The 55,226-nt window shown below is 67.3% G+C and carries 56 protein-coding genes and 2 CRISPR repeat arrays (2 of these 58 only partly in view); of the genes, 38 read left to right on the plus strand and 18 right to left on the minus strand.

Annotated elements, in window-relative coordinates; genetic code table 11:
* The 4 genes in view from R4823_RS03350 to acnA are tightly spaced (at most 17 nt apart) and all read right to left on the minus strand, a layout consistent with a single transcriptional unit that may run on beyond the window.
* On the minus strand, positions 1-309 hold the beginning of the coding sequence (locus tag R4823_RS03350; RefSeq protein WP_338617419.1) for a GTP-binding protein. It extends 699 nt beyond the left edge of the window; 309 of the gene's 1,008 nt are visible here — the first part of the coding sequence; the start codon lies at positions 307-309; the stop codon falls past the left edge of the window.
* An 11-nt stretch (positions 310-320) separates the two neighbouring features.
* Positions 321-1,052: an isochorismatase family protein gene (locus R4823_RS03355; RefSeq protein ID WP_087841586.1), complete on the minus strand. Its 732-nt coding sequence runs from the start codon at positions 1,050-1,052 to the stop codon at positions 321-323.
* A 17-nt stretch (positions 1,053-1,069) separates the two neighbouring features.
* Positions 1,070-2,434, minus strand: coding sequence for an amidohydrolase family protein (locus R4823_RS03360; protein WP_338617423.1), 1,365 nt, complete (start codon positions 2,432-2,434; stop codon positions 1,070-1,072).
* Entirely contained in the window at positions 2,431-5,124 is a 2,694-nt protein-coding gene (gene acnA, locus R4823_RS03365) for an aconitate hydratase AcnA (protein WP_087841588.1), read from the minus strand. Before acnA ends, R4823_RS03360 begins: the two co-directional genes overlap by 4 nt.
* A 264-nt stretch (positions 5,125-5,388) precedes the next feature.
* On the opposite strand from acnA, the gene R4823_RS03370 reads away from it, so the two are divergent.
* Together R4823_RS03370 and R4823_RS03375 are read left to right on the plus strand one after the other, a co-directional pair.
* On the plus strand, positions 5,389-6,129 hold the full coding sequence (locus tag R4823_RS03370; RefSeq protein ID WP_087841589.1) for a GntR family transcriptional regulator: 741 nt from the start codon (positions 5,389-5,391) through the stop codon (positions 6,127-6,129).
* A 26-nt stretch (positions 6,130-6,155) separates the two neighbouring features.
* A complete protein-coding gene (locus tag R4823_RS03375; RefSeq protein WP_338617426.1) occupies positions 6,156-7,049 on the plus strand; it encodes an isocitrate lyase/PEP mutase family protein in 894 nt (297 codons plus the stop codon).
* A gap of 53 nt (positions 7,050-7,102) precedes the next feature.
* On the opposite strand, the gene phoR is transcribed toward R4823_RS03375, so the two are convergent.
* Both phoR and phoB read right to left on the minus strand, forming a co-directional pair.
* Positions 7,103-8,389, minus strand: coding sequence for a phosphate regulon sensor histidine kinase PhoR (phoR, locus tag R4823_RS03380; protein WP_132979103.1), 1,287 nt, complete (start codon positions 8,387-8,389; stop codon positions 7,103-7,105).
* Between the two features lie 191 nt (positions 8,390-8,580).
* The gene (gene phoB, locus R4823_RS03385) at positions 8,581-9,279 is read right to left on the minus strand and encodes a phosphate regulon transcriptional regulator PhoB (protein ID WP_087841592.1); all 699 of its coding nucleotides are present in this window, start codon (positions 9,277-9,279) and stop codon (positions 8,581-8,583) included.
* Between the two features lie 141 nt (positions 9,280-9,420).
* On the opposite strand from phoB, the gene R4823_RS03390 reads away from it, so the two are divergent.
* From R4823_RS03390 to R4823_RS03425, 8 genes are all read left to right on the plus strand, one after another.
* Positions 9,421-9,846: a DUF971 domain-containing protein gene (locus tag R4823_RS03390; protein WP_087841593.1), complete on the plus strand. Its 426-nt coding sequence runs from the start codon at positions 9,421-9,423 to the stop codon at positions 9,844-9,846.
* Complete coding sequence (ubiE, locus tag R4823_RS03395) at positions 9,843-10,622, plus strand: bifunctional demethylmenaquinone methyltransferase/2-methoxy-6-polyprenyl-1,4-benzoquinol methylase UbiE (RefSeq protein ID WP_132979102.1); 780 nt, start codon at positions 9,843-9,845, stop codon at positions 10,620-10,622. The genes R4823_RS03390 and ubiE overlap by 4 nt, the downstream gene beginning before the upstream one ends.
* 235 nt (positions 10,623-10,857) lie before the next feature.
* On the plus strand, positions 10,858-11,838 hold the full coding sequence (locus R4823_RS03400) for a TIM44-like domain-containing protein (RefSeq protein WP_279814702.1): 981 nt from the start codon (positions 10,858-10,860) through the stop codon (positions 11,836-11,838).
* A gap of 129 nt (positions 11,839-11,967) precedes the next feature.
* Complete coding sequence (locus tag R4823_RS03405; protein ID WP_087836770.1) at positions 11,968-12,597, plus strand: SCP2 sterol-binding domain-containing protein; 630 nt, start codon at positions 11,968-11,970, stop codon at positions 12,595-12,597.
* Between the two features lie 3 nt (positions 12,598-12,600).
* Positions 12,601-14,154, plus strand: coding sequence for a ubiquinone biosynthesis regulatory protein kinase UbiB (gene ubiB / locus R4823_RS03410; protein ID WP_087836771.1), 1,554 nt, complete (start codon positions 12,601-12,603; stop codon positions 14,152-14,154).
* 85 nt (positions 14,155-14,239) lie between these two features.
* On the plus strand, positions 14,240-14,998 hold the full coding sequence (locus R4823_RS03415) for a sulfite exporter TauE/SafE family protein (protein ID WP_087836821.1): 759 nt from the start codon (positions 14,240-14,242) through the stop codon (positions 14,996-14,998).
* Between the two features lie 155 nt (positions 14,999-15,153).
* Positions 15,154-16,587, plus strand: a complete 1,434-nt coding sequence (locus tag R4823_RS03420; RefSeq protein WP_338617433.1) for a sodium:solute symporter family protein — start codon at positions 15,154-15,156, stop codon at positions 16,585-16,587.
* 145 nt (positions 16,588-16,732) lie between these two features.
* The gene (locus R4823_RS03425) at positions 16,733-17,572 is read left to right on the plus strand and encodes a ferritin (RefSeq protein WP_087836773.1); all 840 of its coding nucleotides are present in this window, start codon (positions 16,733-16,735) and stop codon (positions 17,570-17,572) included.
* Positions 17,573-17,610: 38 nt separating this feature from the next.
* Here R4823_RS03425 and R4823_RS03430 read toward each other — a convergent pair whose 3' ends face one another.
* The 3 genes from R4823_RS03430 to R4823_RS03440 all read right to left on the minus strand — a co-directional run bounded on the left by R4823_RS03430 (position 17,611) and on the right by R4823_RS03440 (position 21,384).
* On the minus strand, positions 17,611-19,065 hold the full coding sequence (locus R4823_RS03430) for a DegQ family serine endoprotease (protein WP_338617435.1): 1,455 nt from the start codon (positions 19,063-19,065) through the stop codon (positions 17,611-17,613).
* A 337-nt stretch (positions 19,066-19,402) separates the two neighbouring features.
* Positions 19,403-20,728 (minus strand): ATP-binding protein, encoded by a 1,326-nt coding sequence (locus R4823_RS03435; protein WP_279814709.1) that lies wholly within the window; start codon positions 20,726-20,728, stop codon positions 19,403-19,405.
* Entirely contained in the window at positions 20,725-21,384 is a 660-nt protein-coding gene (locus tag R4823_RS03440) for a response regulator (RefSeq protein WP_338617436.1), read from the minus strand. The genes R4823_RS03435 and R4823_RS03440 overlap by 4 nt, the downstream gene beginning before the upstream one ends.
* 120 nt (positions 21,385-21,504) lie before the next feature.
* Between R4823_RS03440 and rfaE2 the strand changes: the two genes are divergently transcribed.
* Positions 21,505-21,984 (plus strand): D-glycero-beta-D-manno-heptose 1-phosphate adenylyltransferase, encoded by a 480-nt coding sequence (rfaE2, locus tag R4823_RS03445; protein WP_087836777.1) that lies wholly within the window; start codon positions 21,505-21,507, stop codon positions 21,982-21,984.
* Between the two features lie 6 nt (positions 21,985-21,990).
* On the opposite strand, the gene R4823_RS03450 is transcribed toward rfaE2, so the two are convergent.
* The 3 genes from R4823_RS03450 to R4823_RS03460 form a co-directional block, all read right to left on the minus strand.
* Entirely contained in the window at positions 21,991-22,860 is an 870-nt protein-coding gene (locus R4823_RS03450) for an SPOR domain-containing protein (protein WP_338617439.1), read from the minus strand.
* A 21-nt stretch (positions 22,861-22,881) separates the two neighbouring features.
* Positions 22,882-23,730 carry a type III pantothenate kinase gene (locus R4823_RS03455; protein WP_176400632.1) on the minus strand — a complete coding sequence of 283 codons (849 nt, stop codon included), beginning with the start codon at positions 23,728-23,730 and terminating at the stop codon, positions 22,882-22,884.
* A gap of 158 nt (positions 23,731-23,888) precedes the next feature.
* Positions 23,889-24,728, minus strand: a complete 840-nt coding sequence (locus R4823_RS03460) for a biotin--[acetyl-CoA-carboxylase] ligase (protein WP_176400633.1) — start codon at positions 24,726-24,728, stop codon at positions 23,889-23,891.
* Positions 24,729-24,947: 219 nt separating this feature from the next.
* On the opposite strand from R4823_RS03460, the gene R4823_RS03465 reads away from it, so the two are divergent.
* The 14 genes from R4823_RS03465 (at position 24,948) to R4823_RS03530 (ending at position 36,871) form a co-directional block, all read left to right on the plus strand.
* A complete protein-coding gene (locus tag R4823_RS03465; RefSeq protein ID WP_165963025.1) occupies positions 24,948-26,030 on the plus strand; it encodes a VanZ family protein in 1,083 nt (360 codons plus the stop codon).
* Between the two features lie 33 nt (positions 26,031-26,063).
* A complete protein-coding gene (locus R4823_RS03470) occupies positions 26,064-26,381 on the plus strand; it encodes a ferredoxin (protein ID WP_087836781.1) in 318 nt (105 codons plus the stop codon).
* Between the two features lie 7 nt (positions 26,382-26,388).
* Positions 26,389-27,048 carry an alpha/beta hydrolase gene (locus tag R4823_RS03475; RefSeq protein WP_087836782.1) on the plus strand — a complete coding sequence of 220 codons (660 nt, stop codon included), beginning with the start codon at positions 26,389-26,391 and terminating at the stop codon, positions 27,046-27,048.
* Positions 27,049-27,315: 267 nt separating this feature from the next.
* Positions 27,316-28,476: a D-alanyl-D-alanine carboxypeptidase family protein gene (locus tag R4823_RS03480; protein ID WP_254914538.1), complete on the plus strand. Its 1,161-nt coding sequence runs from the start codon at positions 27,316-27,318 to the stop codon at positions 28,474-28,476.
* Between the two features lie 153 nt (positions 28,477-28,629).
* Positions 28,630-29,493: a D-amino acid aminotransferase gene (locus R4823_RS03485; RefSeq protein WP_338617448.1), complete on the plus strand. Its 864-nt coding sequence runs from the start codon at positions 28,630-28,632 to the stop codon at positions 29,491-29,493.
* Between the two features lie 6 nt (positions 29,494-29,499).
* Positions 29,500-29,778 (plus strand): DUF493 family protein, encoded by a 279-nt coding sequence (locus R4823_RS03490; protein ID WP_087836785.1) that lies wholly within the window; start codon positions 29,500-29,502, stop codon positions 29,776-29,778.
* Positions 29,779-29,784: 6 nt separating this feature from the next.
* Positions 29,785-30,471 (plus strand): lipoyl(octanoyl) transferase LipB, encoded by a 687-nt coding sequence (lipB, locus tag R4823_RS03495; RefSeq protein ID WP_087836786.1) that lies wholly within the window; start codon positions 29,785-29,787, stop codon positions 30,469-30,471.
* Positions 30,472-30,531: 60 nt separating this feature from the next.
* Positions 30,532-31,536: a lipoyl synthase gene (gene lipA, locus R4823_RS03500; RefSeq protein ID WP_087836787.1), complete on the plus strand. Its 1,005-nt coding sequence runs from the start codon at positions 30,532-30,534 to the stop codon at positions 31,534-31,536.
* A gap of 259 nt (positions 31,537-31,795) precedes the next feature.
* Positions 31,796-32,788, plus strand: a complete 993-nt coding sequence (locus R4823_RS03505; RefSeq protein ID WP_338617453.1) for a tripartite tricarboxylate transporter substrate binding protein — start codon at positions 31,796-31,798, stop codon at positions 32,786-32,788.
* Positions 32,789-32,808: 20 nt separating this feature from the next.
* The gene (locus tag R4823_RS03510) at positions 32,809-33,177 is read left to right on the plus strand and encodes a cupin domain-containing protein (RefSeq protein ID WP_087836789.1); all 369 of its coding nucleotides are present in this window, start codon (positions 32,809-32,811) and stop codon (positions 33,175-33,177) included.
* 2 nt (positions 33,178-33,179) lie between these two features.
* Complete coding sequence (locus R4823_RS03515; RefSeq protein ID WP_087836790.1) at positions 33,180-33,974, plus strand: aldolase/citrate lyase family protein; 795 nt, start codon at positions 33,180-33,182, stop codon at positions 33,972-33,974.
* Complete coding sequence (locus R4823_RS03520; RefSeq protein ID WP_087836791.1) at positions 33,971-34,903, plus strand: DUF6282 family protein; 933 nt, start codon at positions 33,971-33,973, stop codon at positions 34,901-34,903. Before R4823_RS03515 ends, R4823_RS03520 begins: the two co-directional genes overlap by 4 nt.
* Positions 34,904-34,911: 8 nt before the next feature.
* Entirely contained in the window at positions 34,912-35,778 is an 867-nt protein-coding gene (locus tag R4823_RS03525) for an IclR family transcriptional regulator (RefSeq protein ID WP_279814728.1), read from the plus strand.
* Between the two features lie 40 nt (positions 35,779-35,818).
* Positions 35,819-36,871 (plus strand): hypothetical protein, encoded by a 1,053-nt coding sequence (locus R4823_RS03530; RefSeq protein WP_279814730.1) that lies wholly within the window; start codon positions 35,819-35,821, stop codon positions 36,869-36,871.
* Between the two features lie 41 nt (positions 36,872-36,912).
* Here the strand turns inward: R4823_RS03530 and R4823_RS03535 are convergent, their stop codons facing one another.
* The 4 genes from R4823_RS03535 to R4823_RS03550 all read right to left on the minus strand — a co-directional run bounded on the left by R4823_RS03535 (position 36,913) and on the right by R4823_RS03550 (position 40,729).
* Positions 36,913-38,187: an aminotransferase class I/II-fold pyridoxal phosphate-dependent enzyme gene (locus tag R4823_RS03535; RefSeq protein ID WP_087836794.1), complete on the minus strand. Its 1,275-nt coding sequence runs from the start codon at positions 38,185-38,187 to the stop codon at positions 36,913-36,915.
* A gap of 82 nt (positions 38,188-38,269) precedes the next feature.
* Positions 38,270-39,253 (minus strand): tripartite tricarboxylate transporter substrate binding protein, encoded by a 984-nt coding sequence (locus R4823_RS03540; RefSeq protein ID WP_338617459.1) that lies wholly within the window; start codon positions 39,251-39,253, stop codon positions 38,270-38,272.
* Positions 39,254-39,300: 47 nt separating this feature from the next.
* Positions 39,301-39,579 carry a muconolactone Delta-isomerase gene (gene catC, locus R4823_RS03545; RefSeq protein ID WP_087836796.1) on the minus strand — a complete coding sequence of 93 codons (279 nt, stop codon included), beginning with the start codon at positions 39,577-39,579 and terminating at the stop codon, positions 39,301-39,303.
* 25 nt (positions 39,580-39,604) lie between these two features.
* A complete protein-coding gene (locus R4823_RS03550; RefSeq protein WP_087836797.1) occupies positions 39,605-40,729 on the minus strand; it encodes a muconate/chloromuconate family cycloisomerase in 1,125 nt (374 codons plus the stop codon).
* Positions 40,730-40,826: 97 nt separating this feature from the next.
* On the opposite strand from R4823_RS03550, the gene R4823_RS03555 reads away from it, so the two are divergent.
* Positions 40,827-41,738 carry a LysR family transcriptional regulator gene (locus R4823_RS03555; protein WP_087836798.1) on the plus strand — a complete coding sequence of 304 codons (912 nt, stop codon included), beginning with the start codon at positions 40,827-40,829 and terminating at the stop codon, positions 41,736-41,738.
* A gap of 2 nt (positions 41,739-41,740) precedes the next feature.
* Here the strand turns inward: R4823_RS03555 and R4823_RS03560 are convergent, their stop codons facing one another.
* Positions 41,741-42,511 carry a phytanoyl-CoA dioxygenase family protein gene (locus tag R4823_RS03560; protein WP_087836799.1) on the minus strand — a complete coding sequence of 257 codons (771 nt, stop codon included), beginning with the start codon at positions 42,509-42,511 and terminating at the stop codon, positions 41,741-41,743.
* Between the two features lie 476 nt (positions 42,512-42,987).
* On the opposite strand from R4823_RS03560, the gene R4823_RS03565 reads away from it, so the two are divergent.
* The 12 genes from R4823_RS03565 to R4823_RS03620 all read left to right on the plus strand — a co-directional run bounded on the left by R4823_RS03565 (position 42,988) and on the right by R4823_RS03620 (position 55,112).
* Entirely contained in the window at positions 42,988-43,566 is a 579-nt protein-coding gene (locus R4823_RS03565) for a nucleotidyltransferase domain-containing protein (RefSeq protein WP_243724383.1), read from the plus strand.
* 556 nt (positions 43,567-44,122) lie between these two features.
* Positions 44,123-44,334: a CRISPR direct-repeat array (repeat unit 29 nt; unit sequence GTGTTCCCCGCGAGAGCGGGGATGAACCG).
* 135 nt (positions 44,335-44,469) lie between these two features.
* The gene (locus R4823_RS03570) at positions 44,470-44,742 is read left to right on the plus strand and encodes a CopG family ribbon-helix-helix protein (RefSeq protein ID WP_338617466.1); all 273 of its coding nucleotides are present in this window, start codon (positions 44,470-44,472) and stop codon (positions 44,740-44,742) included.
* Between the two features lie 360 nt (positions 44,743-45,102).
* Complete coding sequence (gene cas3 / locus R4823_RS03575; protein ID WP_338617468.1) at positions 45,103-47,859, plus strand: CRISPR-associated helicase Cas3'; 2,757 nt, start codon at positions 45,103-45,105, stop codon at positions 47,857-47,859.
* 248 nt (positions 47,860-48,107) lie between these two features.
* Positions 48,108-49,736 (plus strand): type I-E CRISPR-associated protein Cse1/CasA, encoded by a 1,629-nt coding sequence (gene casA, locus R4823_RS03580; RefSeq protein ID WP_338617470.1) that lies wholly within the window; start codon positions 48,108-48,110, stop codon positions 49,734-49,736.
* Positions 49,736-50,239: a type I-E CRISPR-associated protein Cse2/CasB gene (casB, locus tag R4823_RS03585; RefSeq protein ID WP_279814745.1), complete on the plus strand. Its 504-nt coding sequence runs from the start codon at positions 49,736-49,738 to the stop codon at positions 50,237-50,239. The genes casA and casB overlap by 1 nt, the downstream gene beginning before the upstream one ends.
* Positions 50,240-50,298: 59 nt before the next feature.
* On the plus strand, positions 50,299-51,396 hold the full coding sequence (cas7e, locus tag R4823_RS03590; RefSeq protein ID WP_279814746.1) for a type I-E CRISPR-associated protein Cas7/Cse4/CasC: 1,098 nt from the start codon (positions 50,299-50,301) through the stop codon (positions 51,394-51,396).
* A gap of 3 nt (positions 51,397-51,399) precedes the next feature.
* Complete coding sequence (gene cas5e, locus R4823_RS03595; protein WP_338617472.1) at positions 51,400-52,113, plus strand: type I-E CRISPR-associated protein Cas5/CasD; 714 nt, start codon at positions 51,400-51,402, stop codon at positions 52,111-52,113.
* A gap of 1 nt (position 52,114) precedes the next feature.
* Positions 52,115-52,774 carry a type I-E CRISPR-associated protein Cas6/Cse3/CasE gene (gene cas6e / locus R4823_RS03600; RefSeq protein WP_087836808.1) on the plus strand — a complete coding sequence of 220 codons (660 nt, stop codon included), beginning with the start codon at positions 52,115-52,117 and terminating at the stop codon, positions 52,772-52,774.
* A 71-nt stretch (positions 52,775-52,845) separates the two neighbouring features.
* Complete coding sequence (cas1e, locus tag R4823_RS03605) at positions 52,846-53,733, plus strand: type I-E CRISPR-associated endonuclease Cas1e (RefSeq protein WP_087836823.1); 888 nt, start codon at positions 52,846-52,848, stop codon at positions 53,731-53,733.
* Entirely contained in the window at positions 53,733-54,032 is a 300-nt protein-coding gene (cas2e, locus tag R4823_RS03610) for a type I-E CRISPR-associated endoribonuclease Cas2e (RefSeq protein WP_087836809.1), read from the plus strand. Before cas1e ends, cas2e begins: the two co-directional genes overlap by 1 nt.
* A 64-nt stretch (positions 54,033-54,096) precedes the next feature.
* A CRISPR array of direct repeats spans positions 54,097-54,369; the repeat unit is 29 nt; unit sequence GTGTTCCCCGCGGGAGCGGGGATGAACCG.
* Between the two features lie 108 nt (positions 54,370-54,477).
* The gene (locus R4823_RS03615) at positions 54,478-54,735 is read left to right on the plus strand and encodes a type II toxin-antitoxin system RelE/ParE family toxin (protein WP_087836810.1); all 258 of its coding nucleotides are present in this window, start codon (positions 54,478-54,480) and stop codon (positions 54,733-54,735) included.
* A 35-nt stretch (positions 54,736-54,770) separates the two neighbouring features.
* Entirely contained in the window at positions 54,771-55,112 is a 342-nt protein-coding gene (locus tag R4823_RS03620; RefSeq protein ID WP_279814754.1) for a helix-turn-helix transcriptional regulator, read from the plus strand.
* A 68-nt stretch (positions 55,113-55,180) separates the two neighbouring features.
* On the opposite strand, the gene R4823_RS03625 is transcribed toward R4823_RS03620, so the two are convergent.
* Positions 55,181-55,226, minus strand: partial view of a tripartite tricarboxylate transporter substrate binding protein gene (locus R4823_RS03625; protein WP_087836812.1) — the 3' portion only. 929 nt of this gene lie beyond the right edge of the window; only the last 46 of its 975 coding nucleotides appear in the window; the start codon falls outside the window, past its right edge — the gene reads right to left on this strand; its stop codon occupies positions 55,181-55,183.

Below are 55,226 nucleotides of genomic sequence, written 5' to 3' on the forward strand. Positions count from 1 at the left end.
CACGATGCGCGAGAACGCCGGAATCTCGCCGCGCAGCCGCCGGTAGTACAGCGACTCCAGCGTTTCCTGCAGCGAGTTGTTGCTGGCGCAGCACAGGCATCCCGAGTCCAGCAGCACGATGTCGTCCTCGCTGGACTGGCCGACCAGGACGTGGTCCAGGCCGACCTCGCCGAACTCGTTGATGACCACGGCGGTGTCGGCGAATTCGCGGCTGTGCACCAGCCGGGCGAGCAGGGTGGTCTTGCCGCTGCCCAGGAACCCGGTCAGCAGGTAGACCGGGATGGGGACGGCGGACGTGGCGGACGGCATGCCTGGTCCGCTCAGCCGGCCGAGCCGCCGCCCTGGCGCACCGGCAGCGTGGCCAGGTAGTCGCGGACCTCGCTCGAGGGAATCACGTCGGCGTACTTGCAGTTCAGGTCGAACAGGTTGATCGCGTGGCTGGCCTGGAAGCGGTCGAACGCCGTTTCTTCGGGAATGATCACCTTGAAGTTGTACGAGTAGGCGTCCACGGCGGTGGCGCGCAGGCAGCCCGACGAGGTGCAGCCGACCAGGATCAGCGTGTCGACGTCCAGGAAGTTCAGATGGCTCATGAAGGTCGTGCCGAAGAAGCACGACGGCTTGGTCTTGGTGATGCGGATGTCCTGCGGGCGCGGGGCCAGCGCCTCGACGGTCCGGGTGGCGTGGGTATCGGCCAGCACGGTCTTTTCCCCGCCGCGATGGTTCTTGCCGACCTGCACGCCGCTGTCGAGCAGGTCGGGGCGGCGGGCGCTTTCCGTGTAGAACACGGGGATGTTCTTCTCGCGCGCCAGTTCCAGCAGCGGCACCATGTGCGCGACGGCGTCCCAGGCTTCCTTGCCGCAATGGGTGCGGTACTGCTTGAGGCCTTCCAGGATGTCCTGCGGGGTATCGCCGCAGAAGTTGTACTGGACGTCGATGATGAACAGGGCGGGACGCGTGCCGAAGCCGCCGCGCTTGCCGTAGCCGGCCACGGCAAGGACCTGCTGGTCGCGTTCGGTCAGGAAGTCGTCCCAGATGCGTTTGGTTTGGCTCATGTCGTTTCCTTGGGGTATCAAAGGCGCCGCAGGTAGCGGCCGCCGGGCCGGCTGCGCGCTTCATCGGTGACCTTGCCGTCCAGGGCCACGGTGCGGCCCCGCACCAGCGTGCGCACCGGCCAGCCCTTGAGCGTCATGCCCTCGTAGGGCGAATAGTCGGCATAGGATTCGAGCGTGGCCGGGTCCACGGTCTTCTCCAGGTCCAGGTCGACCACCAGCAGGTCGGCATCCTTGCCGACCTCGATGCCGCCCTTGGACGGCATGTTGTAGTGCCGGGCCGAGTTGGCCGAGGCAACTTCCATCAGCCGCTCCAGCGGCACGCCGCGGCGGTGGTAGCCCTCGTGCAGCAGGATGGGCAGGATCATGCCGGTGCCCGGGAAGCCGTTGCTGGCGGCCCAGATATCCTTGTCCTTGGTGCTGCGCTTGCGCGGCACGTGGTCCGAGCCGATGGTGGTGACCGAGCCGTCCAGCACGCCTTCCCACATGGCGTCGACGTCGGCCTGGCCACGCACGGGCGGGTTGACCTTGGCATAGGTGCCGGCGGGACTCTCGTCCGTCAGGAACAGGTAGTGCGGGCAGGTTTCGACGTGGATGGGCGGGGCATTGCGGTTGCGCCGATGGCGCCGGACTTCGTCCAGGGCCTCGCCGCTGCTCAGGTGGACGATGTTGACGGCGGCGCCGGTCTTGGACGCGAAGTAGCACACGCGGTGCACGTTCTCGGCTTCCAGGAAGTCGGGGCTCTGCTCGTTCCACGCCCTCAGGTCGTCGCGCCCGGCGGCGCGCAGCGGATCGCGCAGCAGCGGAATCACTTCCACGTTCTCGCAGTGCACGCCCAGGATCGCGCCCGGGATGCGCGCGGTCTCGCGCAGCGCGGCGAACAACAGGCCGTCGTCGATGTCGGTGAAGCCCTGGGCCAGGCCGGCGGCGCCCTTGTACATCATGTAGAGCTTGTAGGACGAGACGCCGAAGCGCTCGGAGATTTCCTTCAGCGTCTCGACGTGCAGGTGGCTGGTCAGCCCGAAGTGGAAGCCGAAGTCGATGCAGCTTTGCGCCAGTGCCCGGTCGTGGGCCGCCTGGAACGACTCGCGGATGTCGCGCGAGCGATGGAACGACAGGACCGAGGTGGTGCCGCCCAGGGCCGCCGTGCGCGACTCGGTCTCGAAGTCGGTCTCGGGCGAGCCGAAGCCGAAATGCACGTGCGGGTCGATGACGCCCGGCAGCACGCACAGGCCCTGGCAGTCGACGGTCTCGTCCGCCGCCAGCTGCGCGCCGGGTTCGGCGATGACGGCGATGCGCCCTTGGCTGATGCCGATCTGGCCGGGCGTCAGGCCGCGCTGCGGCAGCAGGATCCTGGCGTTGGCCAGGACGAGGTCCAGGTTCATGGTTGCGTTTCCTCGTTGAAGTCCGGGGTGGTGTCCTTGGGGGCCAGGCAGGCGCGGAGGACGCTGGCCGGGATGCCGCCGTCCTGCATCAGCTGGCGTTCGGCCTGGGTCAGGACCTGGGCCTGCGCCTGGAAGCGGATGATGCCGTCGGGGCCGACGGCTTCCACCGTGATCGGGGTGCCGTCCATGACGCCGCGGGCCAGCCCCTGGAAGCTGAAGCTTTCGGCGCCGGTCAGGCCCAGCTGGCGCCATCCCTGTCCGGGCAGGAAGGACAGGGGCAGCACGCCCATGCCCACCAGGTTGGCGCGGTGGATGCGTTCGAAGGACTCGGCCAGCACGGCCTTCACGCCCAGCAGCGCGGAGCCCTTGGCGGCCCAGTCGCGGCTGCTGCCGGTGCCGTATTCCTTGCCGGCCAGGATCAGGGTGGCGATGCCGTCCTGGCGGTAGGCGCGGGCCGCGTCGAAGATGGTGCAGGGGGTGTGCCCGGGAAAGTGGATGGTGACGCCGCCTTCGGTGCCGGGCACGAGCAGGTTCTTGATGCGGATGTTGGCGAAGGTGGCGCGAGCCATGATCTCGTGGTTGCCGCGCCGCGCCACGTAGGTGTTGAAGTCGGCCGGCGCCACGCCGGCCTGGGTCAGGTAGCGGCCGGCGGGCGTGTCGGCGGGGATCTCGCCGCCGGGGGAAATGTGGTCGGTGGTGAGCGAATCGCCGAAGGCGGCCAGCACGCGGGCGCCTTGCAGCTCGCGTTCCAACTGGTCCAGGCCTTTCGCGGCGCCGGCCTGGCGGAAGAAAGGAGGTTCGACCAGGTAGTGCGACTGGCGGTCCCAGGGAAAGAGCGGGCCGGTGGGCGCTTCCAGCGTGTCCCACAGCGAGCCGCCGGCGGCGCGGGCCTCGTAGGTGTCGACGAAGATCTCGCGCCGTGTGGCGACCGGCATGGCCTGCGCGATTTCCTCGGGGGTCGGCCACAGGTCGCGCAGGTAGACGGGAACGCCGGCCGGATCGGTGGCGATGGGGTCGCGCGTCAGGTCGACGTCGATGCGGCCGGCCAGCGCGTACAGGACCACCAGCGGCGGCGCGCCGATGTAGTTGGCGCGGATGAGCTTGTGGATGCGGCCTTCGAAGTTGCGATTGCCCGACAGCACCGCCGCCGCGACCAGGCCGCGCTGTTCGATTTCGCGCGCGGCTTCGGGAACGAGCGGGCCGGATTTGCCGCCGCAGGTGGTGCAGCCGTAGCCGATCAGGTGGAAGCCGAGTGCGGCCAGCGGCGCCAGCAGCCCCGCCTCTTCCAGGTAGCGCGTGACGGTACGCGAACCGGGCGCGAGCGAACGCTTCACCCATGCCGGGGGCTGGAGGCCGCGCGCGACCGCCTTGCGGGCGACGATGCCGGCCGCCAGCATGACGACGGGATTGGAGGTGTTGGTGCACGAGGTGATGGCGGCCAGTGCGAGGCTGCCGTGGTCCATCGTGCCGGCGCCGGAGGCCGGCGCGGCGGCGAAGCCTCCGTCGGCCAGCGCGCGCGGCAGGCGGGCCCGGAAGTCTTCCGCGATGCGCGACAGCGGCAGGCGGTCCTGGGGCCGGCGCGGTCCCGCCATGGCGGGCAGCACGGTATCGAGGTCGATCTCGACGACCTGGCTGTAGGCCGGGACGGCGGCATCGGCGTCCCGGAACAGGTGGTTGGCCCGCGCATAGGCCTCGACCAGCGCGACCTGTTCCTCGGGGCGGCCGGTGGCGCGCAGGTAGGACAGGGTCTGGTCGTCGATGGGGAAGTAGCCGCAGGTCGCGCCGTATTCGGGCGCCATGTTGGCGATGGTGGCGCGCTCGGGCACCGTGAGCCCGGCCACCGCGGGGCCGAAGAATTCGACCGCGCAGGCGGTGACCCCGGCGCGACGCAGCGTTTCGGTGATGAGCAGCGCGGCGTCGGTGGTCAGCGCCGGGGGAGGGATGCGGCCGTGCAGGCGCACGCCCACCACGCGGGGCACCGGGAAGGTGTAGGCCTGGCCGAGCAGCGCCGCTTCGGCGTCGATGCCGCCCACGCCCCAGCCCAGCACGCCCAGCGCGTTGACCATGGGTGTGTGGGAGTCGCCGCCGATGACGAAGTCCGGATGCGCCCAGGTGCCGTCGGGACGCTCGGCGCGGCAGACCACCGGGGCGATGTGTTCCAGGTTGACCTGGTGAATGATGCCCGTGCCCGGGGGGAATACGCGCAGGCCGGCATAGGCCTGCTGGGCCCACTTCAGGAAGCGGTAGCGTTCGGCGTTGCGCTGGAACTCGCGGGCGAGGTTGCGTTCGGCCGCGTCGCTGCCGCCCCAGTGGTCGACCTGCAGCGAGTGGTCGACGATCAGGTCCACCGGCACGCGCGCGTCCACGGTGGAAACGTCGCCGCCCCGGGCCGCGACGGCATCGCGCAGGGCCGCCAGGTCCTGCAGCGCCGGCAGGCCGCTGGAGTCGGGCAGGATCACGCGCGCCACGTGCAGCGGCAGGTCGGCGCCGATGTGGTCCTGCCAGTCGAGCAGGGCGCGCAGGTCGCCTTCGGCGACGGGCCGGCCCCATGCGCGGTTGCGCGCGAGATTCTCCAGCAGCACGCGCACGACGTAGGGATAGTCGACCAGCCGCTTGCCCGCCGCCTGCGCCACGGCGGCGAGGTCGGCGATGTGCAGCGTGGCGGATCGGAAGGAAAGCGTACGGATCATGGGCGGGGCGGCGAAAATGCTTGCGGCTTTGCTATGGTATGAATCTTATGAGCACCGTTTGTTAAATGTCAACACTTAGCGCCGATGGGGAGCTGGCGGTGTACGGTGGCCGCCTTGCGATAAACCATGGAGTCAGCTGATATTCTCTGTAAATATGGCTTGATTGATGGGCCGCTGTTCGGGGTGGAACGCATACTCCATGCAAACCCGGCCCATGCAAAAGAGTTGACACTTTTAAGACTGTTTTGATAATCTGTCGACACTATGGACGAATCAGCCGAGACCTTCATCAACAGGGAGGACGCGCAGGGGCCGCTGGCCGATGCGGTGTTCCAGCAGGTGCTGGACGCGATCTACCAGGGCCGGCTGGCGCCCGGCAGCGTCATCAACGAAGTGGCGCTGGCCCAGGAGTTCGGCGTGAGCCGCGGGCCGGTGCGCGAAGCGGTGCGCCGCCTGCAGGGCATCCAGCTGGTCACCCGCGAGCCCTACCAGAAGGCGCGGGTCGTCTCGCTATCGGCCGAGTCCGCGCTGGAGCTGTTCCAGATGCGCATGGCGCTGGAAGGCGTGGCCTGCAGCCTGGCCACCCAGCGCATGAGCGACGAGGAAGTGGCGCAATTGCTGGCCGAACTGGAGCAGGACAGGCAGCGCCAGCTGCGCAAGGAGCGGGGCGAGTCGTCCGGCCCCCGGGTATTCGATTTCCACGAGCGCATCGTGCGGGCCAGCGGCAACAACCGCATCATCCACGCGCTGTGCGAGGACCTTTATCACCTGCTGCGCGTGTACCGCCGGCATTCCGGGACCGTGCTCGAACGCAAGGAGGACGCCTATGCCGAGCACTGGCAGATCCTGCGCGCGATCAAGTCGCGCGATGCGGAACTGGCGGAGTCGCTGATGCGCTCGCATATCGAACGCGCGGCCCGGCACCTGTTCACCCATCTCGCGGACCGGGACGAATCCGACGCCGCCCGGAGGCGGGGAGGGCGGGCGGCCGGGACGGGCACCTGAAACACTGACCATTTCGGAGTCATCGCATGAACAGTCCCCGCAAGTTCCGGGAGTTGCTCAAGAACGAGGCGTTCATCGTCTCGCCCGGGGTGTACGACGGGTACAGCATCCGGCTGGTCGAGGCCGCCGGGTTCAAGACCGCCTGCACCAGCGGGGCCGCCATCTCGAACGCGCTGCTGGGCATCGCCGACATCGGCGTCATGGGATTGACCGAGAACGTCAACCATTGCCGCAACCTGGCCCGCTCGGTGTCCATTCCGCTGACGGCGGATGCCGACAACGGCTACGGCAATCCGGTGAACGTGTTCCATACGGTGCGGATGTTCGAGGAAGCCGGCGTGGCCGGCGTCAATCTCGAGGACCAGGTCAGTCCCAAGCGCTGTGGCCACATGCCCGGCAAGGACGTGGTCAGCCAGGCCGAGATGCTGAAGAAGATCGAGGCCGCCTGCCTGGCGCGCCGCGACGATGACTTCGTCATCATCGCCCGCACCGATGCGCTGGCCATCGAAGGCATCGAGGGCGCGGTGCGCCGAGCCAAGGCGTATGCGGCGGCCGGTGCCGACATGCTGTTTCCCGACGCGGTGCGCACCGAGGACGACATCAAGCGCATCGTCGATGCCGCCGGCATCCCGGTCACCGTCAACATGGGGTTCGGCATACGCAGCCGGCCCACGACGCCGCTGATCCCGCTGCCGCGCCTGAAGGCGCTGGGCGTCAAGCGCATCAGCCTGCCGCGCATGCTGCCGGCCGCCGCCATCCACGCCATGCAGCATGCGCTGCAGGCCATGCGCGGCGTGATGGAAAGCGGCGAGCCCGTCGATCGTCCCGACCTGCTGGTGGGCATCGAGGACATCATGAAGCTGATGGGCTACGAAGAAATGCGCGCGCTGGAGAAGCGCCTGACCACGCTGGCCGAATAGCCGCCGCGTTCCCGATTCCCATTCCCTGCCTGCCCGTAGGGTGGGAACAGGTCCTACGCCACCCGGCTGTCGGGGAAATGCAGCGCGAAGGTGCTGCCCTGGCCAAGCTCGCTGGCGATCTCCAGTTCGGCGTCGTGCCGCATGGCGATGTGCTTGGTGATCGCCAGTCCGAGCCCCGTGCCGCCCGATTCGCGCGACCGGCTGCGATCCACGCGGTAGAAGCGCTCGGTCAGGCGGGGCAGATGGTGCGAGGCGATGCCTATGCCGGTGTCCTTCACGGAATAGCGGGCATCGCCGTCGGCGTCGCGCCGCCACCGCACCGTGATGTGGCCGCCCTCGGGCGTGTAGCGCACGGCATTGATCAGCAGGTTGGAGATGGCCGACGCGATTTCGGTACCGGTGCCCAGGATGTCCAGGCCTTCGTCGATCTCGCCGACGATCTCGTGGCGGCCGCCCGACAGGGCGCGGGCCTGGCTCAGGGCCGTCTCGATCAGCGCGGGCATGTTCACCGGCTGTGGATCGGTGGTGGGGGACGACTCCAGGGTGGACAGGGTCAGCAGGTCGGCCACGATGGCCTGCATGCGCTGGGCCTGGTCCAGCATCAGCTTCATGTACTGTTCGCGCTGCTCGTCGCTCAGCGCTTCGGTGGGCATGTCGCGCAGCGTTTCCAGGAAGCCCGACAGCACCGTCAGCGGCGTGCGCAGCTCGTGCGAGACGTTGGCGACGAAGTCGCGGCGGGTGGTCTCCAGCCGCTCGATCTGCGTCACGTCGCGCGTCAGCAGCATGCGCTGGTGCTTGTTGTAGGAAATGAGCTGCACCATCAGCAGGCGGTCGCCGCCGCCGGGGCTGCGCACCAGGCGCGGCGCGGGCCAGTCCTCCTGACGGGCGTAGTCCACGAACTCGGGGGCCCGCACCAGGTTCAGCAGGTTCTGGCCGCGGTCGGCCGGCAGGCGCAGGCCCAGGTGCTGGCGCGCGATGCGGTTGCACCAGTCGATGTGGAATTCCTTGTCCAGCGTGACCAGTCCGTCGGGCAGCGCCTGGGCGGCGGCGAAGAAGCCCTGCACGTTCCCTTCCAGCATCGCCAGCTGGCGTTCCTGGTTGCGCAGGTGCCGGTAGATGCGGGCCAGGGCCTCGTCCCACGAGCCGGCCGAGGGCGGCGGTGGCCGCTGCAGGTCATTGGTCCAGCGCGTGACGCGCGAGAGCTGCCAGATGTGCCAGACCAGCAGCGTGCCCAGGCCGAAACTGAAGACGGCCCAGCCGAAGCGGCCCGTGATCGGCCGCGTGAGGGCCGCCAGGCCGGCCCACAAGAGGACGACGATGAGGTTGCGTATCCAGACCATGGAGCGGATTGTCGCATTGCCCGGAGCCCGGACTCTGCCGTCTTGTATGTTTTTCGTATGAGTTTGCCAGGGCACGGCGGATCTGGCTTGCCGGTCCGCAAGTAGAGCCCCGCGGGCCCCGGCCCCCTCGGGGGGCCGCCGCATAGCGGCTGGGGGGCTCCCCATGCCGGGCGCGCGTCACGCGCAGGGGGTTATTGGCCTACAGGATGCGCCGTGAACCGGTAGCCGCTGCCGCGCACGGTCTCCACGTGCCCGTCGTGCTTGCTGGGCTCCAGCGCTTTGCGCAGGCGCCGGATGTGCACGTCCACCGTGCGCTCTTCGACGAAGACGTGGTCGCCCCACACCTGGTCCAGCAGTTGCGAGCGCGAGAACACGCGCTCGGGGTGGGTCATGAAGAAGTGCAGCAGGCGGAACTCGGTGGGACCGATGTTCAGGGTCACGCCGTTGCCGTTGAGCCGGTGGGTGACCGGATCCAGGCGCAGCCCGGCGACGTCGATCAGGTCGTCGGTGAGCTGGGGCGCGCGGCGCCGCAGGACGGCCTTGATGCGGGCCATCAGCTCCTTGGGCGAGAACGGCTTGGTGATGTAGTCATCGGCGCCCGCCTCCAGGCCGTCGACCTTGTCCTGCTCGGCGCCCTTGGCCGTGAGCATGATGATCGGAACGGCCTTGGTACGCTCTTCCGTCCGCAGCTTGCGGGCCAGCGATACGCCCGAGGTGCCGGGCAGCATCCAATCGAGCAGGATCAGGTCGGGGAGTTCGGCCCGGATCAGGGTCTGGGCCTGTTCGGCATCGGCCGCGCGCAGGACCTTGTGGCCCGCGAAGGACAGGTTGACCGAGACCAGCTCCTGGATGGCCGGTTCGTCTTCGACGACTAAAATAGTGCTGGACATGGGTATGCCGGTTGGGTTGCTGAAGCATGTCCATAGTATGGCGGTATTGTTTCAGGTATGTGACATGATCCGGCTCCCGGCGGGGCCCCGGCGCGGCGGCGGCCCCCATCGGCTACCATGGAGTCCTTACGCGAGAACAACATGGCCGGCCTGGACAAGAATACCCCTCTTCCCACCAACATCGTCGTGCATCGGCAGTCCAGGACGCTGGAGGTCGCGTTCGACGACGGCAGCAGCTTCCGCCTGCCCTTCGAACTGCTGCGCGTCTACAGCCCCTCCGCCGAGGTCCGGGGCCACGGGCCGGGCCAGGAGACGCTGCAGGTGGGCAAGCGCGACGTGGACCTCGTGTCCCTGGAGCCGGTGGGCAACTACGCGGTCCAGCCCACGTTCTCCGACGGGCATTCGACCGGGATCTACTCTTGGGACATCCTTTATGCGCTGGGCCGCGACCAGGACCGCCTGTGGGCGGAGTACCTCGCCGCCCTGGAGGCGGCGGGCGCATCGCGGGACCCCGAGCCCCGGGACGGAATGGCAACAACCGAAGTACGCCGTGAAGGTAAGCAATGAGCGATAAGCAGCACTCCCCCGCGCCGGCCGGCGACACCACGCCGCCGGGCACGACCCATTTCGGCTTCCAGCAGGTGGCCGAGGCGGACAAGGCGCGCAAGGTGGCCGAGGTCTTCCATTCGGTGGCCGCGCGCTACGACGTGATGAACGACCTGATGTCCGGCGGCCTGCACCGGGCCTGGAAGGTCTTCACCGTGGCCCGCGCCGGCGTGCGCCCGGGCATGAAGGTGCTGGACATCGCGGGCGGCACCGGCGACCTGGCCAAGGCCTTCGCCCGGCGCGCCGGGCCCACCGGCGAGGTCTGGCTGACCGACATCAACGATTCCATGCTGCGGGTGGGCCGTGACCGGATGCTGGACGCGGGGCTGATGCTGCCGACCGCCGTCTGCGACGCCGAGAAGCTCCCTTTCCCCGACGGTTATTTCGACCGCGTCTCGGTGGCGTTCGGGCTGCGCAACATGACCCACAAGGACCGGGCCCTGGCCGAGATGACGCGGGTGCTGCGCCCCGGCGGCAAGCTGCTGGTGCTGGAGTTCTCCCGGGTCGCCAAGCCGCTGCGGGCGGCCTACGACTGGTATTCGTTCAACATCCTGCCCTGGCTGGGGCGCAAGGTGGCCCAGGACGAGGCCAGCTACCGCTACCTGGCCGAATCCATACGCATGCACCCGGACCAGGACACCCTGGCCGGCATGCTGGAACAGGCGGGCCTGGCGCGTGTCCAATATTTCAATCTGACCGCCGGGGTGGTCGCCCTGCACGAGGGCGTGCGGCTGTAGCGCCCGCTGTTTCAAATTCCTTCACGAATCCGGGGCGTTCCGACTGGCGATTTGCGCCATAGTCCGTTAAATTTCAGCTTATTGTCAGGAAAGGCTGCTACGACCGCCCGTCTGCGGGGACGTCGCGGCGCCGGGCATCCCGACCTGGCAGCAATGGCGTCCGCGCTGCCCGGCAAATCCGGCATCGGGGCCGGCAGGGCGGCGCCACGACATTGATTACAGGAGAATCCACACAATGTCCCGACGATTTTTTTCCAGGTTCATCCCGGCGCTGGTCATCGCCGTATCGACCGTGGCCATGCTGGGCGTCTCGCATGACGCCCTGGCCAAGCGCCTGGGCGGAGGCGGCAGCATGGGCCGCCAGTCCAGCAACGTGACGCAGCGGCAGGCCACGCCGCCCGCGCGTACGCCCCAGCAGAACCAGCAGGCCGCGCCGTCGGCGGCGCCTGCAGCCGCGGGGGCCGCCGCTGGCGCCACCGCCGCGCGCAGCGGCATGTCGCGCTGGCTGGGCCCCATCGCCGGCATCGCCGCCGGCCTGGGCCTGGCGGCGCTGCTGTCGCACCTGGGCCTGGGCGCGGCCGCGGCCGAGTTCATCGGCAGCCTGCTGCTCATCGCGCTGGCCGTCTTTGCCGTGCTGTTCATCGTTCGCCGGCTGCGCGGCGTCGGTCAGCAGCCGGCGCTCCAGGGCGCGGGCAACAGCCGCTTCCAGCAGCGCAACGACCCGCCTGCCACCATGGCGCGCGAATCGGTGGCGCCGGTGAACGCCGCGCCGGCGGCCGCGCCTGCCGCCTCCGCGGCGGCCACGGGTGCCGCGCCCACCGGCGAGTGGGGCATTCCCAGCGATTTCGACACCGCGAATTTCCTCAGCCACGCCAAGAGCTACTTCGTGAAGCTGCAAGGTGTCTGGGACCGCGGCGACGTGAACGAACTGCGCGACCTGGTCACCGACGACCTGCTGGCCGAACTCAGCCAGCAGATCGGCCAGCGCCAGGGGCAGAACGTGACCGAGGTAGTGCTGCTGAACGCCGAACTGCTCGGCATCGAGACCGTCTCCGACGGCCACCTCGCCAGCGTCCGCTTCTCCGGCATGCTGCGCGAGGCCCCCGGCACCGAGGCGTTCCGCTTCGAGGAAGTCTGGAACCTGTTCAAGCCCAACGACGGCGGTTGGCTGCTCGCGGGCGTGCAGCAGATCCCGGTGCAGGAGCACAACCGGTAACGCGCCGGCGCGCCACCCGGTAAACTTGCGGGGTCGAACCCCGTGGAACGCCCGTCCTCGGACGGGCGTTTTTCATTGGCAGGCCGGATTGCCGGTCGATTCTCCCTACAGGTTTCCGCCTTCCATCCTATGCCCGTGTCCCTGCCGTACCCTTCCGCCGTCGCCATCCGGGCGCTCGACACGCTGCTGCTGCGCGAGCCCTGGGCCCGCGAGCGGCTGCGCCCGCATGCCGGCAAGACGGCTCGCCTGGCCGCCGGTGCCTTCAACGTGACGCTGACGATCACCCCGCAAGGCCTGGTCGAGGCCGCCGTCGCGGATGCCATGCCCGACGTGACCCTGACCGTCGATGGCGGCAGGCTGCCGGAACTGTTGTCGGGCGATGCCGCCCGCAGGATGGGGGCGGTGCGCATCGAGGGCGACGCGGCGCTGGCCCACGTGCTGGGCGACCTGGCGCGGGACCTGCGGTGGGACGTGGAGGAAGACCTGGCCGGGATCGTGGGCGACATTCCCGCCGCCCGCCTGGTCAGCACGGCGCGCGGCCTGGCGGGCGGGCTGCGCGCCGGCGCCTGGCGGCTGGCCGAGAACGTGGCGGAGTACCTGACCGAGGAAAGCGGCGCCGTCGCGTCCTCGCATGCCCTGCAAGCCTGGGGGGGCGAGGTGCGGCGCCTGCGCGACGACGCCGAGCGCGCGGGCAAGCGGGTCGAGCACCTGCGGGCCCGGCTGGCCCGGCTGGAAGCCCGCCTGGGCGCGGAGGGCTAGGCCATGTTCACCTTCCTGCGCCTGATCCGCATCATGTTCGTCAGCTTCCGCTACGGCCTGGACGAACTCGTGATCTCCGGCATCCAGCACCCCTGGACCGAGCGCCTGCTGGTCGTGATGAGGCTGGGCCGCAAGCTGCATGCGCCGCGCGGCGAGCGGCTGCGCCTGGCGCTGGAGACGCTCGGCCCCATCTTCGTCAAGTTCGGCCAGGTGCTGTCGACGCGGCGGGACCTGATTCCCGCGGACATCGCCGACGAACTGGCGCGCTTGCAGGACCGCGTGCCGCCATTCCCGTCCGAGGTGGCGATCGCCAGCATCCGCAAGGAGCTGGGCCGGCATCCGGACGAACTGTTCGCCAGCTTCGAGCGCGAGCCGGTGGCCTCGGCCTCGATTGCGCAGGTGCACTTCGCGGTGCTCAAGGACGGCCGCGACGTGGCGGTGAAGGTGCTGCGGCCCAACATGGCGCCGGTGATCGACAAGGACCTGCGGCTGTTGCGGGCGGCGGCCACGCTGATCGAGAAGATCTCGGCCGACGGACGGCGCCTGAAGCCGCGCGAGGTGGTGGCCGAGTTCGACAAATACCTGCACGATGAACTCGACCTGCTGCGCGAGGCGGCCAACTGCAGCCAGCTGCGCCGCAACTTCGCCCCGGGCGGGCCGCGCGGCGACCTGCTGATCGTGCCGGAAGTGATGTGGGACTATTGCTCGTCGTCCATCTTCACGATGGAGCGCATGCGCGGCATACCCGTCAACCACGCCGCGCGGCTGGTCGAGGCCGGCGTGGACCTGAAGAAGCTGGCGCGCGACGGGGTGGAGATCTGTTTCACCCAGATGTTCGCGGACGGCTTCTTCCACGCCGACATGCATCCGGGCAACATCTACGTGTCGGACGATCCGCGCACGCTGGGGCGCTACATCGCGCTCGATTTCGGCATCGTCGGATCGCTGTCCGAGTTCGACAAGAACTACCTGGCGCAGAACTTCCTGGCTTTCTTCCGGCGCGACTACCGCCAGGTCGCCCGCCTGCACATCGAGTCCGGCTGGGTGCCGCCCGGCACGCGCGAGGAAGAGCTGGAAGGGGCGATCCGCGCCTGCTGCGAGCCCTATTTCGACCGGCCGCTGGCCGAGATCTCGCTGGGGCAGGTGCTGCTGCGCCTGTTCCAGACTTCGCGCCGCTTCAACGTCGAGATCCAGCCGCAACTGGTGCTGCTGCAGAAGACCCTGCTCAACGTCGAAGGGCTGGGACGCGAACTGGATCCCTCGCTGGACCTCTGGAAGACGGCCAAGCCCTATCTCGAGCGCTGGATGAACGAGCGCGTTGGCTGGGCGGCGCTGCGCAACAACCTCCGGCGCGAGTCGCAGCAATGGGCGCAGATGCTGCCCGAGCTACCGCGCCTGGTGCACCATCAACTGGCCCGTCCGGATCGTTCCGCCGATACCCTGGCCGAGCTGCAGCGGCTGCGGGCCGCCCAACAGCAGACCAATCGCCTGATGGCGGTGATCGCGGCGGTGCTGGCGGTGGGCGTGGCCGTGGCGCTGTGGGCGGTCTCGAGGTAGCCCGGGGCCTGGTTCAGGATTTTCCGAAGGCTGGATCGGCGCAATCCGCATTTCCAGCCGGCGCGGCTTGCGGCAGCATGGCGCCATGGACTCCTTGCTCTCTCTCTATTCCGCGGCCAGCTGGCCCCTGATCCTGCTTATCCTGGGTACCTTCTTCGTGGCTGGCGCCGTGAAGGGCGTCATCGGCCTGGGCCTGCCCACCGTCGCCATGGGGCTGCTGGGGCTGGCCATGGTCCCGGCGCAGGCCGCGGCGCTGCTCGTGGTGCCGTCCATGGTGACCAACGTCTGGCAACTGGCCGCCGGCGGCCGCTTCGTGCACCTGGCCAGGCGGCTGTGGCCCCTGCTGGCGGGGGTGGTGGCCGGCACCTGGCTGACGGCGGCGCTGGCCGGTACGGGGTCCCAATCCTGGGCGGTCCGGGCGCTGGGCGTGGCCCTGGTGCTGTACGCGGCCTTCGGCCTGATGGCCTTCCAACTGCGCGTGCCGCCGGGCGCCGAGCGCCGGCTGGGCGCGCTGGCCGGCCTGGCGACCGGCGCGGTGACCGCGGCCACGGGGGTGTTCGTGATTCCCGCCGTGCCCTACCTGCAGGCGCTGGGCCTGGCCAAGGACGAGCTGGTGCAGGCGCTGGGCATGGCCTTCACGGTCTCGACGCTGGCTCTGGCCGTGGCGCTGGCGCGCGGCGGCGCGCTGGGCTACCAGCAGATGGCGGCTTCCCTGGTGGCCCTGGTGCCGGCCATGGCGGGCATGTGGGCGGGCCAGTACCTGCGCCACCGCATCAGCCCCGCGGCGTTCCGCCGGGGATTCTTCACGGGGCTCGGCCTCCTGGGCCTGTATCTGTGCTTCTGAACCCGCCCCGGGGACGCCGGCCGCGACGCTCCGGCCCCCACCGTGGCGCCCATGCCCACATGCCGTGACTCCCGCTCCGACGGACCTGGAAAGCCCTGGCCCGCTGTGCGATACTCGCGCGGTTTTGGCTTTTTTTCCCGGGTGGGCTCGGCATCATGGTGTTCTGGTTCGTCTTGCTCTACCTGCTGGTTTCCATCTGCATCGGCGTGGTCGCCGCCCGCCGGGTGTCGAACTCAGCCGACTACGCGGTGGCCGGCAGGTCGCTGCCCCTGTTCATCGTGGTCGCCACGACCTTCGCCACCTGGTTCGGATCCGAGGCGGTGCTGGGCGTGTCGGCCGTGTTCGTGCGGGAAGGGCTGGGCGGCGTGGTCGAGGATCCCTTCGGCGCCTCGATGTGCCTGGTGCTGGTGGGCGTATTCTTCGCCGCGCGGCTCTACCGGCACAACCTGCTGACGCTGGGCGACTACTACCGCGAGCGCTACGGCCCCATCGTCGAGGTCATCATGAGCCTGGCGATCATCATCTCGTACCTGGGCTGGGTGGCCGCGCAGGTCAAGGCCCTGGGACTGGTGTTCCACATGCTGGATCCCGGCGTGTTCTCGCAGACCAGCGGCATGATCATCGGCACCCTGATCGTGATGACCTACACGCTGTTCGGCGGCATGTGGTCGGTCGCGCTGACCGATTTCTTCCAGATGATCGTGATCGTGGCCGGCCTGTTCACCATCGCCTATTTCGCCACCGACCTGGCCGGCGGCGTGGGCGTGGTCGTGCACGAGGCGACCAGCCGCGACCTGCTCAACTTCCTGCCGCCCGCCACGACGCACGACATACTGTTCTTCTTCGCTGCGCTGGTCACGATGATGCTGGGCTCCATTCCCCAGCAGGACGTCTACCAGCGCGTGATGTCGTCCAAGGACGTGACGACGGCCCGGCGCGGTCCGGTCATCGGCGGGCTGCTCTACCTGATGTTCGCCTGCATCCCCATGTACATCGGCGTGGCCGCCTTCAGCGTGATGCCGGACACGGTCGGCTCGCTGCTGCAGGAGGACCCCCAGAAGATCCTGCCCACCTTCATACTCGAGCGCATGCCCACGCTGGCGCAGGTGTTCTTCTTCGGCGCGCTGCTGTCGGCCATCATGTCGACCGCCTCGGCCACGCTGCTGGCGCCTTCCACCACCTTCGCCGAGAACATCCTGCGCCACTTCCTGCCCGGCATGTCCGACAAGCATTTCCTGCGCGCGATGCGCGTGTCCGTGGTGCTGTTCGGACTGTGCGTGCTGACGTTCGCGCTCAGCACGTCCGACAGCATCTACGAGATGGTGGCCGGCGCCTACACCGTTACGCTCGTGGGGGCCTTCGTGCCGCTGCTCATGGGGCTGTACTGGCGGCGGGCGACCACGCAGGGGGCGCTGCTGTCCTCGGTGATGGGCGTGGCGGCCTGGGTGCTGGTCAGGGCTTTTGCCGCGGAGGATTTTCCGCCACAATTGGCGGGACTGCTGGCGGGTTTCGTCGGCATCTGGGCCGGCAGCCTCCTTCCCCAAGTGGTGCGGGCGCGCGAGCGGCCCGCACTGCATCCGGTCCTGTAAGTTCTGTTACAGGCGCCTTCCGCGCCACGCCCGGCCGGATCTGGAAGGAGTGTGTCATGCGGGGGTAAGACGCCCCCTGTATCGTTCGCCGACCTTCCGGCGACTTGGAACGCTCAAGCTGCCGGCTTCCATACAAGGGCCCATCATGCTGTACCCGGAACTATTCAAATCCCTGGAGTCCGTGCGCTGGGACATGGGGAAGGACGTGCCGTGGGACCAGTTCGACGCCAGTCTGCTGACCGACGAGCAGGCGCATACGATCAAGATGAACGCGATCACCGAGTGGTCGGCGCTGCCGGCCACCGAGATGTTCCTGCGCGACAACCGCGAGGACAGCGACTTCAGCGCGTTCATGTCGATCTGGTTCTATGAAGAGCAGAAGCACTCGCTGGTGCTGCAGGAATACCTGAAGCGCTTCCGCCCCGACATGCTGCCGACCGAGGAAGAACTGCACCACGTGCGCTTCGAGTTCGACGCCGCGCCCGCGCTCGAGACCCTGACGCTGCACTTCTGCGGCGAGATCCGGCTCAACCATTGGTACCGCCGCGCGGCGCAATGGCACAGCGAGCCGGTCATCAAGGCCATCTACAAGCTCATCGCGCAGGACGAGGCCCGCCATGCGGGGGCCTACCTGCGCTACATGAGGCGGGCCCTGACCGAGCGCGGCAAGGAACTGGCCGACCAGGCGCGCGCGGCCTTCGCCAAGATCGGCGTGCTGATGGCCTCGGCCAAGCGCACCTCGCAGGCGCTGCACCCCACGAACCTGCACGTCAACAAAAGCCTGTTCCCCAACGACACCGTGCAATCCCGGCTGCCCGAGCCGGGCTGGCTCGACCGCTGGCTGGACGACCAGATCCAGTTCGACCGGGAATGGGAAGGCAAGGTGGCCGACCGCATCCTGCACACCATGTCGACCCTGCTCGGCCGCAGCTTCGCGACCGTGCAGGACCTGAACCGCTATCGCAAGGAGCTGGCCGCTGGCTGAGCAGCGGCCAGTCGCGGGGCGATGCGAGGGGCTGGCGATCAGCCGAGCTGCACGGGCACGAAGATCTTGGCGTCGCCTCGCTGCACGAGCAGCGCCACGTTCTTGCCCGACTTCGCGATCAGCGAGCGAACCTGGTCGACGCTCTGTACCGGGACGCCGTTCAGCGACAGCAGCAGGTCCCCGGGCTCGATGCCGGCCTGTTCGGCCGGGCCGCCCACCTGCTCGACGACCAGTCCACCGCTGTCGCCGACGGCCATCCGTTCCTGCGGCGTGAGCGGCCGCAGGGCCAGGCCAAGCCGGCCGTGCGCGGCATCGCCTCGCGTATCGGCGCTGGCCGTGGCTTCGGCCTTGGCGCTGCCCAGCTTGGCGACGATGTCGCGCGGCGATCCATTGCGCCAGACTTCCAGCTTGACGTCCTGTCCCGGCGTGGCCAGGCTGATCACCGCGGGCAGGTCGCCCGAGGCCACCACGGGCTTGCCGTCGATCTTGCGGATGATGTCGCCGGATTTCAGTCCGGCCTTGTCCGCGGGGCTGCCCTTTTCCACGTTGGCGACCAGGGCGCCGGTGGGCGAGTCCAGCTTGAACGAGTCGGCCAGCGCCTGGTTGACTTCCTGGATGGTGACGCCCAGGCGGGCATGGTGGACCTCGCCATGCGCCACGATCTGGTCCTTGACCTTGGCCGCCACGTCGATCGGAATGGCGAACGACAGGCCTTGATAGCCGCCGGTCTGGCTGTAGATCTGCGAGTTGATGCCGACCACTTCGCCGCGCGAGTTGAATAGCGGCCCGCCCGAGTTGCCCGGATTGACGGCGACGTCGGTCTGGATGAACGGCACCGAGCCGTCGTTGGGCAGCGAGCGGCCCTTGGCGCTGACCACGCCCGCCGTCACCGTGTTCTCCAGGCCATAGGGCGAACCGATGGCCAGCACCCATTCGCCCACGCGCAGGTCGTTGGGATTGCCCACGACCACGACCGGCAGGTTGCGCGCGTCGATCTTGATCACGGCGACGTCGGTCTGGGGGTCCGAGCCGAGTACCTTGGCGCGGAACTCGCGCCGGTCGGTCAGCTTGACGGTGACTTCCTTGGCGTCCTTCACCACGTGGGCGTTGGTCAGGATGATGCCGTCGGGGCTGACGATGAAGCCGGAACCCTGCCCGCGCATCGGCACGCTATGCGTGCCGCCGCCACCGCCGGGATAGCCGGGGAAGCCGCGGAAGAATTGCGCGAACGGATCGCCGTCGTCGTCCGATACCTTGGTGGTGCCGGTCACGCTGATGTTGACCACGGCCGGGCCGTAGCGCTGCGTGATCTGCGAGAAATCGGGCGGCGTCACCGCCCCCACGGGCGCGGCAGCCTGGGCGGTCGCGGCGGAGACCGGCATGGCCTGCGTCGTGGAGACGCGCTGGAACGCGGTGGCGCCGGCTACGCCGAACACGCCGGCGGCAACCAGCGCGACGGCCAGATGCGTAGCGGAGAATTTGCGGGTGTTCATGGTGGGCTCCTCTGCCAGGTGATGGAACATGGCGTCATGGTGGAGCGCTTGTCTTAAATGGAGCTTAAGGGGCTCCCCCCTACGCGCTTCGCGCGCCCCCCAGGGGGCGATGCGGGTGGACCGGCGGAGCCGGATCCACCGCATCCTGGGTCTAGTACCGCGGTCTTGGGATGTGGCGCCGGTGCTTCGCTGGCTGCCAGCGGTAGCAACCGTGCTTCAGTTCGAGATAGTTTCCCGAGACCCAGGAAACCGCGGATCTGGCTTTGCCAGTCCGCCGGTTTCGCCCCCTTGAGGGGGCCCGCGCAAGCGGGTAGGGGGTGGGCTTCCCTTGCGCGCGTCAGCGCGTAGGGGAGGGAAACACCACCCTCGCGCGCAGGCCGCCCAGGGGGGAGTCCAGGAGTTCTATCGTGGCGTGGTGGCGGTCGGCGATGGCCTTGACGATGGCCAGGCCCAGGCCGCTGCCGGGGGTGTCGGCGGTGTGGGCGCGGTAGAAGCGGTCGAAGACGCGGCCGCGTTCGATCTGGGGGATGCCGGGGCCGTTGTCGTCCACGTCCAGCGTGACGCCCTGCGGGCCAGTCGAGAGCCGGACGTCGACGCGTCCGGATTCGGGGGCGTATTTGACGGCGTTTTCCAGCAGGTTGCGCACCAGCAGGACCAGGGCTTCGTCCTGGCCCGCGATACGCGCGCTGGCGGCGCCTTCCATGCCGAGGTCCACCCCGCGCGCGTGGGCCTGGGGCAGGATGTCGGCCAGCGCGGTGCGCACGACGTCGCCCAGGTCCACCGCCGCGAGCGCCGGCCCTTGCGCTTCCTGGCGCGCCAGCGAGAGCAACTGCTCGACCAGCCGGGTGGCGCGGTCTATGCCGGCCGCCAGCCGGGTCACCGCCACCTGGCGGGTGGCGTCGTCCTGGGCGCGGCGCAGCGATTGTAGCTGCAGCTTGAGCGCCGCCAGCGGCGAGCGCAGTTCGTGCGCGGCGTCACCCACGAATTGTTTCTGCGCGTCGAAGGCCTGGCGGACGCGGCCGAGCAGCAGGTTGAGCTCGTGGACCAGGGGCCGGACTTCGTCGGGCAGGCCGGCCTCGCTGACGGGCGACAGGTCGTCGGCCTGGCGCGAGGCGACCTGGCGGCGCGTGCGATCCACCGGGCCGAGCGAGAGGCTGATCACCCACCAGACGACCAGCATCAGCAGCGGGGCCATGGCCGCGATGGGCCAGATGGTGCGCAGCGCGAGCGTGCGCGCCGTGCCGGTGCGCACGCGCACGTCCTGGGCGACCTGGATGATCTGCAGCGGCGCCTCCATCGAGTACATGCGGTAGGTGGCGCCGTCGGCCTCGACGGTGGAGAAGCCCAGGACGACGCGGTCGGGCAGCACGAGCTTGGGCGTGGAGCGGAACAGGCGCACGCCGTCCGGCGTCCAGATCTGGATGATGAGGTCGCGCGCGGCTGGGTCGTCCAGCAGTCCGCCTTCCGGCCCGGTGCTGAACAGCGGATTGCCGTTGCCCAGCGCCAGCGCGGTGCGCTGCAGCTGGTAGTCGAAGATCTCGTCGGTCTGGACCAGCGCGCCGCGATAGGCGATGGCGCCTTGTACCAGCGCGGCCAGGAAGATGGCGGCCAGCAGGAAGGCCAGCAGGCGCGCGCGCAGGGAGTGGCCGGGCAGGAGTTTCATGATTTGGGAATGACGTAGCCTACGCCGCGCACGGTCTGGATGAATTGCGTGCCCAGTTTCTTGCGCAGGCCGTGGATGTAGACCTCGACCGCGTTGCTGCTGATCTCGTCCTTCCAGCTGTAGAGCTTTTCTTCCAGCTGGGCGCGCGACAGGATCAGGCCCGGCCGCGCCAGCAGGGGTTCGAGCACCGCCCATTCCTTGGCGGTGAGCGTGACGGGCTGGCCGTTGACGGTGGCGGTGTGCGTGGCGGGATCGAGGACGACGCCGTCGTGTTCGTACAGCGGTTCGGCTCGGCCCGCGCTGCGGCGGATCAGCGCGCGGATGCGGGCCAGGATCTCGTCCACGTCGTACGGCTTGACGACGTAGTCGTCGGCGCCGGCGTCCAGGCCGGCGATGCGCTGGTCGATGGCGTCGCGCGCCGTGGCGATGATGACGGGGATGCGGGCCTTGCGCGCGCGCAGTTCGCGCAGCACGTCCAGGCCATCGCCATCGGGCAGGCCCAGGTCGAGCAGCACGAGGTCATAGGTCTCGGTGCGCAGCGCGGTGTCCGCGCTGCCGGCGTTCTTGACCCAGTCGACCGCGTAGTGTTCGGCGCGCAGGACGTCCAGCACGCTCTCGCCTATCATCGGATCGTCTTCGACCAGCAGCAGTCGCATCGCATTTCCTCGTCCCGGGCAGGTCCCGGCCATGGACGCGCACAGTGTATCGCCCCGTGCGCGCGCCGCCGCCCGCTACCTCTACAATGGGCCGTTCCGCCCTTTCCGTGCCGCCAGACCGTGCCAGCCCGTTTCGAATCCAAGATACTCAGTCCCGCCGCATGCGCGGCCGCCCGCGCGGCCTGGCCGCGCCCGCTGGTCTTCACCAACGGGGTGTTCGACATCCTGCACCGCGGCCACGTCACCTACCTGGACGCCGCCGCGCAACTGGGCGCGATGCTGGTGGTGGCGGTGAACACCGATGCCTCGGCGCGCCGCCTGGGCAAGGGGCCGGACCGGCCGCTGAACAGCCAGGACGACCGCGCGGCGCTGCTGGCGGCGCTGGCCTCGGTGGACGTGGTGACGTGGTTCGACCAGGACACGCCGCTGGAGCTGATCGGCCAGTTGCGGCCCGACCTGATCGTCAAGGGCGGGGACTACGACATGGACAAGCTGCCCGAGACCGCGCTGGTGCGCAGTTGGGGTGGCGACGCGGTGGCCATCGACTTCGAGCACGACCGTTCCACCACCAAGCTCGTGCAGCGCATCCGGACGCGCTGAGCGCCGTCAGAGGCAGTCGCGCACCGTGGGGCGGTCGAACAGGTTGCGCGCCCCTTCGATGGCGCGGCGGCCGGCGGCGGCGACGCCGTCCAGGCGCAGCCAGCTCTTGCCGCCCTGGGCGCCGCGCGCCACGACCTTGGCGTTGCGCACGCCCTGGCCCTGCAGGATCGTGGCCTGTTTCTTCGCCGCGGCCTCGGTGCTGAAGACGCCCAGCGAAATGGCGTGCTGGAGCGGGCCGCCTTCCTGGATCACGAAGTAGTCCTTGACGCCGTTCTTGCCGAGCTGGGCGGCCGCGGCCTGCGCGGCCGAGGCGCTGGGCAGCGGCGGCACGATGACCATCCATCCCTGCTTGCCCGGTTCGCGCCGCGTGCCCTGTTTCGCGGCCGGCAGGTGGTCGTTCGCCCATTTCCTGGCGATGATGAGGTCGGCTTCGCTGAACGCGCCCCATTCCACGCAGGCGAGCGGTTCGGGCGGCGCGGGCGGGCTGGCCGGCGCCGCGGCGGGGGGAACGGTCGGGGGAATCGCCGGCGCCGGCTCGGCGTTGGCCGTGGCGGCCGCGGGAATGACGGCGCCGGCCGGGGGTGTGGTTTGCGCCGCGGAGCCTGGCGCGGCATCGATGTCGGCGGCGCCGGCCGAAGGCTCGGCGTCCGGGGCCGCCGGACTGGATTGCGCCGGTTCGGCGGCGGGCGCGGGCGGCGCTTCGTCGGTGGCGTTGATGCCGGGCAGCCGGGGGACCTGTATGGTGTCGGCGCGCAGTTCCGAGCGCATCCGGGCGGGATCGCGGCCGCGTTCCGAGAAGGGCTGGCCGAACCAGCCGCGATCCAGCGCGAAGAGCGCCACGTTGGCCAGGAGCAAGACGACGAACAGGCTGCGCATGGAAAGCCGGTGGGTAGGGGGTCAGGAAGAGGGGGCGAGCCCCGATTCGGCCAGGCAGGCCAGGCCGTCGAGGACGGGATTATCGACGACCAGCACCTGGCGCGTCGAGCCGGCCGCGCGCATCAGGTGGGCGACTTCCCCGGCGATGGCGGACCAGGCGCCGCCGCTGGCCACCAGCAGCGGTTCCTGCCGGAAGCGTTCGCGCGCGGCCAGCCACTGGCGCGCCACCGCGCCGGCCTGGGCCGCCGCCACGCCGGACATGATGGCGTCGCCGGTGTTGTCGGGAAAAGGCGCGACCTGGCCGTTGGCGCGCGGCAGGCCGGCGGTGCCGGCCGCAAGCGACTGGCGCATCAGGTCGCGCCCCGGAAGGATCAGGCCGCCGACGAAGCGGCCGGAGCCGTCCAGGGTATCCACGGTGGTGGCGGTGCCGAAATGGGCCAGCACATGCACCGGGGCCGCGGCGCCGGGGGCGGCCTGGCGGCGCCAGCGGTTCCAGATCCCCACCAGGCTGAGCCAGCGATCCGCGCCCAGGCGCTCGGGGTGCCGGTAGCCATTCGTGACGCCCAGCAGACGCCGGCCTGCGCGTATCCAGTCCACCGCGCAGCCGTTGCGCGCCAGCAGCGAGGCGATGGTGCGCTCGCTGTCATCGCCGGCCACGTTCGAGCCCAGCGCGGCGCGGGGCCGCAGGCCCGCTTCGTCCAGCCAGGGCAGCAGGGCCTCGGGCACTTCCTCGTGGCGGAACGCGACCTGCAGGGACGTGCGCGGCACGGCCTGGCCCGAGGTCGCGTCGTCGTTCCGCCAGCCGAATTTCACGCGGGTGTTGCCGGCGTCGATCAGCAGCGTGCCCGCACGCTGCGCGGGCGCGTTCACCGGACTACCCTCCTGTCGCTTCGCGACGTCCTCCCCGGGGGAGGTCGCGCGCCCTTCGGGCGGCCGCGCGGGCGCGTTCACCGGACTACCCTCCTGTCGCTTCGCGACATCCTCCCCGCGGGAGGTCGCGCGCCCTTCGGGCGGCCGCGCGGGCGCGCTCATGCGCCGGCCGTCCGCACGGAAATGTCGCCCACGGTGACGGCGCGCAGGCCGTCGGCAGCCTGGACCAGCAGCTTGCCGCTTTCGTCCACGCCCCGGGCCGTGCCTTCGAACAAGACGTGTCCGTTGTCCATGACCCGCACCGGCAGGCCGTACAGGGCGTCCCAGCGGGCGAACCGTGCCTGGAACGGGCCGAAGCCCTCGGCGGCGTAGCCGGCGATGGCGTCCTGCCAGGATCTTGCCACCGTGGCGGCCAGGCGCGCCGGGTCGTCGGCGCCGCCGGTCTGCGCCCAGTCGGCGACCTCGCGGCCCAGCGCCTGCGACAGCGCGGCCGCGCCGCGAAGGTTGATGCCGATGCCCAGGATCAGGCCCATGCGCCCCGAGGCCGGCACGGTCACGGTCTCGACCAGGATGCCCGCCAGCTTGGCCGTGTTCCACTGCACGTCGTTGGGCCATTTCAGCGCCAGCGCGCCGTCGGCGCCGCTGCCCAGCAGGTTGCTCAGGGCCTCGCACGCGGCCACGCCCGCCACCAGCGACAGCGGCGGCAGGCGCGCGGGCGGGATGTCGGCCTGCCAGCCGCAGGAGAAAAGCAGCGCGTCGCCCGCGCGGGTGCGCCAGGGCCGGCCGGCGCGCCCGCGTCCGGAGGTTTGCGCGTGGCTGCCCAGCAGCGCCGGCCCGGTGCCGCCGCGGCGCAGGTATTGCTGGAGGTCGGCGTTGGTGGACGCGGTGGCGTCCAGCCACGTCACGGTCCAGTCCGGCAGCAGGCGCCGCAAGCCGGCGGCAAGCTCCGCGGGCGGGGCAAGCCGGGCGTCGGAGAGGGCAGAGTCTGGTGCAACCATGGGTCTTCGTCGAGGGCCGCGCGTGGAACGCGGAAACACGGGATTGTAGGCAGAGCCGGCGGATTTCGCATGCCGGAGCCCGCAAAACGCATAAACTTGAGTCATGTCGTTTACGTTTTGCTCCCGCCGCCCATGAGCACGCCGCCCGAAGGACGTGCTCCCTCCCCCAGGGAGGATGTCGCGCAGCGACACGAGGGCACCCCGATCCCCCCGTCCGCCGTGCCCGTGCCATCGGGCCTGCACGGCGCGCCGCTGGCGCGGCTGGCGCTGTCCATCATCGTCCTGCTGGTCGTCTATGCCAGCCTGTATCCGTTCTCGGGCTGGGTGGACGTCGGCGTGCCGGCGTTCGCCTACCTGCGCGCGCCATGGCCGCAATACTGGGTCGGCTCGGAGATCATCGCCAACGTCGCCGCCTATCTGCCGGTCGGCGCGTTGTTCGTCTGGGCCGTCTATCCGGCCTGCAGGGGCCTGCTGGCCGTTGCCTTGGCCACGGTGTGCTGCGGACTGCTGTCGGGTGCGCTGGAGGCATTGCAGACCTATCTGCCCAATCGCATCGCCTCGAACGTGGACCTCGCCGCCAATACCGCCGGCGCCCTGCTGGGCGCGCTGGCCGGCACCGCCACGGCCTCCTGGCTGATCGGCCATGGCGCGCTGGCGCGCTGGCGCCAGCGGTGGTTCCGCCCCGAGGCCGGCCCTGCGCTGATCCTGGCGATGCTGTGGGTGTTCATGCAGATCCCGCGCCAGCCCATGCTGTTCGGCACCGGCGAGCTGTGGCTGCTGCTGGGCGACTGGGCCGCGCTGCCATCGGACGTGGTGGGCTTCCTGTGGTCGCCCGAGCCGGCGCAGCGCATCGTTGCCGAACAGATCTGCACCGCCGCCGCGGTGGTGGGGGCCGCGATGCTGCTCCTGCACGTGGCGCGCCCGGTGCCGGCGCGCGGTATCCTTCCTCTCGTGCTGGTCGCCTGCGCCGTGCTGGCGAAGGCGGCCCTGCAGCCCCTGGCCGTCCCCGGGCAGGCGCCTGGCGCGTGGGTCACCGCCGGGGCCGCCGTGGGCACGGCGGCCGGACTGCTGCTGGCGACGGGCATGGCCTACCTGAAACCGGCCTGGCAGCGGGCCCTGGGCATCACGGCGCTGTGCGTGCAACTGGGCATCGTCAACCTGTTTCCGTCCGACCAGTATTTCGACATGACGACCGCGATGGCCCGCACGGGCTGGCTGCACCTGGAGTCGCTCACGCTCGGCCTGTCCGTGATCTGGCCGCTGGCGGCCCTCTTTTTCCTGGCCCGGCGGCGTTCCGCCTGACCACCCGAAGTCCCCATTCCTTTGCGAGCCGGTATGGAGTCCTACTACAAACACCACGTCTTCTTCTGCCTGAACGAGCGCGGGGCCGATGCCCCCCGGCCCAGCTGTGCGCGCCAGGGTGCGCAAGCCATGCAGGACTACGCCAAGAAACGCATCAAGCAGCTGGGGCTGGCCGGCAAGGGCGAGATCCGCATCAACAAGGCGGGCTGCCTGGATCGCTGCGAGGAAGGCCCCGTGCTGGTGGTCTATCCCGAGGGCGTCTGGTACACCTACGTGGACCAGAGCGACATCGACGAGATCATCGACTCGCACCTGGTGCGGGGCGAGCCGGTCGAACGCCTGAGGATCTGAGGTTCGCATGGCCATCACCACGGAACACCTGGTCCTGGAGGGCGGCGCCGGTGCCGTCGATTGCGCGCTCGATATTCCCGAAGGCGGCCTGGAATCCGCGCGCGGGTGGGCGCTGGTCCTGCATCCGCATCCGCTGTTCGGCGGCACGCGCGACAACAAGGTGGTCACCACGATCGCTCGCGCCTGCCTCCAGCAGGGGCTGGCGGCGCTGCGGCCCAACTTCCGGGGCGTGGGCGCATCGGCGGGGGAATTCGACAACGGCCAGGGCGAAGCCGCCGACATGCTGGGCGTGGTGGACCAGTTCCGCGACCGTTACCCGGCCCTGGCCGGCGGGCGCTTCGTGCTGGGCGGATTCTCGTTCGGCAGCGCGGTGGCCAGCCAGGTCCACGCCGGCTGCGGACCGCGGAGCGAGCGCGGGCTGGACATCGCGGGCCTGGTGCTGCTGGGGACCGCGGCCAGCCGGTTTTCCGTGGCCAGCGTGCCGGAAGACACCCTGGTCATTCACGGCGAACAGGACGATACCGTGCCGCTGCAATCCGTCATGGACTGGGCGCGCCCGCAAAGCCTTCCGGTAACGGTCATCCCCGGCTCGGGCCACTTCTTCCACGGCAACCTGGTGGTCGTGAAGCGGCTGGTGCTGGCCTACCTGGCCCGGGTCCTGGGATGACCGCCGCGATGCGATCCAGCTGTAGCATTCGGTTGCATCAGGTGTCCGGCACCGCGTCGCCGGCCCGGCGGCCCGGGTGCCTATAATCACGTTTTCCACCCCGCATCGCGGGGCGAGCGCCAGGCGGCCCCAGGGCATGCCCGGCGGCATGCCCCTCTTGCACGACCATCCTCCCACATGAAACTGCGCTTTTTCTCGTCTGGTCCGGGACGTCGGTTCGCACTGGCCACCGTGGCTTCCGCCTGCTTTCTCGCGTTCCCGGCCGCCATGCCTGCCTCCGCCCTGGCCGCTGCCGCACCGCCCGCCACCACTTCCACCGCGACGCCGTCCGCGCCGCCGATGTCGACCGTCGGCCTGCTGGCTTCCGTGCCGGCACCTGCGATCGCGGCGCGCGCGTGGGTGACCATCGATGTCACCAGCGACCAGGTCCTGGCCGAGGAACGTTCGAGCGAACGCATCGAGCCCGCCTCGCTCACCAAGGTCATGTCGGCCTACCTGGTGTTCAACGCGCTCAAGGAAAAGCGCCTGACGCTGGCCCAGACGGTCAACGTGTCGCAGAAGGCGTGGCGCACGGGCGGCTCGCGCATGTTCATCGAGCCGCGCAAGCCCGTCACGGTCGAAGAACTGATCCGCGGCATGATCACGCAGTCCGGCAACGACGCCACCGTGGCGCTGGCCGAGGCCGTGGCCGGCAGCGAGGACGCGTTCGTCGCGCTGATGAACCAGGAAGCCGCGCGCCTGGGCCTGAAGGAGACGCACTTCACCAACTCCACGGGCCTGCCCGACCCGCAGCACGTGACCACCGTGCGCGACCTGGCCCTGCTGGCCAAGCGGCTGATCCAGGATCATCCCGATTACTACGGCTACTACAAGGAACGCCAGTTCACCTACAACAAGATCACCCAGCCCAATCGCAACCGGCTGCTGTGGGTGGATCCGTCGGTGGATGGCATGAAGACCGGCCATACCGATGCCGCGGGCTATTGCCTGATCGCCTCGGCGATGCGGGGCGACCGTCGCGTGCTGACGGTGCTGGTGGGCGCCTCGAGCGAGAACGCCCGGGCGCAGGAAAGCCTGAAGCTGCTGAATTGGGGCTTCCAGAACTTCGATACCGTCAAGGTCTACGACGCCAAGCAGGCGGTGGTGGAGCCCAAGGTCTGGAAGGGCAGCGTGGGCAAGGCCAAGCTGGGTTCGCCGTCGGCGATCTGGGTGACCGTGCCGCGCGGCCAGGCCGGCAACGTCAAGTCCACCATCGAACGCACCGATCCCCTGGTCGCGCCGCTGCAGGCGGGCCAGCAGGTGGGCACGGTCAAGCTGACCCTGAACGACAAGCCGGTGCGCGAAGTGCCGCTGACCGTGCTCGAACCCGTGGACGTGGCCGGCATCTTCGGCCGGGCGTTCGACGCGGTTCGTCTCTGGTTTCAGTGATCCCCCCTACGCGCTGACGCGCGCCCCCCAGGGGGCGATGCGGGTGGACCGGCAAAGCCGGATCCACCGCATCCTGGGTAACACCGGGGTGATGGCGGGTGTAGGATGGTGATCGTGCGGTATGTTTGTCCGGGCTCTCATTGTGGGGTTGGAATGATTCCTGGTATCGAGGGTGATCCTCGGGTCTATCTGAACGGCGAGTTCACGCCGTTGTCGCAGGCCAAGATATCCGTGCTGGACCGGGGGTTCATCTTCGGCGACGGGATCTACGAGGTCGTGCCGGTGTATGGGCGCAAGCCGTTCCGGATGGCGCAGCATCTGGCCCGGCTGGAGCGCAGCCTGGCCGCGATCCGGATTCCGAATCCGCATACGGTTCAGCAGTGGCAGGATCTGGTGGGCAAGCTGATCGAAACCTCGGATGCACAGGACCAGATCGTTTACCTGCAGCTGACCCGGGGCGTGGCCAAGCGCGACCATGCCTTCCCGGCGCAGGTCGTGCCCACGGTGTTCGGCATGAGCAGTCCCTTCGCGCGGCCCTCGGCGCAGGCGCGCCGGGACGGCGTGAAGACGGTCAGCATGCCGGACGAGCGCTGGCTGCATTGCGAGATCAAGTCCACCTCGCTGCTGGGCAACGTGCTGGCGCGGCAGTTCGCGGCCGATCGCGACGTGCCCGAGGTGGTGATGTTCCGCGACGGCCATCTTTCCGAGGGCTCGTCCAGCAACGTCTGGGTCGTCAAGGACGGCCGGCTGCTGGCGCCCCTGAAGGACAACCTCATCCTGGAAGGCATCCGCTACGGTTTCATCGAGGACATGGCCGCGGCCCGGGGCATTCCGCTGGAGATGCGGCAGATTTCCCGGGCCGAGGTCGACGCGGCCGACGAACTGATGCTGTCGTCGGCCACCAAGGAAATCCTGCCCGTCGTATCCCTGGACGGCAAGCCCGTCGGCGATGGCCGACCCGGGCCGGTCTATGCGCGGCTGCGCGAGGGATACGACGAGGCGATCGCAAGGCTTTGATTCATCATGGCAGATTTACCTGAAGTTCCCGATTCGCTGATCGAATACCCGTCGGACTTTCCGATCAAGGTCATGGGCGCCCATCACCCCGATTTCGTCGCGGTGCTGACCGAGGTCGTCCTGCGCCACGATCCCGGGTTCGACCCAGAAACGGTGGAAAGGCGGCCCAGCTCGGGCGGCAATTACCTGGGCCTGACCTTCATCGTGCGGGCCACCTCGCGCGAGCAGCTGGACGCCCTGTATCGCGAGCTGACCTCGCACCCCATGGTCAAGTACGTGCTGTAACGCCGCATGCTGATCCGCTGGCTGCCGTCCCCCGCCGACTACCACGAGACCTGGGAGGCCATGAAGGCCTTCACGGCCGCGCGCGGGCCCGAGACGCCGGACGAGATCTGGCTGGTGGAGCATCCGCCGGTCTTCACGCTGGGCCTGGCCGGCAAGCCCGAACACGTGCTGGCGCCGCGCGACGTGCCGGTGGTCAAGAGCGATCGGGGCGGGCAGGTGACCTACCACGGCCCGGGCCAGGTGGTGGCCTATGTGCTGCTGGACCTGAAGCGGGCGGGGTACTTCGTCAAGGAATACGTGGCGCGGGTGGAGCAGGCGGTGATCGACATGCTGGCCGGCCTGGGCCTGCCCGATGCGCGCCGCAAGCCGGACGCCCCCGGCGTCTACGTCGACTGGCCCCGGCCGCCCCAGGCGGCGCTGGAGCTGGCCAAGATTTCCGCGCTGGGCATCAAGGTCCATCGCGGCTGCACCTATCACGGCGTGGCGCTGAACGTGGCGATGGACCTGTCGCCCTTCACCTGGATCAACCCTTGCGGCTACGCGGGATTGAGGACCGTGGACCTGGCGTCCTGCGGTTGCGGGATCGGCCTGGAAGAGGCCGGCAACCGCCTGGCGCGCCACCTGGAACGGACGCTGACGGCCCGGGCGCCGGCAGGGGCTTTGGCCGCCCCGGCGCCGGCGGCGGTAGAATAAGGGTCTTTACTAATCCCGGCCCCCGGTTCTACCCCGGTCACGCCGAACAGGAACCAGTCGATGAGCTCTGTGCCCGAAACGTCCGCCGTGGGCGGCAATGCCGACGCACCCGTGGCGGCACCGGCCTACGATCCGCTGCAGAAGCAGAAATCCGAATCCAAGGTCTCGCGCATTCCCGTCAAGGTCGTGCAGGTGGAGCGGCTCAAGAAGCCGGAATGGATCCGCGTGAAGGCGGCGTCCCCGGGGTCGCGTTTCTACGACATCAAGCGCATCCTGCGCGAACACAACCTGCACACGGTGTGCGAGGAAGCCTCGTGTCCGAACATCGGCGAGTGCTTCGGCAAGGGCACGGCCACGTTCATGATCATGGGCGACAAGTGCACCCGCCGCTGTCCGTTCTGTGATGTGGGCCACGGCCGTCCCGATCCGCTGGACACCGACGAGCCCCTGAACCTGGCCCGCACCATCGCCGCGCTGAAGCTCAACTATGTCGTGATCACCTCGGTGGACCGCGACGACCTGCGCGACGGCGGCGCCGCCCACTTCGTGGAGTGCATCGCCAAGACGCGCGAGCTGTCGCCCTCGACCCGCATCGAGATCCTGGTACCCGACTTCCGCGGCCGCCTGGATCGCGCGCTGGCCATCCTGAACGCCGGCCCGCCCGACGTCATGAACCACAACCTGGAAACCGTGCCCCGCCTGTACAAGCAGGCGCGCCCGGGTTCGAACTACGAGCATTCGCTCAGGCTGCTGGCCGAGTTCAAGGCGCTGCATCCGGACGTGCCGACCAAGTCCGGCCTGATGCTGGGCCTGGGCGAGACCGACGAGGAGATCCTGCAGGTGATGCGCGACATGCGCGCGCACAACGTCGACATGATCACCATCGGGCAGTACCTGCAGCCTTCCGAGCACCACCTGCCGGTGCTGCGCTACGTGCATCCCGATACCTTCGCGATGTTCGAACGCGAGGCCTACGCCATGGGTTTCACCCATGCCGCCGTGGGCGCGATGGTGCGTTCGTCCTACCACGCCGACCAGCAGGCGCACGCGGCGGGCGTTGCCTGACGCGTCCGGGTCCCGCCGCCGAGAACGAGGCCTTCGGGCCTCGTTTTTTTTCGCCCGTCGCCTGCGTGGGCGCTTGACACCCCCGGTCCGGCTCTTTACCATGTTTCTTACAAAGAAATTCTTTTCTTTTTAAAAGAACAAATGAGAGGCAGGAGCTGGCCCCCGTGCCCGCAATCTCCCCCGTCTCTCCCTCGTTCCCGGAATCTCGCGCCCATGCCGTGCAGGCAGGGGGGCGCTCACGCTCGAACAAGGAGACACCATGTCATTCCCGCGGCTTTTCCCCGCCACCGTCTGGCGCGGCGGCGCCATCGTCCTCGCCTGCATGTCCGTCTGTGGCGTGTCGGTGGCCCAGACCTATCCCACCAAGCCCATCCGGCTGATCGTGCCGTTCGCGCCGGGCGGCGCGGTCGACATCGTCGGCCGCCTGATGGCGCAATCGCTGAACGAAAGCCTGGGCCAGGCCGTGATCGTGGAAAACCGCCCCGGCGCGGGCGGTTTGCTGGCCATGGAAGAAGTGGCTAAAGCCGCGCCCGACGGTTACACGCTCGCGGTCGGCGCGGCCGGGCCGCTGACGGTCAGCCCGGCGCTGTTCAAGGAGCGCAAGTTCGATCCGCTGGAGCGGCTGGATCCGGTGATCTGGTACGCCAGCACCCCGGGCATCCTGGTGGTGAATCCCGCGCTCAAGGCCAACACCGTGGCCGAGCTGATCGCCTTGTCCAAGTCCAGCCCGCGTCCGCTGGCCATGGGGTCGGCCGGCAGCGGCAGCATCAACCACCTGATGGGGGAGTATTTCCAGCAAGTGGCCGGCGTCAGCTGGATGCACGTGCCCTACAAGGGCAGCTCGCCCGCGCTGACCGACCTGGTCGGCGGCAACGTGCAGGTGATGATGGACATCGTGCCGACCGCCACGCCGCTGGTGAAGTCGGGCAAGCTGCGCGCCCTGGCGGTGACCACGCCCAAGCGTTCCAACATGCTGCCGTCGGTGCCCACCGTGGCCGAACTGGGATATCCCGGCTTCGACGCCAGTTCCTGGCTGTCATTGAACGCTCCACGCGGCACGCCGGCCGCCATCATCCAGAAGCTGAACCGCGCCCTGAACGAGGGCCTGGCCAAGGAGGAGGTCCGGCGCCGCATCATCGACATCGGCGCCGAGCCGGAAGGCGGTACGCCGGACCGCGTCACGGCGCGCCTGAAGCTGGACATCCCGCGCTGGAGCAAGCTGCTGGAAACCGCGGGCGTCACGGTGCAATGAAGCGAACTCAAGGAGGCGGTATGGCATTGGCGAATCTGCATAACTGGAACGACCTGGCCCGGGAAACCGTACGCAAGGGCGTGGAGCGGGTCGGGTTCCGCGGCGACGACGTGATGTGCGTCATGAACTGGCTGACGCCGGGCATGGACACCAATCCGCACAGCCACACCTTCGAGCAACTGGTGATCATCGTGCAGGGCCGTGTGCGCTTCCACCTGGGCGACGAAGTGGTCGAGGGCGGCCCGGGCAGCATGATCCGCATCCCGCCGCACGTGGTGCACTATGCCGAGCCCGTGGGCGACGAGGTGGTCCTGAACCTGGACGTGTTCGCGCCGCTGCGCGAAGACTACAAGCACCTGGTCGAGTACCAGCGCGCCGAGTTCGAGTGACCATGGCCACCGCGAACCAGGCCTTCCGCGCCCGCCTGCGCGAGCGCGCGCCGCTGGGCGGGACGTTCATCAAGACACCCGCCTACCAGCACGTCGAGATCGCCGGCGGCGCCGGCCTGGACTTCGTCGTGCTCGATGCCGAGCATGCCGTGTTCGATCCGGCGCAGCTGGACCAGTGCGCGCTGGCCGCGCGCGCGGCCGGCACCGCGGCGGTCGTGCGCCTGCCCGACCCCGGTGCCGCCAGCGTGCTGCGCGTGCTGGACATGGGGGCCGCGGGCGTGCTGGTGCCGCACGTGGTCGATGCCGAGTGTGCCCGCGAGATCGTCGCGCGGACCCGCTACGCCGATGGCATGCGCGGCTACAGCAATTCGCCGCGCTCGGGCGGATATGGCGCGCTGCCCATGGCGCGGCACATGCGGGAAGCCGATGCCGGCGTCAGCGTGCTGTGCCAGATCGAGGACCGCGCGGGCGTGGACAACATCGCCGCGATCGCCGCCGTGCCCGGGGTCGATTGCCTGTTCATCGGACGCGCCGACCTGGCGGTTTCCTATGGCGTGACGGAACTCGATCATCCCCTGGTCGCGCAGGCGGTCGACACGGTGATCCAGGCCGGCGCGGCCGCCGGGGTCGCCGTCGGCATTTTCCTTCCCGATGCCGACGCGCTGGCCGCCTACGCCGCGCGCGGCGTCAGCCTGTTCGTGATCGGCTCGGACCAGGGCTGGCTGCGCGCCGCCGCGCTGGGCCTGGGCGGGCGCATGGCCGCGGCCTTTCTTCAAACATCGGAGTGCAACCCATGAATACTTCTGTCGTCGCAACCCCGGCCACCGAGCTGGATCCCCGGGTCGAAAACCTCGTCAAGGGCGCCATCGACCTGCATTGCCACAGCGGCCCGTCGGTGATGGCCCGTTACCTGGACCACCTGGAGGCCATGCGGGAAGCCTCCGAGGCCGGCCTGAAAGCCGTGCTGCTGAAGGACCACTATTACTCGGCCACCCCCGTCACCTATCTGCTGAACAAGCATTTCAGCAACCTGGGCGTGCTCATGCTGTCCGGCGTGCCGCTGAACAACGCGGTGGGAGGCCTGAACGTGCACGCGGTCGAGCATGGCATCAAGCTGGGCGCGCGCCTGGTGTGGATGCCGACCTTCTCGTCGGCCAATCACATCGACCACCACAAGCAGGATCACAAATTCACCGAGAAATTCCCGCAGACCAAGAAGAAGATGATCGACCCGGTGCCGCTGACGGTGCTGGATGCCGGCGGCAAGCTCAAGGACGAGGTCAAGGACATCCTCGACCTGATCGCCGAGGCCGACGTGGTGCTGTCCGCGGGGCACCTGCACATCTCGGAGATCTGGCCGCTGTTCGACGAAGCCCGCAAGCGCGGCGTCAAGCGTCTGCTGGTCAACCATCCCACCTACGTGGTGGATGCCACGCTCGACGACATGAAGGTGCTGGCCCGCGACGGCGTCTACATGGAGCACTCGATGTGCATGTGGGTGCCCGGCTCCAAGTTCAAGTTCTACGAACCGGAGTTCCTGCGCCAGATCATCGAGGCCGGCACGGTGGACCGGACCATACTGGGCTCGGATCTCGGCCAGCAGGGCAATCCGCGGATCGTGGACGGTTTCCGCCACGTGATCCGGACCTGCCTGGACCTGGGCTACTCCGAGGCGGATGTTCGTAAAATGACCTCCACGAACGCATCCGCCCTGATGGGTATCTGAGGAGAAGCATGAGGACCAGCGCCGCAAAGAAGACGGAACCGGAAGCACCCGCGACCTCGGCCAAGGGAGCGGGGCCCGCGCTGCTGGAGTCGGTGGCCATCGTCTTCACGATACTCGACCAGTTGGCCGCGGCACGGCGTCCGCTGGGCGTGACCGAGCTGGCGCTGGCCATCGACGAGCCCAAGCCGCGCGTCTACCGGCACCTGGCTTCCCTGCGGCAGATCGGCATCGTCGAACAGGATCTGGTCAGCGAGAAATACCGGCTGGGCGCCAAGCTGGTGTCCTACGGAACCGCCGCGGGCGAGCAGTTCGACCTGCGGCTGATCGCCGATCCCTACCTGACGCAGCTGCGCGACCAGACCAGCCAGACGGCGCTGCTGTCCGCGGTCACCGAGGACTCGGCGCTGGTCATCTCATCGGTGGAGTCGACCAACCAGGTCTGCATCACCGTCAAGCCCGGCAACCGCGTGCCGCATCACTGCTCGGCCCAGGGCCGGATCGTGCTGGCCTACTGCGATGCCGCCACGCAGCGCAAGATCCTCCGGCGCGAGCTGCAGGCCTACACCGACCGCTCCATGGTCGAACCTGCGCGCATCCTGGAACGCCTGGCGTTGATACGCGAGCGGCTGTTCGAAGAAGCCAACGGCGAGGTACTGGAAGGCATCAACGTGCTGGCCGCGCCCATTTTCCGCGGCTCGGAAAAGAGCGACGAGCTGGTGGGCATCATCGGCGTGATCGGCGCGAGCAAGGACGTGCCTTCGCCGCCGCCGCCCGGCATGGTGAAGCTGGTGCAGCAGGCCGCCGCCGCGCTGACCGAGCGCCTGAACGGGGTTTCCTACAAGCACCTGGGGCTGGCCGGCGCCGGGAAGAATTGAAGCGGCCGGGCGTGCCCGGCCGACATCCGAAGAGAATTCCATGTCCAGACTCGAAGTGGCGGTGGGATCGCTGCCCTTGAAGAACCCCGTGATCTGCGGATCGGGGGAACACACCATGACGGCCGACGGTATCCGCGCCGCCCTGCGGGCGGGCGTGGGCGCCGTGGTCGCCAAGTCCGTCAATGAATCGGCCGCGGCCAGGCAGCAACTGGACCGTACCGACTACGCGCTGCTGGGCAGCGACTGGCGCCGGCTGCCTTGGAACTTCGCGCCGCCCGCCGACGCGCAACTGCTGTGCCGCTCGGGCCTGATCCAGCTGGAGTTCGAACCCTGGATGGAGCAACTGGTCGCGCTGGATCGCGAAGCCGCGGCGCAGGGCGCCTACGTCATCCCCAGCCTGATCCTGAGCGATCTCGACCAGTGCGCGCGCTATGCGCGGGCCATCGAGCAGATGGGCCTGCGGGTGCTGGAAGTGAACATCGGCGCGCCCCACGGCGAGGAGGCCGCGCGCGGCGCCATCGTGCTGGAACGCAGCAGCGAACGCATCACGACCATCGTCCGCACGCTGCGTGCCGCGACCCGGCTGCCGCTGTGGATCAAGCTGACCGGGCAGAGCGAGGACGTCGCGGCCCTGGCCGAGGCGGCCAGACAGGCGGGCGCGGACGCGGTGGTGATGATGGGACGCTTCATGGGCTTCCTGCCCGATCTCGACACCGAGGCGCCCGTGCTGGGCACGTCGGCCGCGCTGGGCGGCGGCTGGGCGCTGCCGCTGACGGCACGCTGGCTGGCGCTGAGCCGCAAGCGGCTGGGGCCGGACTACCCCCTGCTGGCCACCAACGGCGCGCGCAGCGGCCTCGACGTGGCCCGGTTCCTGCTGGCGGGCGCCTGTGCCACCGAGATGACCTCGGCGGTGTTCACCGGGGGGTACGAGGTGCTGGCGCGCAGCGTGCGAGAGCTGGACGAGTACGTGCAGGGCCGGGGCAAGCGCGCCACCGACCTGCTGGGCGTGGCGGCCGACCGGCTGGCGTCCTATGCCGACCAGGCCTCGCGGCCCGGGTACTGGCAGACCTTCGTGCCGCCCGCGGCGGCCTGAGCCGTCGCAACAGGCAGCCCTGGGGCTGCCTTGTTCCCGGGTCAGGCCGCGGCCAGCGCCTGGTCCAGGTCGTCGATCAGGTCATCCAGGTGCTCGATGCCGATGGACAGCCGCAGCATGTCCTCGCTCACGCCGGCCTTCTTCAGCTCGTCGGCATCCAGCTGGCGGTGCGTGGTGGACGCGGGATGCGTGGCCAACGAACGCGCATCGCCGATGTTGACCAGTCGAGTGAAGAGCTTGAGCGCATCCAGCACCCGGGCGCCGGCCTCGCGGCCGCCGGTCTTCAGGCCGAACGACAGGATGCCCGAGGCGCGTCCGCCCATGTAGCGCTGCGCCAGGTGGTGGTCGGGGTGGCCGGACAGGCCGGCGTAGTTGACCCAGCCGACCTTGGGGTGGTCCTGCAGGTATTGGGCGATGGCCTGGCTGTTGTCGCAGATGCGGTCCATGCGCAGGGGCAGGGTCTCGATGCCTTGCAGCACCAGGAAAGCGTTGAAGGGCGACAGCGCGGCGCCGGTGTTGCGCAGCGGCACGACCCTCGCGCGGCCGATGAAGGCCGCCTCGCCCAGGGCTTCGGTGTAGACCACGCCGTGGTACGAAACGTCGGGCTCGTTCAGCCGGCGGAAACGATCCTTGTGCTTCGCCCAGGGGAACTTGCCGCTGTCGACGATGGCGCCGGCCATGCTGTTGCCGTGGCCACCCATGTACTTGGTCAGCGCGTGCACGACGATGTCGGCGCCGTGCTCGAACGGCCGGCACAGGTAGGGGCTGGGGACGGTGTTGTCCACGATCAGGGGGATGCCGTGGGCGTGCGCGATGTCCGCCAGCGCGGCGATGTCGGTGACGTTGCCCAGCGGGTTGCCCACCGACTCGCAGAAGATGGCCTTGGTCCGCGCATCGATCAGCGGGGCGAACGACGCGGGATCGGACGGGTCGGCGAAGCGCGTCTCCAGGCCCTGCTGCGGGAAGGTATGGGCGAACAGGTTGTAGGTGCCGCCATACAGTGTGCTGGCCGCGACGATGTTGTCGCCGGCTTCGGCGATGGTCTGTATCGCGTAGGTGATGGCCGCCATGCCCGATGCCAGCGCCAGCGCGCCCACGCCGCCTTCGAGCGCGGCCACGCGCTTCTCCAGCACGTCGGTGGTGGGGTTCATGATGCGGGTGTAGATGTTGCCCGGCACCTTCAGGTCGAACAGGTCGGCGCCATGCTGCGCGCTGTCGAAGGAGTAGGCGACCGTCTGGTAGATGGGCACGGCCACCGCGTGGGTCGTGGGCTCGGGGCTGTAGCCGGCGTGTACCGCCAGGGTTTCTATTTTCATGGGGCTGTCTCCGCAGTTCCGCTTCGATGAACGGCGCATTATGCGCGAGGATGCGCTTCGGAGACAGCCCCGGGTTCGCGTATCACTCCATCCTGATTCCGCGCGATTCGATCAACTCGCGCCCGCTCTTGATTTCCGAGGCGAGATAGTCGCGCAGTTCGGCGGGCGATCCGCCTATGGGCTCGGCGCCGATCGCGGCCAGCGTGCCTTGCACCTTGGGCGTCTTCAGCGCGTCGCGCATGGCGCGGTTCAACTTGTCGATCACGGCGGGCGGCGTGCCGGCCGGCGCGAAGGCGGCGAACCACGGCGTCAGTTCATAGCCGGGCAGGCCGGCCTCGGCCACCGTCGGCACGTTGGGCAGCGCGGCCGAACGCTTGCTGGTGGTGACCGCGATGGGGACGAGCTTGCCGGCATCGATGTGCGGCTTGGACGAGGTGATGCTGTCGAACATGTAGTCGACCTGTCCGCCCAGCATGTCGGCGATCGCCGGGCCGCTGCCCTTGTAGGGCACGTGCAGCATCTGCACGCCGGCCATCTTGGCGAAGAGCTCGCCCGCCAGGTGGATGGAGGTTCCCACGCCGGCCGAGGCATAGGTGTACTTGCCGGGATGCGCCTTGGCGAGCGCGATGACTTCCGGCACGGTCCTGGCCTGGATACGCTGGGGATTGACCACCAGTACGTTGGGCACGACGGCCAGCAGCGAAATGGGCGCGAAATCCTTGACGGGATCGTAGGCCATGTCGGGATACAGCGCGGGGTTCACCGCCATGCCGTTGGCCACGATCATGATGGTGTAGCCGTCCGGCCTGGCGCGCGCCACCGCGGTGGCGCCGATGTTGCCGCCGGCGCCCGCGCGGTTCTCGATCACGAAGGACTGGCCCAGGCTCTTGCCCATGGCTTCGCCCAGCGTGCGCGCGATGTTGTCCATGGCGCCGCCCGGCGGGAAGGGAACGATCCAGCGGACCGGGTGGTCCGGGTAGCCGTCGCCCGCGGCCGCCGCCGCGAGCGGCAGGGCAAACAGGGCGGCCAGGGCCAGGGCGGACGTCGTCTTGTGCAGGGGTTTCATCGTTGTCTCCGATATGGATAGTAGATGCGGATGGGCCGCCGGGATGCTCAGTGAATGGACGAGGGGTGGCGGGCCAGCGGCGTGACGTGGATCTCCATGTAGGGAAACAGCGGCAGCGACGACAGCAGGGTGTGCAGCTCGTCGTTGTCGGCCACGTCGAAAATGCTGTAGTTGGCGTACTCCCCCACCACGCGGTAGAGGTGCGGCCATTTGCCCTGCCGCTGCAGGCCTTGGGAATAGGCTTTCTCCGTGGCCTTCAGCGCATCGGCTTCTTCCTTGGGCATGGAGGGCGGCAGGCGGACATCCATGCGGACGAGGAACAACATGTGACTCTCCTGGTGATAGGGCGCTTCAACGGTCGCGGCGGTAGCGCGTCAGTTTTTCTTCATCGAGCGCCAGTCCCAGCCCCGGCGCGGTGGGCAGCGTCATCGAGAATTCCTGATAGGCAGGACGTTGCTGGACGACGTCGTCCACCAGCAGCAAGGGGCCGAACAGCTCGGTGCCCCATTCAAGACGGGGCAGGGTGGCGAAGGCGTGCGCGGCGGCCACGGTGCCTATGCTGCCTTCGAGCATGGTGCCGCCGTACAGCGCCATGCCCGCGGCATCGCCGACGGCGGCGGTGCGCAGCACGTCGTAGAGGCCGCCCGACTTGGAGATCTTCAGGGCCAGCACGTCGGCTGCGCCCAGGCGGGCGAGGTCCATGGCGTCCTCAGGGCTGTGGACGGCCTCGTCGGCCATGATGGGCACGACGAAACGCGCGGCCAGCCTGGCCATGCCGGCGCGATGGGCGCGGGGAAGCGGCTGCTCGATCAGATCCACGCCGGCCGCTTCCAGCCGGGCGATGCCGGTGGCCGCCTGCGACTCGCTCCAGGCCTGGTTCACGTCCACGGTCACGCGTGCCCGCGTACCCAGCGCCTGCTTGATGGCGCACACGTGGGCCACGTCCTCGGCCACGGAGCGGCGGCCGATCTTCAGCTTGAAGGTGTCGTGCCGCCGTGCGGCCAGCAGGGACTCGGCCTCTTCGATGTCGCGCCGGGTATCGCCGCTGGCCAGTGTCCAGAGCACGGGAACGGCGTCGCGCACGGCGCCGCCCAGCAGCTTCGAGACCGGTACGCCCAGCCGCTTGCCCTGCGCGTCGAGCAACGCCGTCTCGAGCGCCGACTTGGCGAAGGTGTTGCCGCGCGCCACCCGGTTCATGCGCCGAGCGGCGGCCAGCACATTCGAGGCATCCTGCCCCAGCAGCGCCGGGGCCAGGTAGGTGTCGATGGCGAGCTTGATGCCTTCGGGGCTTTCCTCGCCGTAGCTCAGCCCGCCTATGGTGGTGGCTTCTCCCAGCCCCTCCGCGCCGTCGGAGCAGCGCAGGCGCACGATGACGAGCGTCTGCACGTTCATGACCGTCATCGCCAACTGATGGGCACGGATGGTGGGCAGGTCGACCAGGATGGCCTCGATCGACTCGATACGTGGGAAAACCATACTTTTCCGGTTTGTTTGGTTCGGGAAGCCAGTATGGGATTCGATTTTTCCTGAGTCCAAGACTATATTTGGCGTTTTCAATACCCTGAAGGTATCGATGGACGTCAGGCAACTCCGCTACTTCCAGGCCGTGGCGCAGGAAATGAACGTGACGCGCGCGGCCGAGAAACTGCACATGGCGCAACCGCCGCTCAGCCGCCAGATACGCGCGCTGGAAGACGAACTGGGAGTGCTTCTGTTCGAGCGCACCGGCCGATCGCTGCGATTGACCGAGGCCGGCCGCTTCCTGCTCGAACACTCGCTGCAATTGACCGCGCGCCTGCAGGAGATCACCGAGGCCACCCGGCGCCTGGGCCAGCAGGGACGGCGCTGGTTCGGCGTGGGCTTCGTGCCGTCCACGCTGTACGGATTCGTGCCGGAGCTGATCCGCCGCCTGCGGGGCGCGGACCGGCACGTCGAGGTGGGTCTGTCGGAGCTGACGACATTGCAGCAGATGGAAGCGCTCAAGGCGGGCCGCATCGACATCGGCTTCGGGCGCATTCTTTTCGACGACCCCGACATCGAACGCAAGGTACTGATGGCCGAGCCGCTGGTCGCGGTGGTGGCGCGCGCCCATCCACTGGCCCGGCGCGCGCGCCGCGGGGTGGATGCGGCCGAGTTGGCCGCGCAGCCTTTCATCCTGTATCCGGCGCGGCCGCGGCCCAGCTACGCCGATCACGTGCTGGGCCTGTTCCGCGCGGCAGGCCATGGGCTGGACGTGGTCCAGGAGGCCAACGAACTGCAGACCGCCATCGGACTGGTCGCCGCCGGCCTGGGCGTGACCGTGGTGCCCGCGTCGGTGCAGCGCCTGCAGCGCGAAGACATCGTCTATGTGCCGCTGGACAGCCCCGGATTCACCTCGCCGGTGATCGTAAGCCGCCGCCGGGACGACCGGTCACCGTTCCTGCTGCAGGCCGGCGCGCTGGCCGATGAGCTGGCGGCCGAGGAACTGCGCGCGCATGCGCGCTAGGTTCATGCGCCTTCCAGGCTGATGCTGCCCTTGGCGGCCGAACGGGTGCCGGGCAGCGGACGGTTGCTGGCGGCGTGGTAGGTGAACACCGCCGAGAACTTCACCTCGTCCGTGGCGTTGCGGTCGGCCGCGTGCAGGGTATTGCAGTGGAAAAACATCACATCGCCCGCATGCAGCTCCGGCACGATGGCGCGCTCGATGACCGCGCGGTTGGCGGGCAGGTCGTCGCGGAAGAACTTGCGTTCATCGAAGCGCGAGGCATCGAAGCTTTCCCGGTGCGATCCCGGCACCAGGTGCAGCGCGCCGTTGCGGTCCACCTCGTCGCCCAGCGCCAGCCAGATCGAGACCATGTCGTCGCGCTGGAACGACCAGTAGCGGAAGTCCCGGTGCCAGCCCGTGAGCGTGCCGTAGCGCGGATGCTTGGTCATGACGCAGTTGTGATGGGCCAGCGACAGCTTGGCCGGTTCGCCGAAGTACGCCGCCATCCAGTCGCGGATGGGCGCACAGGTCGCGTACTGCCGATAGGCCTCGTCGCGCGACCACGCATCCAGCAGCCGCCGCACCGTCCGCCCGCCCTCGGCCTCGCGCGAAGTCGGCGCGCCCGGATAACCCAGGTCCGCCTCGTACTCGATGGGCTCGATATGGGCATTGAGCTGCGCGCGCGCGATCTGCAGCAGCGCCGCGCAGGCGTCGTCATCCAGGAAATTGCGCACCACCACCAGACCATCCCGGCGCAGTGCCGCGATCTGTTCATCGCGTGACAGGCTAGCCATGCTGCTCTAACACAAAAGAAGAAAAATCAGCTGCCTAGGATACGCTGAATTCCTTCGAAAAACGCTTGCGCCCTTGCCCGTCTGCTGGATCTGGCGGGCTGGGTTTTCGCGGGCTGGCGGTCCAGCGTGGGTTTGAAGGGAGGACGAGTCCCGATCGGCGCGCGTGAATTGGATAGAAGCGGGGCGGGTTAAGTATGATGGTTTGGCGATGACAGCGGTTGTTCTGTTGGGCGGCGTGGATCGTTGAAAAAAACGGTGGATTTTGTGAGGACGGTTTTTTCTTTTTAAAACAAGTGCTTAGGGTTGGTTGGTGTTCCCCGCGAGAGTGGGGAGGTTACTCGGGTGTATGCCTGATCTGGCCAAGGGTGCATTCTTGCAGTAGCCAATTCGCCTGTAGAAATACCTTGAATTAAATACCCATATTGGGTAAATTCATTCCCAATATGGGTATGTTTTGCTTCACCATGCACTCTAACTTGGCCGATGCCCTATTCCCTCGAACCAAACAGCGCGTGTTGGGATTGCTGTTCGGCCAGCCTTGGCGCAGTTTCTATGCCAACGAAGTGATGGGAATCGTGGCCAGTGGCTCCGGCGCGGTTCAGCGTGAGTTGGCGGCCTTGGCTCAGAGCGGCCTGGTCACCGTCAAGGCTGTTGGCAATCAAAAGCACTATCAGGCCAACCCAGACTCCCCGATTTTTGAGGAACTGTGTGCGATCGTGCAGAAGACGATAGGGTTGGCAGAACCTTTGCGCAGTGCTCTTCGGCCTCTGGAGCGTCGAATCACCGCGGCGTTTGTCTACGGTTCTGTTGCGAAGAAAATGGACACGGCGCGAAGCGACATTGATCTTATGCTTGTGAGCGATGACGTGAGCTACGGAGATGTCTTTGAAGCATTGGAAGAGGCAAGCCACACACTGGGGCGGCCAGTGAACCCCACTATCTTGACTCGCGCGGAATTCTTGAAGCGGGTGACCGTACAGGAGTCTTTCCTTTCCCGAGTGCTGGATCAGCCCAAGCTCTGGATCCTGGGAGGCCCCGACGACCTCCCCGTTTGAGAGCCTGACCGGCCCAGGCAAGCCGCTCAAGGCGGAGCCGCCGGACGCCAAGGAATTCGACGGCTTGAAGAGGTCAGGTCATGCGAGGCTGAAGGACGCACTCAATTCGTCCCTGTCCATCGAGAGCCGTTTCGATCTGGCCTACAACGCCGCCCACGCACTTTGCCTGGCTGCGCTGCGATGGAACGGGTATCGGTCAACAAATCGCTATCTGGTTTTCCAATTGCTACCCCACACATTGGGTCTCGGACCGGCGGTCTGGCGAGTGCTCTCGAAGTGTCACGACATCCGTAATCTCGGTGAGTATGAAGGAGATTTGAGTGTCGATGATCGGATCGTCACAGACCTTGTGGCGGCGTGCCAGGTAGTGGCTGACAAGGTCGATGCCCTTGCTCCGCTAGGTTCTGTCCGCTGAGAAATAAGCTGCAATGTCTGGTTGACATGACGAGTTGAAGCCTGTTCTTTCGGCTTTTTAACGAGTTGAGTTTCCTGGAAAAAAGTTGGTAGATTTTTGGCGTCCGATTTTCTCTTTTGAAAACAATCGGTTATGTTTGGTGTGTTCCCCGCGAGAGCGGGGATGAACCGTTGCACCGGATCAATGAAAACGGTGCGCCCGAGTGTTCCCCGCGAGAGCGGGGATGAACCGCAGGACCAGGAGATCACGATCTCCATCGAGCCGTGTTCCCCGCGAGAGCGGGGATGAACCGACCTCCGAGGAATTCAACACAGTCCAGGACGCGTGTTCCCCGCGAGAGCGGGGATGAACCGATCCATATGGCCAGAGTCTTGTCCGTGGCCCTTCCTGTGCGTGAGCCAGCATAAGCCATTGCCACACGCCGTAGACGGACACTCGCACAAGGACTATGGTATTCACTAGTATTACCTTCGAATATACATTCCATCATGGTCACGACCATCAAGCTCAATGACGACTTGAAAGCTCGCATACATCGCCTTGCAGATCAGCGGGACCGTTCGGCCCACTGGATCATGCGCGAAGCAATCACGCAGTACGTGGAGCGCGAAGAAAAGCGCGAGGCGTTCAAGCAGGATGCGATGCGTGCATGGAATGACTATCAGGCCAACGGATTGCACGTGACGCTTGAAGAAGCGGATGCCTGGCTGGCGAAGCTCGAGGCGGGTGAGGATGCGGAGCCACCCAAGTGCCACGAGTGATATGGACGCCACTGGCACTAGACGATGTGCAGAACCTATATCGCTTTCACGCGCAGAAGGATATAAGCGCCGCGCGACGTGCCGTACAAGCAATCCGCATCGAGGTGGGGATGCTTGCCAAGCAGCCGCGCGTCGGTCGTCCGATCGAAGGTTCTACCCCGCAATCCCAAGACGGCGATAAGCCATCTTGCGGTCTCTAATCCGTCGGTGGCTGGCTCTTGCCGGGATAACCCGATTTGTATCCGTTTTTATCAAAATGTTATCTTGATGAAAAGCCATCAGTGAACCGTCATGCCCTCGCCGCCGTCATGCGGCCCTTTGATGGCGTAATGAAAAACGGAGTCTCCGCATCGTGTAGTCATGGCTGACCTGTCGCTGAAATACTGGGGGAAAGCGAAGCCGTCGAAGAACGGTTCGATCGGTTGGCATCTGTTGCCATACCACTGCCTGGACGTGGCCGCTTGTGGCGTCGCTTATCTCCGGCGCGCTTCGTCGCTTCGCCGCCTGCTTTGTGCCCGCCTGGCCATGAACGCCGAGCAGTTGGAAGGGTGGGTCGCTTTCTGGCTCGTTCTGCACGATCTGGGCAAGTTCGCCACGACTTTTCAGGGCCAGCGCAACGATATCCTGCTGAAGCTGCAGGGCCGGGAAAGCCGCCATGGCTATTCGATCCGGCACGATACGCTTGGGCTGGTCTACTGGTCGTCGGTGCTGGAGGGCGAAGCGATCGGCGAGGGCTGGTTCGGCCCCAACAGCGTCTCGCTGATGCGCGCGATTGATCATTGGGTGCGCGCAGTGACTGGCCATCATGGCCAGCCTCCTTCCGAGAGCGTGGAGAACCCCTGGCCCCACTTCGTGAATCCGGACGATCATCGGGCCATTCGGCAATTCGTCGATCACATGCGCGAATTGTTTCTCGCGGACATGGATTGGGAAGCTCCTTGTTTTGTCGATGTCGACGCGTTCGAGGACGCCAGCCGTGAGCTCTCCTGGTGGATAGCCGGGGTGGCGGTACTTGCGGATTGGGTCGGCTCCAACCAGGATTATTTTCCGTATCGGGACGACGAGGTTTCGCTTGCGGAGTATTGGACGCGGGCGCAGAAGCTTGCTGCCGATGCTTGTGAAGCTATCGGTGTTCTGCCTGTCGAAGCCCGCCAGCGTGCCACCTTCGTCGAGTTGTTCCCGGCGTTGACGCAACCGTCTCCATTGCAAGCCTGGGCGAGCGAGGTTTCCTTGCACGACGGTCCGCAGATTCACCTGTTGGAAGACGTCACCGGCGCGGGCAAGACCGAGGCCGCCATGATGCTGACCCACCGGCTGATGAGTGCCGGGGCGGCAGACGGTTTCTTCATCGGCCTGCCCACCATGGCCACGGCCAACGCCATGTACGGCCGCCTGAGTCCTTTCTATGTCCGGCTGTTCGAGGGCCTGGCCAGTCTGGTGCTGGCGAACGGTCAGCGCGAACTGGTGGAGGCCTTTGCCGCCTCGGTCCTGAGCCCCGGGCCCGCCGAGCACGATCAGGCGCAGGGGGATGAAACGGCCTCGGCCCGTTGCACTGCCTGGCTGGCCGACCACAACAAGCGCGCGCTGCTGGCGCCGGCTGGCGTGGGCACCATCGATCAGGCCTTGATGGCGGTGCTGCAGGGCAAGCATCAGTCCTTGCGGCTGTTGGGCCTGTTCCGCAAGGTGCTCATCATCGACGAGGTTCATGCTTGCGATGCCTACATGCAGGGCGTGTTGGAGGTCCTGCTCCGCGCGCATGCGTCGGCGGGCGGCAGCGCGATCCTGCTTTCTGCCACGTTGCCCGAGCGCATGAAGCGTGCCTTGCTGGCGGCGTTCGCGGCGGGCTGTCGTCACGACCCACCCGAGTTACCCGTCGAGGCGGACTATCCCCTGATCACGAGCTGGCGCGCGGACCAGCCGCGGCAGGTGGCGACCCGTTGCGTGGAAACGCGGGCGGACGTCAGCCGGACGGTGAAGATACGCTACGTATCGGACCAGGACGAGGTGGTTGCCGGCATCCGCCGCGCGCTGGCGGCTGGGCGCTGTGTTTGCTGGGTGCGCAACACGGTCGCGGATGCCATGGCCGCCCATGCGCTGTTCGCCGATGAGCTGGACGCAGAGCATCTCATGCTCTTTCATGCGCGCTTCACCTTGCGCGATCGATTGGACATGGAGGCGCGCGTCCTGGATCACTTTGGCGCGCACAGCACCGCGGAGCAGCGCCGCGGACGGCTGGTCATCGCGACGCAGGTCGCCGAACAATCACTTGATGCCGACTGGGACTGGATGATCAGCGATCTGGCGCCCATCGATCGTCTCATCCAGCGGGCGGGTCGCCTGCAACGCCATCGGCGCGACGCATGGGGCAATCGCCTGGCCGACTCCGCTGAACCCGATGGCCGCGATCAGCCGTGCCTGTGGGTGCTGGGGCCCGTCTGGACGCAGGAGCCCGGTTCGACCTGGTTCAAGAATGCCTTTCCCAAGTCGGTGAAGGTCTACCGCCATCATGGCCAGTTGTGGTGGACGGCCCGCTTCATGCAGGAAGGCCAACTGTGCATGCCTGCCGATGCGCGGCGGTTGATCGAAGGCGTGTTCGCGGAGGACGTGGAAATGCCGGCTGGTCTGCAGTTCACGGCCAATGAGGCGATCGGCGCGGAGAGCAGCGAGGCCTCCCACGCGTATCGAAACACCATCAAGCTGGATGTCGGTTACGTCTGGCGAGGAGAGCACTGGTGGTCGGATGCGCAGACCCCCACGCGCCTGGGCGAGCCCAGTGCAAACGTGGTGCTGTGCCGGTGGGAGGGTGATCGCGTGGTGCCATGGAGTGCTCACGAGCAGCTCCGGCATGCCTGGTCCTACAGCACGATACGGGTGCCGGAACGGTTGGTCGCGGAAGCCGTTCCGCCGGAAGACCCGCAGCGCTTGCAGGTTTGGGAAGCCGCCCGGTTGACGTTGCCGGATCAGGGGAAGTGGTCGGTGTTGCTGGTTTTGGAGCGGGTGGGGGGCGATTGGGTGGGGAGCGCTATGGGGAGGGAGGGGGACGAGAAGTTGGTGGTGCGACAGTGGGTTTATGACGGGAGGTTCGGGTTGCTTGCACTCCCGTTCGGGAGAGAGTGAACGAGGGTAGGGGACACCCTCGTTCCATCCCCGCTCGTGCGGGGAACAGTTTGCCCGTAGCAACACATACGGTTCATCCCCTTGTATGTTCGCCTGCTGTAGGGGATCCCCTAATTATCGCACTCTCGGATATCGCGCTCTCGGATATCACTCTCTCTAATTTTTAGAGCAATACATACTTAATTTTCGTTGACGAATTGAGAGTGCGTGTCTAGAATGCCTCCATTGTTCAAGACAGGGGGAGCGCGATGTCGCTGTTAACCGATGCATGGATGCCCGTGCGCGACCGTTCAGGAAAGCGCCGCTGGATCGCCCCCAGCGAGCTGACGTCCCCGGACCTGATCGCCTTCGACGCGGATCGCGCGGATTTCAACGGTGCCCTGGCTCAGTTCGCCATCGGCCTGTTGTCCACGCACGCTCCCCTGAGCAAGGCTCGCGACTGGGAGCGCTGGTTCGCTTCGCCTCCCGACGCCAGCACGCTGCAATCCTGGTGGGAAGGCAACGTTGCCCATTTCACTTACGACGGTGACGGCGCGCGTTTCATGCAGGATCACGCGCTGGCGGCCAAGGCCGATTTCGAAATCGCGGGGCTGTTGATCGATTCCCCGGGCGAGAACGCGATCAAGAACAACAGCGACCATTTCGTCAAGCGTGGCCGCATCGAGCGCCTCTGCCCGCACTGCGCGATAACGGCCTTGCTGACCTTGCAGATCAACGCTCCCGCGGGTGGCGCCGGACACCGCACCGGCTTGCGAGGTGGGGGGCCGCTGACGACCTTGCTGGCCTGCGAACCGGCCAGGTCGCTGTGGCACGATCTGTGGCTGAACGTCATGGAACCGCCGGAACGCCATGCGCACGGCGGCGACATCAAGAAGTCCGCGCCGCACTTTACCTTCCCATGGCTGGCGCCGGTCGAGGCGATCCAACCCGATCAGGGCGAGACGAGTCCCGTCCAGACCCATCCCATGCATATCTTCTGGGCGATGCCGCGGCGGATCAGGCTGGATTTCGACAGTACCGTCGAAGGCACATGCGACATCTGCCATCGGACCCATTCCGGGCTGCTGACCCAATATGCCACGGCCCCCTATGGGTTCAACTACAAGGGGCCTTGGGATCATGTGCTGTCGCCCTACTATCAGCTCAAGGGCGATTGGCTGCCGTTGCATCCGCAACCAGGGGGATTCGGCTATCGCCATTGGCTGCCCTGGCTGGTGGGGGTGAGCGATGACAAGGCCTCCCAGCGTCCGGCCCGTGTGGTGGCCCACTTCCGAACCAGCCGCAGGGAGCGCCAGGCGGGAGCCACTCTCAGTCTGTGGGCCTTTGGTTTCGATATGGACAACATGAAGGCCCGATGCTGGTACGAAGCGAGATTGCCCGTGTACAGCCTTGAGGATTGCGGCCCGAGTGAAATCAAGCGTTTGCAATTCACTCTTCAAAGCTGGCTGGCTGGCGCCAGGGATAGCGTTTATGTCCTGCGCAGTGCCGTCAAGACGGCCTGGTTCAGCGGCGAGGCCCGAGGCGATTACAGCGCGGTGGACGCTGCGTTCTGGAACCGAACCGAAGCGGCATTCTATGAACTGCTCCGACAACTGATCCACGCCATCCGTTCAGGGGCGAGCGACGTCGATCTGGAAGGGCTTGGCCAGTCGTGGCTGAACACATTGCAGCAGACCAATTTTGCTCTGTTCGATGACGTGTTCGTCGGGGCGGGAGCAATCGACCGCAGCAACCCGCGCCGCGTTGCGGCGGCCAACAAATTGCTGCGCGCCACCATGTTCGGCGAAAAACTGAGGAAAACACTGAACCTGCCTGTCGAGCCTGCAAAGCCCGCCGCAAACAGGCAGTCCAAAACCCAGCATGAGCAGGAGGCGTGATGCCCTTGACCCTGACCTCTGATAGCCCCGAAGGGCAATCCATCCGGCGCTGGCTGGCCTATCTGGACGAATACGACAAAGGGGGGCGAGCGCAGTTGCGCCGAGCCTCTTCGGTGCTCGATGCCATCATGTGCCCCGCAGTGCATCGCTTGCGCCACCAGTTGGAGGAACTTCATCCGGGAGCGTTCAGTAATCAACGGGCCGATCGCCTGGCCATGGCTTGCGCGTTGATGGCGCGTCTGAAGCAGCCCGTCGGCCGCCTTGCCTTGCCGTTGGCCATGAGCGAGCGTGTGGCGGGCTCTGATCGCAATGCCGTCAGCGAGTTACGTTTTCGCCGACTGCTCGATGCACACAACGACGAAGCTTTGTTCACGGGGCTGCGTCGGATGCTGCCCTTGATCGATGGTCTCGTATGCCCGGTTCTGCTCGCCCGCGATGTCGTGTTCTGGGGCGACAAAGTGAAACGCGCCTGGGCGTATGACTATTACCGCTGGCCCAACTAGGCCAGCCTTGCCCACTCGCCCATCCGCTTCATCCCACTTGCGCTGTACAGAGGAACGCCATGTCCGACTTCATCCAATTGCATATCCTGACTCACTACGCGCCCGCCAACCTGAACCGCGACGACACGGGCCGCCCCAAGACGGCGCTAATGGGGGGCGCCTTGCGGTTGCGGGTCTCCTCGCAAAGCCTCAAACGTGCCTGGCGTACCTCCGATCTGTTCCAGGCCGCGGTGGGAGAACACCTGGGAACGCGTACCCGCCTGCTTGGAAAAGACGTGCATGACGCCATGCTGGCCCAGGGGCTGGATGCGCAGAAGGCCCTGGAGTGGGCCCGCCAGATTGCCGCCGCCTTCGGTTCCCTGGAAGTCGAGAAGCCGGAGTCAAAGAAGAAGAAAGCCGACGGCGACGGCACGCAGGAACCGGACTTGAAGAAACTGCTGCAGATCAAGGAGATCGTGCACGTTTCACCCGCGGAGCGACAGGCTGCGCTGCAATTGGCGGCCAGTTGTGTTCAGCGCGGTAAAGGCCCCGAGGCCGCCGAGCTCGATCTGCTCAGCAAGGACGCTACCGCCGTGGACGTTTCCATGTTCGGCCGCATGCTTGCCAGTGCCAATGAGTTCAATGTGGATGCAGCCGTGCAGGTCGCGCACGCTTTTACGGTTCATCGCGCGGAAGTCGAGGACGATTATTTCAGCGCCGTGGATGATTTGGACACGGACACTGGGGCGGGTCACATTGGCGAACGAGGTTACGGTGCGGGCCTGTTCTATTTGTACGTGTGCGTGAACCGCACGCTGCTGCAAGAAAATCTGCAAGGCGACAAGACCCTGGCGAACCGGGCGATGGCTTCCTTGCTGGAGGCCATCGCCAAAGTGAGCCCCACCGGCATGCAGAACAGCTATGCCTCGCGGGCTTATGCCGCCTACGTGCTGGCGGAGAAGGGCGCTCAGCAGCCACGCAGTCTTTCTCAGGCTTTCCTGCGGCCCGTGCAGGGTAGCGACGATCGATCGATGCTGACCGAGGCCATCGAGTCCCTGCAGAAGCAGCGCGCGAATTTCGACAAGACCTACGGTGCCTGCTCGGATGCCAGCCTGGCGATGGATACCGATGCGGGCACGGGTTCGCTGCAAGCCTTGATCGACTTCATCCAGGACTGAGCCATGGCGTACCTGGTCTTTCAACTGCAAGGCGCCATGGCGTCCTGGGGAGAAGCGGCCGTCGGCGAATACCGGGGCACGCACGACCTTCCCACGGTATCGGCCCTGGCGGGCTTGCTGTGCGCGGCACTGGGTCTGCGACGCGATCAGGAAGAGGAGATCCAGGCTGTCCACCGGCACTACCTGATGGCGGTCGGCGTGTATGCCTGCGGTCCGATGCTGCGCGACTACCATACCGCACAGGTCGCTTCGCGCAGCCAGCTCAAGGGAGCGCGGCATGCCACTCGCAAGGATGAGTTGGCATTTCGCAGAACGGAGTTGAACACCATCTTGTCCACGCGCGATCACGTGCAAGGCGTCCGGTATCGCGTCGCCGTCCAGGCCGACGACGAGGCGCCTTACCCGCTGGATGCCTTGCGCCAGGCCTTGTTGACTCCAGCTTTCGTGCCCTACCTGGGACGAAAATCGTGCCCGCTCGAGGCTCCCATGGCGCCTTGCCTGATGGACGTCGACGACGTGCTGGCCGCATTGTCCGGGTACCCGCACGCCGCGGACGGATCGACCCGTCGCCCCTTCAAGCTGACCTGGTGCGATGGCATGACACCGGGCGTCGAATCCAGTTTGACCGTTCGCCAGCGTGACCGCTTGATTCATCGGGGCGCCTGGCAGTACGGCGAACGCACTCAGCACGTAGCGATGTTGCCCCAGGAGGCCTGACATGCATTTCAGTGTCATCACCCCCACGCCGGGCCGGGAAAACGAGGCCACGCACCAGTTGTTCCCGGGGGTCTATGCCGAGCACCAGTGGCTGTGGCGCTTTTTCCCTTCCGAAGCCGGCTCGGCCCGGGACCATATCTTCCGCCGGGCGGACCAGGGGCAGGCCATGCGTTTCTACGTGGTCTCCAAGCGTCCTCCCGTGGCTTTCAGCGACGCCTGGTCCGTGAAAACGCGGCCCTATGCTCCCAGGCTGCAAGCCGGTGACGAGCTGGAGTTCGAACTACGAGCCAACCCCGTGGTCACCCGCAAGCACGAGGACGGCAAGAGTCGCCGTCACGATGTGGTGATGGATGCCAAGCGGCGGGCCAAGGAGGAAGGCTCGGAGCGAGCGTCGGGCTATTCGCTGGTGCGATCCGCATGTACCGCGTGGCTCAACCAGCAGGGTGGGCAGCACGGCTTTCTGATCGACGAGGTGGGGCTGTCCGTGGACGGCTATACCCAGCATGTCGGCAAGGCGGACAGTATCCGCTTCAGCTCCGTGGATTTTCGTGGGGGACTGCGTGTGACCGATCCCGAAGCCTTCGCGGCTACCTTGACATCGGGGCTGGGGCATGCCAAGGCCTTCGGGTGCGGCCTGATGCTTGTTCGCAGGCCGCTATGACGGTTCGCCTGAACGTGTGAGGGGGGGGCATGGCCGGCAATCACTTGCTTCCGCCCCTCAAGCCTTTGCCCATGAAAGACCGCATTTCGATGATCTTCGTCCAGTACGGTCAGATCGACGTGCTGGATGGAGCGTTCGTCCTCATAGACAAGACCGGCGTGCGCAAACACATTCCGGTCGGCTCGGTGGCGTGCATCATGCTCGAACCGGGCACGCGTATTTCCCACGCGGCGGTCAACCTTGCCGCCACCGTGGGTACGCTGCTGGTCTGGGTAGGCGAGTCCGGCGTGCGTCTGTATTCGAGCGGACAGCCCGGCGGCGCACGAGCCGACCGCCTGCTCTACCAGGCCAAGCTTGCGCTGGACGACGACCTGCGCCTGAAAGTCGTACGCAAGATGTACGAAGTCCGATTCGGCGAACCGGCTCCCGCCAGGCGCAGCGTCGAGCAACTGCGCGGCATCGAAGGCGCGCGCGTGCGTGGCACCTACAAGCTCCTGGCGCAGCAGTTCAAGGTGAACTGGCAGGCCCGCAACTATGACCGCCAGCAGTGGGATGCCGCGGACATTCCCAATCGCTGCCTGTCCGCCGCCACATCCTGCCTGTATGGCATCACCGAGGCTGCCGTGCTCGCGGCGGGATACGCGCCGGCGGTCGGCTTCATCCACACTGGAAAGCCGCTCTCCTTCGTCTACGACATCGCCGACCTGTACAAATTCGAAACCGTGGTACCGCTCGCCTTTCGCATCGCGGCCAAATCCCCCGAAGCGCCCGAGCGCGAGGTGCGTCTGGCCTGCCGGGACTTGTTCCGGTCGGACAAACTGCTCGGACGCATCATTCCGCTGATCGAAGATGTACTCGCGGCCGGCGGCATCCTGCCACCCGAGGCTCCTCCTGAATCCGTCCCTCCAGCCATTCCGAATCCGGAAAGCGATGGCGACGTCGGACATCGGAGCCGCTGATGAGCTTCCTTGTGGTCGTCACCGAAAACGTCCCGCCAAGATTGCGGGGGAGATTGGCCATCTGGTTGCTCGAGGTCCGAGCCGGTGTCTATATCGGTGACGTCTCGCGGCGCACGCGGGAAATGATCTGGCAGCAGCTCGACGCGGGGCATGAAGACGGCAACGTCGTGATGGCCTGGGCCAGCAACAGCGAGTCCGGTTATGACTTCCAGACGCTTGGGGCGAACCGCCGGGAACCGATCGACTACGATGGGTTGAGGCTGGTTGCGTTCATGCCGCCAGAGGGGTCGGCTCTTTAACAAGAAAGTTGGTGGGTTTTCGGCATCCGATTTTTTCTTTTGAAAACAGTCGGTTGTGTTTGGTGTGTTCCCCGCGGGAGCGGGGATGAACCGCCGTAGTAGTCGCCCTCTCCAATCGGCTCCACGTGTTCCCCGCGGGAGCGGGGATGAACCGTTGCGCTGATCGTCGCGCGCGAGCACCTGCCGGTGTTCCCCGCGGGAGCGGGGATGAACCGCAAAAAGAATTTCGTGAGGTAAACCGGAACCTGTGTTCCCCGCGGGAGCGGGGATGAACCGCTACGCGGCCGATGCCGTTGTACTCGGTTCCTGTGTTCCCCGCGGGAGCGGGGACGAATCATGTTCCGCGCTCACGCATGAGCCCGGTGCGCTACCTGCTGCGCGATCCCCGAGTCATGGATTTTATATAGGTTTTCCTATAATATAACCTATATTCGATAAGGCACAGATGTACACCATCAACTGGATGAAGAAGGCTCGCAAGCAACTGGCAACGGTTGGTACGCAGAAGGCCCGCGAAGCGATTGTTGATGCCGTGTCCACGTTGGTGGACTTGCCCAACGCCCAGAATGTGAAAGCCCTTACGAAGCACCAGTACGGTTACCGCCTGCGCGTCGGTAAGTATCGAGTGCTATTCGACGCGGATCATGAAATCCGAATCGTCGAAGTGCAAGAGGTGAAGAAGCGCGACGACCAGACGTACTGAAACCCCATCCGGGCAATAGCCCGGCGGAGAATGCGATGAGCACGAATCACACCATCATCAACACTAGCGACGGCCGGCCAGCCTTCGTTGTGCTTCCCTACGACGAATACATTGCGCTGACTGGCAATAAGCCGCGCATCCCCGCGGGGGAGGCGGTGCCCCATGAGGTGATCAGCCTTCAGATCAAGAATGGATGGAGCCTGATCCGGGCGTGGCGGGAGTACCTTGGGATCACCCAGGCGGAAATGGCCGCGCGTCTTGAGGTGCGGCAACCGACCTACGCGAACATGGAAGGCCCCGATGCCCGGCCGCGCAAGGCGACCCGGGCCCGCATTGCCCAAGCGCTCGGGATTTCGCTCGATCAGCTTGATGCCTAGTGTTCCCCGCGGGAGCGGGGATGACCCGACAGTGGGCGCTTGTCCGCCGCAGCCACGGGAAGCTCCTCTTACTCCACCGTGATCTTGTTCGCCGTCGCCAGCTCCTTCCAGCGG

The sequence above is a fragment of the Pigmentiphaga sp. CHJ604 genome, assembly GCF_036972535.1.
GTDB lineage: Bacteria > Pseudomonadota > Gammaproteobacteria > Burkholderiales > Burkholderiaceae_B > Pigmentiphaga > Pigmentiphaga daeguensis.

Coding starts and splice junctions, on each gene's coding strand:
- R4823_RS03355 (WP_087841586.1), bottom strand. CDS start 1,052: ATGAGCCAAACCAAACGCATCTGGGACGACTTCCTGACCGAACGCGAC.
- R4823_RS03620 (WP_279814754.1), top strand. CDS start 54,771: ATGAGCACGAATCACACCATCATCAACACTAGCGACGGCCGGCCAGCC.
- lipA (WP_087836787.1), top strand. CDS start 30,532: ATGAGCTCTGTGCCCGAAACGTCCGCCGTGGGCGGCAATGCCGACGCA.
- R4823_RS03360 (WP_338617423.1), bottom strand. CDS start 2,434: ATGAACCTGGACCTCGTCCTGGCCAACGCCAGGATCCTGCTGCCGCAG.
- R4823_RS03515 (WP_087836790.1), top strand. CDS start 33,180: ATGGCCACCGCGAACCAGGCCTTCCGCGCCCGCCTGCGCGAGCGCGCG.
- R4823_RS03525 (WP_279814728.1), top strand. CDS start 34,912: ATGAGGACCAGCGCCGCAAAGAAGACGGAACCGGAAGCACCCGCGACC.
- R4823_RS03490 (WP_087836785.1), top strand. CDS start 29,500: ATGGCAGATTTACCTGAAGTTCCCGATTCGCTGATCGAATACCCGTCG.
- R4823_RS03425 (WP_087836773.1), top strand. CDS start 16,733: ATGCTGTACCCGGAACTATTCAAATCCCTGGAGTCCGTGCGCTGGGAC.
- R4823_RS03415 (WP_087836821.1), top strand. CDS start 14,240: ATGGACTCCTTGCTCTCTCTCTATTCCGCGGCCAGCTGGCCCCTGATC.
- R4823_RS03435 (WP_279814709.1), bottom strand. CDS start 20,728: ATGAAACTCCTGCCCGGCCACTCCCTGCGCGCGCGCCTGCTGGCCTTC.
- R4823_RS03520 (WP_087836791.1), top strand. CDS start 33,971: ATGAATACTTCTGTCGTCGCAACCCCGGCCACCGAGCTGGATCCCCGG.
- R4823_RS03550 (WP_087836797.1), bottom strand. CDS start 40,729: ATGGTTTTCCCACGTATCGAGTCGATCGAGGCCATCCTGGTCGACCTG.
- phoR (WP_132979103.1), bottom strand. CDS start 8,389: ATGGTCTGGATACGCAACCTCATCGTCGTCCTCTTGTGGGCCGGCCTG.
- R4823_RS03430 (WP_338617435.1), bottom strand. CDS start 19,065: ATGAACACCCGCAAATTCTCCGCTACGCATCTGGCCGTCGCGCTGGTT.
- R4823_RS03615 (WP_087836810.1), top strand. CDS start 54,478: ATGTACACCATCAACTGGATGAAGAAGGCTCGCAAGCAACTGGCAACG.
- R4823_RS03570 (WP_338617466.1), top strand. CDS start 44,470: ATGGTCACGACCATCAAGCTCAATGACGACTTGAAAGCTCGCATACAT.
- R4823_RS03560 (WP_087836799.1), bottom strand. CDS start 42,511: ATGGCTAGCCTGTCACGCGATGAACAGATCGCGGCACTGCGCCGGGAT.
- R4823_RS03470 (WP_087836781.1), top strand. CDS start 26,064: ATGGAGTCCTACTACAAACACCACGTCTTCTTCTGCCTGAACGAGCGC.
- R4823_RS03450 (WP_338617439.1), bottom strand. CDS start 22,860: ATGCGCAGCCTGTTCGTCGTCTTGCTCCTGGCCAACGTGGCGCTCTTC.
- R4823_RS03460 (WP_176400633.1), bottom strand. CDS start 24,728: ATGGTTGCACCAGACTCTGCCCTCTCCGACGCCCGGCTTGCCCCGCCC.
- R4823_RS03420 (WP_338617433.1), top strand. CDS start 15,154: ATGGTGTTCTGGTTCGTCTTGCTCTACCTGCTGGTTTCCATCTGCATC.
- R4823_RS03390 (WP_087841593.1), top strand. CDS start 9,421: ATGGCCGGCCTGGACAAGAATACCCCTCTTCCCACCAACATCGTCGTG.
- cas1e (WP_087836823.1), top strand. CDS start 52,846: ATGAAAGACCGCATTTCGATGATCTTCGTCCAGTACGGTCAGATCGAC.
- R4823_RS03530 (WP_279814730.1), top strand. CDS start 35,819: ATGTCCAGACTCGAAGTGGCGGTGGGATCGCTGCCCTTGAAGAACCCC.
- cas3 (WP_338617468.1), top strand. CDS start 45,103: ATGGCTGACCTGTCGCTGAAATACTGGGGGAAAGCGAAGCCGTCGAAG.
- R4823_RS03440 (WP_338617436.1), bottom strand. CDS start 21,384: ATGCGACTGCTGCTGGTCGAAGACGATCCGATGATAGGCGAGAGCGTG.
- R4823_RS03370 (WP_087841589.1), top strand. CDS start 5,389: ATGGACGAATCAGCCGAGACCTTCATCAACAGGGAGGACGCGCAGGGG.
- ubiE (WP_132979102.1), top strand. CDS start 9,843: ATGAGCGATAAGCAGCACTCCCCCGCGCCGGCCGGCGACACCACGCCG.
- cas2e (WP_087836809.1), top strand. CDS start 53,733: ATGAGCTTCCTTGTGGTCGTCACCGAAAACGTCCCGCCAAGATTGCGG.
- acnA (WP_087841588.1), bottom strand. CDS start 5,124: ATGATCCGTACGCTTTCCTTCCGATCCGCCACGCTGCACATCGCCGAC.
- R4823_RS03485 (WP_338617448.1), top strand. CDS start 28,630: ATGATTCCTGGTATCGAGGGTGATCCTCGGGTCTATCTGAACGGCGAG.
- catC (WP_087836796.1), bottom strand. CDS start 39,579: ATGTTGTTCCTCGTCCGCATGGATGTCCGCCTGCCGCCCTCCATGCCC.
- R4823_RS03475 (WP_087836782.1), top strand. CDS start 26,389: ATGGCCATCACCACGGAACACCTGGTCCTGGAGGGCGGCGCCGGTGCC.
- casB (WP_279814745.1), top strand. CDS start 49,736: ATGCCCTTGACCCTGACCTCTGATAGCCCCGAAGGGCAATCCATCCGG.
- phoB (WP_087841592.1), bottom strand. CDS start 9,279: ATGTCCAGCACTATTTTAGTCGTCGAAGACGAACCGGCCATCCAGGAG.
- R4823_RS03400 (WP_279814702.1), top strand. CDS start 10,858: ATGTCCCGACGATTTTTTTCCAGGTTCATCCCGGCGCTGGTCATCGCC.
- R4823_RS03505 (WP_338617453.1), top strand. CDS start 31,796: ATGTCATTCCCGCGGCTTTTCCCCGCCACCGTCTGGCGCGGCGGCGCC.
- cas7e (WP_279814746.1), top strand. CDS start 50,299: ATGTCCGACTTCATCCAATTGCATATCCTGACTCACTACGCGCCCGCC.
- lipB (WP_087836786.1), top strand. CDS start 29,785: ATGCTGATCCGCTGGCTGCCGTCCCCCGCCGACTACCACGAGACCTGG.
- casA (WP_338617470.1), top strand. CDS start 48,108: ATGTCGCTGTTAACCGATGCATGGATGCCCGTGCGCGACCGTTCAGGA.
- ubiB (WP_087836771.1), top strand. CDS start 12,601: ATGTTCACCTTCCTGCGCCTGATCCGCATCATGTTCGTCAGCTTCCGC.
- R4823_RS03555 (WP_087836798.1), top strand. CDS start 40,827: ATGGACGTCAGGCAACTCCGCTACTTCCAGGCCGTGGCGCAGGAAATG.
- R4823_RS03510 (WP_087836789.1), top strand. CDS start 32,809: ATGGCATTGGCGAATCTGCATAACTGGAACGACCTGGCCCGGGAAACC.
- R4823_RS03480 (WP_254914538.1), top strand. CDS start 27,316: ATGCCTGCCTCCGCCCTGGCCGCTGCCGCACCGCCCGCCACCACTTCC.
- R4823_RS03535 (WP_087836794.1), bottom strand. CDS start 38,187: ATGAAAATAGAAACCCTGGCGGTACACGCCGGCTACAGCCCCGAGCCC.
- cas5e (WP_338617472.1), top strand. CDS start 51,400: ATGGCGTACCTGGTCTTTCAACTGCAAGGCGCCATGGCGTCCTGGGGA.
- R4823_RS03405 (WP_087836770.1), top strand. CDS start 11,968: ATGCCCGTGTCCCTGCCGTACCCTTCCGCCGTCGCCATCCGGGCGCTC.
- cas6e (WP_087836808.1), top strand. CDS start 52,115: ATGCATTTCAGTGTCATCACCCCCACGCCGGGCCGGGAAAACGAGGCC.
- R4823_RS03375 (WP_338617426.1), top strand. CDS start 6,156: ATGAACAGTCCCCGCAAGTTCCGGGAGTTGCTCAAGAACGAGGCGTTC.
- R4823_RS03540 (WP_338617459.1), bottom strand. CDS start 39,253: ATGAAACCCCTGCACAAGACGACGTCCGCCCTGGCCCTGGCCGCCCTG.